The organism is Mycobacterium sp., from assembly GCF_004298145.1.
In the GTDB taxonomy this organism is placed as follows: Bacteria; Actinomycetota; Actinomycetes; order Mycobacteriales; family Mycobacteriaceae; genus Mycobacterium.
The window spans coordinates 1-56,096 of sequence record NZ_SCRH01000011.1; the positions used below are offsets into that span (position 1 = coordinate 1).

The 56,096-nt window shown below is 67.0% G+C and carries 54 protein-coding genes and 1 pseudogene (1 of these 55 running past the window's edge); 28 read left to right on the forward strand and 27 right to left on the reverse strand.

From position 1 onward, the window contains the following. The coding region (locus EPN51_RS03500; protein WP_293037675.1) for an FAD-dependent oxidoreductase at positions 1-156 on the reverse strand (156 nt) is incomplete at its 3' end. A gap of 304 nt (positions 157-460) precedes the next feature. On the opposite strand from EPN51_RS03500, the gene EPN51_RS03505 reads away from it, so the two are divergent. Both EPN51_RS03505 and EPN51_RS03510 read left to right on the forward strand, forming a co-directional pair. Continuing rightward, entirely contained in the window at positions 461-2,128 is a 1,668-nt protein-coding gene (locus EPN51_RS03505) for a nitrite/sulfite reductase (protein WP_293037198.1), read from the forward strand. Continuing rightward, the gene (locus EPN51_RS03510; RefSeq protein ID WP_293037202.1) at positions 2,125-2,841 is read left to right on the forward strand and encodes a sirohydrochlorin chelatase; all 717 of its coding nucleotides are present in this window, start codon (positions 2,125-2,127) and stop codon (positions 2,839-2,841) included. Before EPN51_RS03505 ends, EPN51_RS03510 begins: the two co-directional genes overlap by 4 nt. Here EPN51_RS03510 and EPN51_RS03515 read toward each other — a convergent pair whose 3' ends face one another. Continuing rightward, positions 2,842-3,789, reverse strand: coding sequence for a LysR family transcriptional regulator (locus EPN51_RS03515; protein WP_293037205.1), 948 nt, complete (start codon positions 3,787-3,789; stop codon positions 2,842-2,844). It abuts the gene before it with no gap. Between the two features lie 223 nt (positions 3,790-4,012). Here EPN51_RS03515 and fdxA point away from each other — a divergent pair, with 223 nt between their 5' ends. Both fdxA and EPN51_RS03525 read left to right on the forward strand, forming a co-directional pair. Then, entirely contained in the window at positions 4,013-4,339 is a 327-nt protein-coding gene (fdxA, locus tag EPN51_RS03520) for a ferredoxin (RefSeq protein WP_293037208.1), read from the forward strand. A gap of 117 nt (positions 4,340-4,456) precedes the next feature. Beyond that, on the forward strand, positions 4,457-5,731 hold the full coding sequence (locus EPN51_RS03525; protein ID WP_293037210.1) for an alpha/beta hydrolase: 1,275 nt from the start codon (positions 4,457-4,459) through the stop codon (positions 5,729-5,731). Between the two features lie 19 nt (positions 5,732-5,750). On the opposite strand, the gene EPN51_RS03530 is transcribed toward EPN51_RS03525, so the two are convergent. Further along, positions 5,751-6,185: a protease inhibitor I42 family protein gene (locus EPN51_RS03530; RefSeq protein WP_293037212.1), complete on the reverse strand. Its 435-nt coding sequence runs from the start codon at positions 6,183-6,185 to the stop codon at positions 5,751-5,753. Positions 6,186-6,291: 106 nt separating this feature from the next. Here EPN51_RS03530 and EPN51_RS03535 point away from each other — a divergent pair, with 106 nt between their 5' ends. Beyond that, complete coding sequence (locus tag EPN51_RS03535; protein ID WP_293037214.1) at positions 6,292-7,893, forward strand: Na+/H+ antiporter; 1,602 nt, start codon at positions 6,292-6,294, stop codon at positions 7,891-7,893. Positions 7,894-8,040: 147 nt separating this feature from the next. Further along, on the forward strand, positions 8,041-9,234 hold the full coding sequence (locus EPN51_RS03540; RefSeq protein ID WP_293037217.1) for a glycosyltransferase: 1,194 nt from the start codon (positions 8,041-8,043) through the stop codon (positions 9,232-9,234). Here the strand turns inward: EPN51_RS03540 and EPN51_RS03545 are convergent. Together EPN51_RS03545 and EPN51_RS03550 are read right to left on the reverse strand one after the other, a co-directional pair. Then, positions 9,161-9,829: a TetR/AcrR family transcriptional regulator gene (locus tag EPN51_RS03545; protein ID WP_293037220.1), complete on the reverse strand. Its 669-nt coding sequence runs from the start codon at positions 9,827-9,829 to the stop codon at positions 9,161-9,163. The genes EPN51_RS03540 and EPN51_RS03545 overlap by 74 nt on opposite strands. Before the next feature lie 46 nt (positions 9,830-9,875). Further along, positions 9,876-10,868, reverse strand: a complete 993-nt coding sequence (locus tag EPN51_RS03550) for a hypothetical protein (RefSeq protein WP_293037223.1) — start codon at positions 10,866-10,868, stop codon at positions 9,876-9,878. A 296-nt stretch (positions 10,869-11,164) separates the two neighbouring features. Between EPN51_RS03550 and EPN51_RS03555 the strand changes: the two genes are divergently transcribed. Further along, a complete protein-coding gene (locus EPN51_RS03555; protein WP_293037225.1) occupies positions 11,165-12,019 on the forward strand; it encodes a sulfurtransferase in 855 nt (284 codons plus the stop codon). Between the two features lie 77 nt (positions 12,020-12,096). Here the strand turns inward: EPN51_RS03555 and EPN51_RS03560 are convergent, their stop codons facing one another. Both EPN51_RS03560 and EPN51_RS03565 read right to left on the reverse strand, forming a co-directional pair. Beyond that, complete coding sequence (locus EPN51_RS03560; RefSeq protein ID WP_293037228.1) at positions 12,097-13,353, reverse strand: cytochrome P450; 1,257 nt, start codon at positions 13,351-13,353, stop codon at positions 12,097-12,099. Then, the gene (locus tag EPN51_RS03565) at positions 13,350-13,922 is read right to left on the reverse strand and encodes a TetR/AcrR family transcriptional regulator C-terminal domain-containing protein (RefSeq protein WP_293037231.1); all 573 of its coding nucleotides are present in this window, start codon (positions 13,920-13,922) and stop codon (positions 13,350-13,352) included. Before EPN51_RS03565 ends, EPN51_RS03560 begins: the two co-directional genes overlap by 4 nt. 99 nt (positions 13,923-14,021) lie before the next feature. Here EPN51_RS03565 and EPN51_RS03570 point away from each other — a divergent pair, with 99 nt between their 5' ends. The 3 genes from EPN51_RS03570 to EPN51_RS03580 are packed head-to-tail and all read left to right on the forward strand — an operon-like array spanning position 14,022 to position 16,407. Continuing rightward, positions 14,022-14,804: an SDR family oxidoreductase gene (locus EPN51_RS03570; RefSeq protein WP_293037234.1), complete on the forward strand. Its 783-nt coding sequence runs from the start codon at positions 14,022-14,024 to the stop codon at positions 14,802-14,804. Continuing rightward, on the forward strand, positions 14,801-15,679 hold the full coding sequence (locus EPN51_RS03575) for an LLM class F420-dependent oxidoreductase (protein WP_293037237.1): 879 nt from the start codon (positions 14,801-14,803) through the stop codon (positions 15,677-15,679). Before EPN51_RS03570 ends, EPN51_RS03575 begins: the two co-directional genes overlap by 4 nt. After that, positions 15,679-16,407 carry a hypothetical protein gene (locus tag EPN51_RS03580; RefSeq protein ID WP_293037240.1) on the forward strand — a complete coding sequence of 243 codons (729 nt, stop codon included), beginning with the start codon at positions 15,679-15,681 and terminating at the stop codon, positions 16,405-16,407. The genes EPN51_RS03575 and EPN51_RS03580 overlap by 1 nt, the downstream gene beginning before the upstream one ends. A gap of 165 nt (positions 16,408-16,572) precedes the next feature. Here the strand turns inward: EPN51_RS03580 and arsB are convergent, their stop codons facing one another. Both arsB and EPN51_RS03590 read right to left on the reverse strand, forming a co-directional pair. Continuing rightward, the gene (gene arsB / locus EPN51_RS03585) at positions 16,573-18,072 is read right to left on the reverse strand and encodes an ACR3 family arsenite efflux transporter (protein WP_293037243.1); all 1,500 of its coding nucleotides are present in this window, start codon (positions 18,070-18,072) and stop codon (positions 16,573-16,575) included. Next, on the reverse strand, positions 18,069-18,428 hold the full coding sequence (locus tag EPN51_RS03590; protein WP_293037246.1) for a metalloregulator ArsR/SmtB family transcription factor: 360 nt from the start codon (positions 18,426-18,428) through the stop codon (positions 18,069-18,071). Before EPN51_RS03590 ends, arsB begins: the two co-directional genes overlap by 4 nt. A gap of 73 nt (positions 18,429-18,501) precedes the next feature. Here EPN51_RS03590 and EPN51_RS03595 point away from each other — a divergent pair, with 73 nt between their 5' ends. Together EPN51_RS03595 and EPN51_RS03600 are read left to right on the forward strand one after the other, a co-directional pair. After that, on the forward strand, positions 18,502-19,014 hold the full coding sequence (locus tag EPN51_RS03595) for a lipoprotein LpqH (protein WP_293037249.1): 513 nt from the start codon (positions 18,502-18,504) through the stop codon (positions 19,012-19,014). Between the two features lie 44 nt (positions 19,015-19,058). Beyond that, a complete protein-coding gene (locus tag EPN51_RS03600) occupies positions 19,059-20,048 on the forward strand; it encodes an alpha/beta fold hydrolase (protein ID WP_293037252.1) in 990 nt (329 codons plus the stop codon). Between the two features lie 94 nt (positions 20,049-20,142). Here EPN51_RS03600 and EPN51_RS03605 read toward each other — a convergent pair whose 3' ends face one another. Together EPN51_RS03605 and EPN51_RS03610 are read right to left on the reverse strand one after the other, a co-directional pair. Continuing rightward, entirely contained in the window at positions 20,143-21,348 is a 1,206-nt protein-coding gene (locus EPN51_RS03605) for a cytochrome P450 (RefSeq protein ID WP_293037255.1), read from the reverse strand. A 36-nt stretch (positions 21,349-21,384) separates the two neighbouring features. After that, positions 21,385-22,047, reverse strand: coding sequence for a TetR/AcrR family transcriptional regulator (locus EPN51_RS03610; protein WP_293037258.1), 663 nt, complete (start codon positions 22,045-22,047; stop codon positions 21,385-21,387). 195 nt (positions 22,048-22,242) lie between these two features. Between EPN51_RS03610 and EPN51_RS03615 the strand changes: the two genes are divergently transcribed. Continuing rightward, complete coding sequence (locus EPN51_RS03615) at positions 22,243-23,028, forward strand: spirocyclase AveC family protein (protein ID WP_293037261.1); 786 nt, start codon at positions 22,243-22,245, stop codon at positions 23,026-23,028. A gap of 94 nt (positions 23,029-23,122) precedes the next feature. On the opposite strand, the gene EPN51_RS03620 is transcribed toward EPN51_RS03615, so the two are convergent. From EPN51_RS03620 to EPN51_RS03630, 3 genes are read right to left on the reverse strand one after another with little or no spacing between them, the layout of a single operon-like run. Then, positions 23,123-24,097 (reverse strand): LLM class flavin-dependent oxidoreductase, encoded by a 975-nt coding sequence (locus EPN51_RS03620; protein ID WP_293037264.1) that lies wholly within the window; start codon positions 24,095-24,097, stop codon positions 23,123-23,125. Positions 24,098-24,142: 45 nt separating this feature from the next. Beyond that, positions 24,143-25,222 carry a dihydrodipicolinate reductase gene (locus tag EPN51_RS03625; RefSeq protein ID WP_293037267.1) on the reverse strand — a complete coding sequence of 360 codons (1,080 nt, stop codon included), beginning with the start codon at positions 25,220-25,222 and terminating at the stop codon, positions 24,143-24,145. An 11-nt stretch (positions 25,223-25,233) separates the two neighbouring features. Next, on the reverse strand, positions 25,234-26,211 hold the full coding sequence (locus EPN51_RS03630) for an LLM class flavin-dependent oxidoreductase (protein ID WP_293037678.1): 978 nt from the start codon (positions 26,209-26,211) through the stop codon (positions 25,234-25,236). A gap of 265 nt (positions 26,212-26,476) precedes the next feature. Between EPN51_RS03630 and EPN51_RS03635 the strand changes: the two genes are divergently transcribed. After that, entirely contained in the window at positions 26,477-27,571 is a 1,095-nt protein-coding gene (locus EPN51_RS03635; RefSeq protein ID WP_293037269.1) for a dihydrodipicolinate reductase, read from the forward strand. Between the two features lie 9 nt (positions 27,572-27,580). Further along, positions 27,581-28,786, forward strand: coding sequence for a MalY/PatB family protein (locus tag EPN51_RS03640; RefSeq protein WP_293037272.1), 1,206 nt, complete (start codon positions 27,581-27,583; stop codon positions 28,784-28,786). 19 nt (positions 28,787-28,805) lie between these two features. On the opposite strand, the gene EPN51_RS03645 is transcribed toward EPN51_RS03640, so the two are convergent. After that, the gene (locus EPN51_RS03645) at positions 28,806-29,534 is read right to left on the reverse strand and encodes a DUF2652 domain-containing protein (RefSeq protein WP_293037275.1); all 729 of its coding nucleotides are present in this window, start codon (positions 29,532-29,534) and stop codon (positions 28,806-28,808) included. A gap of 112 nt (positions 29,535-29,646) precedes the next feature. Here EPN51_RS03645 and EPN51_RS03650 point away from each other — a divergent pair, with 112 nt between their 5' ends. After that, positions 29,647-30,552 carry a haloalkane dehalogenase gene (locus EPN51_RS03650; protein WP_293037278.1) on the forward strand — a complete coding sequence of 302 codons (906 nt, stop codon included), beginning with the start codon at positions 29,647-29,649 and terminating at the stop codon, positions 30,550-30,552. 131 nt (positions 30,553-30,683) lie between these two features. After that, on the forward strand, positions 30,684-31,331 hold the full coding sequence (locus EPN51_RS03655; RefSeq protein WP_293037281.1) for a TetR/AcrR family transcriptional regulator: 648 nt from the start codon (positions 30,684-30,686) through the stop codon (positions 31,329-31,331). Between the two features lie 216 nt (positions 31,332-31,547). Here the strand turns inward: EPN51_RS03655 and EPN51_RS03660 are convergent, their stop codons facing one another. Further along, entirely contained in the window at positions 31,548-32,276 is a 729-nt protein-coding gene (locus EPN51_RS03660; RefSeq protein ID WP_293037284.1) for a 3'(2'),5'-bisphosphate nucleotidase CysQ, read from the reverse strand. 179 nt (positions 32,277-32,455) lie between these two features. Here EPN51_RS03660 and EPN51_RS03665 point away from each other — a divergent pair, with 179 nt between their 5' ends. Beyond that, a complete protein-coding gene (locus EPN51_RS03665) occupies positions 32,456-33,010 on the forward strand; it encodes a hypothetical protein (RefSeq protein ID WP_293037680.1) in 555 nt (184 codons plus the stop codon). Between the two features lie 41 nt (positions 33,011-33,051). Here EPN51_RS03665 and EPN51_RS03670 read toward each other — a convergent pair whose 3' ends face one another. Beyond that, positions 33,052-34,227 carry a thiolase family protein gene (locus EPN51_RS03670; protein ID WP_293037287.1) on the reverse strand — a complete coding sequence of 392 codons (1,176 nt, stop codon included), beginning with the start codon at positions 34,225-34,227 and terminating at the stop codon, positions 33,052-33,054. A gap of 160 nt (positions 34,228-34,387) precedes the next feature. On the opposite strand from EPN51_RS03670, the gene EPN51_RS03675 reads away from it, so the two are divergent. Continuing rightward, on the forward strand, positions 34,388-35,518 hold the full coding sequence (locus EPN51_RS03675) for an NDMA-dependent alcohol dehydrogenase (RefSeq protein ID WP_293037290.1): 1,131 nt from the start codon (positions 34,388-34,390) through the stop codon (positions 35,516-35,518). A gap of 96 nt (positions 35,519-35,614) precedes the next feature. Beyond that, the gene (locus tag EPN51_RS03680; RefSeq protein ID WP_293037293.1) at positions 35,615-36,007 is read left to right on the forward strand and encodes a hypothetical protein; all 393 of its coding nucleotides are present in this window, start codon (positions 35,615-35,617) and stop codon (positions 36,005-36,007) included. A 100-nt stretch (positions 36,008-36,107) separates the two neighbouring features. On the opposite strand, the pseudogene EPN51_RS03685 reads toward EPN51_RS03680, so the two are convergent. Next, positions 36,108-36,224, reverse strand: a pseudogene (locus EPN51_RS03685) (VOC family protein); the annotation flags it as partial. Between the two features lie 96 nt (positions 36,225-36,320). On the opposite strand from EPN51_RS03685, the gene EPN51_RS03690 reads away from it, so the two are divergent. The 3 genes from EPN51_RS03690 (at position 36,321) to EPN51_RS03700 (ending at position 40,304) form a co-directional block, all read left to right on the forward strand. Further along, a complete protein-coding gene (locus tag EPN51_RS03690; protein ID WP_293037299.1) occupies positions 36,321-37,070 on the forward strand; it encodes a sensor domain-containing protein in 750 nt (249 codons plus the stop codon). A 214-nt stretch (positions 37,071-37,284) separates the two neighbouring features. Continuing rightward, positions 37,285-38,622, forward strand: a complete 1,338-nt coding sequence (locus tag EPN51_RS03695) for a CBS domain-containing protein (protein WP_293037302.1) — start codon at positions 37,285-37,287, stop codon at positions 38,620-38,622. A 32-nt stretch (positions 38,623-38,654) separates the two neighbouring features. Then, positions 38,655-40,304 (forward strand): Nramp family divalent metal transporter, encoded by a 1,650-nt coding sequence (locus EPN51_RS03700; protein ID WP_293037683.1) that lies wholly within the window; start codon positions 38,655-38,657, stop codon positions 40,302-40,304. On the opposite strand, the gene EPN51_RS03705 is transcribed toward EPN51_RS03700, so the two are convergent. Further along, a complete protein-coding gene (locus tag EPN51_RS03705; RefSeq protein WP_293037305.1) occupies positions 40,294-41,316 on the reverse strand; it encodes a TIGR03617 family F420-dependent LLM class oxidoreductase in 1,023 nt (340 codons plus the stop codon). The genes EPN51_RS03700 and EPN51_RS03705 overlap by 11 nt on opposite strands. A 273-nt stretch (positions 41,317-41,589) precedes the next feature. On the opposite strand from EPN51_RS03705, the gene EPN51_RS03710 reads away from it, so the two are divergent. Further along, a complete protein-coding gene (locus EPN51_RS03710; RefSeq protein ID WP_293037308.1) occupies positions 41,590-41,997 on the forward strand; it encodes a hypothetical protein in 408 nt (135 codons plus the stop codon). Between the two features lie 12 nt (positions 41,998-42,009). Here the strand turns inward: EPN51_RS03710 and EPN51_RS03715 are convergent, their stop codons facing one another. Together EPN51_RS03715 and htpG are read right to left on the reverse strand one after the other, a co-directional pair. Next, positions 42,010-42,225 carry a hypothetical protein gene (locus EPN51_RS03715; RefSeq protein ID WP_293037310.1) on the reverse strand — a complete coding sequence of 72 codons (216 nt, stop codon included), beginning with the start codon at positions 42,223-42,225 and terminating at the stop codon, positions 42,010-42,012. A 69-nt stretch (positions 42,226-42,294) separates the two neighbouring features. After that, positions 42,295-44,241 carry a molecular chaperone HtpG gene (htpG, locus tag EPN51_RS03720; RefSeq protein WP_293037312.1) on the reverse strand — a complete coding sequence of 649 codons (1,947 nt, stop codon included), beginning with the start codon at positions 44,239-44,241 and terminating at the stop codon, positions 42,295-42,297. A 103-nt stretch (positions 44,242-44,344) separates the two neighbouring features. Here htpG and EPN51_RS03725 point away from each other — a divergent pair, with 103 nt between their 5' ends. Next, a complete protein-coding gene (locus EPN51_RS03725; RefSeq protein ID WP_293037315.1) occupies positions 44,345-44,965 on the forward strand; it encodes a TIGR03085 family metal-binding protein in 621 nt (206 codons plus the stop codon). A 136-nt stretch (positions 44,966-45,101) separates the two neighbouring features. On the opposite strand, the gene EPN51_RS03730 is transcribed toward EPN51_RS03725, so the two are convergent. The 3 genes from EPN51_RS03730 to EPN51_RS03740 all read right to left on the reverse strand — a co-directional run bounded on the left by EPN51_RS03730 (position 45,102) and on the right by EPN51_RS03740 (position 48,308). Further along, entirely contained in the window at positions 45,102-46,646 is a 1,545-nt protein-coding gene (locus tag EPN51_RS03730; protein WP_293037687.1) for an AMP-binding protein, read from the reverse strand. A 5-nt stretch (positions 46,647-46,651) separates the two neighbouring features. After that, positions 46,652-47,494 (reverse strand): thioesterase family protein, encoded by an 843-nt coding sequence (locus EPN51_RS03735; RefSeq protein WP_293037317.1) that lies wholly within the window; start codon positions 47,492-47,494, stop codon positions 46,652-46,654. Positions 47,495-47,594: 100 nt separating this feature from the next. Continuing rightward, a complete protein-coding gene (locus tag EPN51_RS03740) occupies positions 47,595-48,308 on the reverse strand; it encodes a VIT family protein (RefSeq protein WP_293037319.1) in 714 nt (237 codons plus the stop codon). A gap of 248 nt (positions 48,309-48,556) precedes the next feature. On the opposite strand from EPN51_RS03740, the gene EPN51_RS03745 reads away from it, so the two are divergent. Beyond that, the gene (locus EPN51_RS03745) at positions 48,557-48,904 is read left to right on the forward strand and encodes a hypothetical protein (protein ID WP_293037322.1); all 348 of its coding nucleotides are present in this window, start codon (positions 48,557-48,559) and stop codon (positions 48,902-48,904) included. Positions 48,905-48,906: 2 nt separating this feature from the next. Here EPN51_RS03745 and EPN51_RS03750 read toward each other — a convergent pair whose 3' ends face one another. The 3 genes from EPN51_RS03750 to EPN51_RS03760 all read right to left on the reverse strand — a co-directional run bounded on the left by EPN51_RS03750 (position 48,907) and on the right by EPN51_RS03760 (position 53,719). Then, positions 48,907-49,542: a class I SAM-dependent methyltransferase gene (locus EPN51_RS03750; RefSeq protein ID WP_293037324.1), complete on the reverse strand. Its 636-nt coding sequence runs from the start codon at positions 49,540-49,542 to the stop codon at positions 48,907-48,909. Next, positions 49,539-50,471 (reverse strand): class I SAM-dependent methyltransferase, encoded by a 933-nt coding sequence (locus EPN51_RS03755; protein WP_293037327.1) that lies wholly within the window; start codon positions 50,469-50,471, stop codon positions 49,539-49,541. Before EPN51_RS03755 ends, EPN51_RS03750 begins: the two co-directional genes overlap by 4 nt. Before the next feature lie 677 nt (positions 50,472-51,148). Continuing rightward, positions 51,149-53,719 (reverse strand): SpoIIE family protein phosphatase, encoded by a 2,571-nt coding sequence (locus EPN51_RS03760; RefSeq protein WP_293037329.1) that lies wholly within the window; start codon positions 53,717-53,719, stop codon positions 51,149-51,151. Between the two features lie 133 nt (positions 53,720-53,852). Here EPN51_RS03760 and EPN51_RS03765 point away from each other — a divergent pair, with 133 nt between their 5' ends. Both EPN51_RS03765 and EPN51_RS03770 read left to right on the forward strand, forming a co-directional pair. After that, positions 53,853-54,578, forward strand: a complete 726-nt coding sequence (locus tag EPN51_RS03765; protein WP_293037331.1) for a Type 1 glutamine amidotransferase-like domain-containing protein — start codon at positions 53,853-53,855, stop codon at positions 54,576-54,578. 52 nt (positions 54,579-54,630) lie between these two features. Then, a protein-coding gene (locus EPN51_RS03770; protein WP_293037334.1) for a bifunctional aminoglycoside phosphotransferase/ATP-binding protein crosses the window boundary here: on the forward strand, positions 54,631-56,096 show its 5' portion. 136 nt of this gene lie beyond the right edge of the window; only the first 1,466 of its 1,602 coding nucleotides appear in the window; its start codon is at positions 54,631-54,633; the stop codon falls past the right edge of the window.

Here is a 56,096-nt window from a genome sequence, read left to right on the forward strand (position 1 = left end):
ATTCTCCACCTCCGTCGTGGTCATCAACGCCCCACCAAACGAAGTCCCCTCAAACACCACCGGCGCCAACTGCGCCCGCGCCGCATACAACGCCGCGGTATACCCCGCAGGACCCGAACCGATAACGATCACGTCGTGGACGTCGGTGGAAGTCATAATCGGCCACACTACTGCGAATCCGAAAAGTGCCGCCCCCAATTCCACTGGCCGGCAAGGCGAAAACGTGAAGCAACGCACACAACAATCGGTTGTGCCCTCACAACATCTGACCTCTACTGACGCCGCGGTAAGTGGTGCACCATGGAAATCGCAACCCGTGGATCCAACGACGGATGTACGGGCGCCCACAAACCCAACATCATCGCGATGCCGCAGCCCGACAATCCAGCCCTGTGGCCGCACCGGCCGATCTGCCGACCGTCCGTACCACCGCGAACTGTTCGCGAAGGAGATACACCACATGACCACCGCACGTCCCGTCAAGACCCGCAATGAGGGTCAGTGGGCGCTGGGAGATCGCGAACCCCTGAACGACACCGAAAAGATCAAGAACGACGATGGGCCGCTGAACGTGCGCGACCGCATCATCAACGTCTACGCCAAACAGGGTTTCGACAGCATCGACAAGTCCGATCTGCGCGGCCGGTTCCGCTGGATGGGCCTGTACACCCAACGCGAGCAGGGCTACGACGGCAGCTGGACCGGCGACGAGAACACCGACAAAATCGAAGCCAAGTACTTCATGATGCGCGTGCGCTCCGACGGCAAGGCGATGACCGCGCACACGATGCGCACGCTGGGCCGGATTTCGACCGAATTCGCCCGCGACACCGCCGACATCAGCGACCGGGAAAACCTGCAATTGCACTGGGTCCGGATCGAGGACGTCCCCGAGATCTGGCGGCGCCTCGATTCCGTCGGGCTGCAGACCACCGAGGCGTGCGGCGACTGCCCGCGCGGTATCCACCGTTCGCCACTGGCCGGCGACTCGCTCGACGAGGTGCTCGACCCGTCGTCCGCGGTCGACGAGATCGTGCGCCGCTCACTGAACAACCCTGAATACGCGAACCTGCCGCGCAAGTACAAGACCGCGGTCTCCGGTCTGCAGGACGTCTCCCACGAGACGCACGACATCGCGTTCGTCGGCGTCCACCACCCCGAGCACGGGCCCGGCCTGGATCTGTGGGTGGGCGGCGGCCTGTCGACCAACCCGATGCTGGCCCAGCGGCTCGGCGTGTGGGTTCCGCTGGGTGAGGTGCCCGACGTCTGGGAGGCCGTCACCCAGCTGTTCCGCGACTACGGCTACCGGCGGCTGCGCGCCAAGGCGCGGCTGAAGTTCCTGGTCAAGGACTGGGGCGTGGAAAAGTTCCGTGAAGTTCTCGAAACCGAGTACCTCAACCGCCGGCTGATCGACGGCCCGGCTCCCACGCCGGCCAAGCACACCATCGACCACGTTGGCGTGCAGCGAATCAAGAACGGCCTCAACGCTATTGGCGTCGCGCCGATCGCCGGCCGCGTGTCGGGCAGCACCCTGTCTGCCGTGGCAGACCTGATGGAAAAGGCCGGCTCCGACCGGGCGCGGTGGACCCCGTTCCAAAAGCTGGTCATCCTCGACGTGGCCGACGACAAGGTCGACGAGCTGGTCGCCGGCCTGGACGCGCTGGGCCTGCCGTCGCGGCCGTCGTCGTGGCGCAAGAACACCATGGCGTGCACCGGAATTGAGTACTGCAAGCTGTCGTTCGCCGAAACCCGGGTTCGCACCCAGACTTTGGTGCCCGAGCTGGAGCAGCGCCTGGCCGACGTCGACTCCCTGCTGGACGCGCCGATCAGTGTGCATCTCAACGGATGCCCGAACTCGTGCGCCCGAATCCAGGTCGCCGACATCGGTTTCAAGGGCCAGTGGATCGACGACGGCAACGGCAATTCGGTCGAGGGTTTCCAGGTCCACCTGGGCGGCGGCCTGGGAGAGCAGAGTGGCTTCGGCCGAAAACTGCGCCAGCACAAGGTCACCAGCGCCGAACTCGGCGACTACATCGAGCGGGTGACGCGCCAATACCTCAAGGGGCGTCAGGACGGTGAGACGTTCGCGTCCTGGGCGCTGCGCGCCGACGAGGAAGACTTGCGGTGAGCACCCTGGTCCTCACCGCGCATGGCAGCCGCGATCCACGCTCGGGCGCCAACGCCGAAGCCGTGGCCGACCGTGTGAGGCGGATGCGGCCCGGCCTCGACGTGCGGCTGGCGTTCCTGGAGCTCAACGCCCCGAACTTCGTCGACGTGCTGTCGGGCCTGCCGGACGCCCGCCGCGCGGTGGTCGCCCCGTTGCTGCTGGCCAGCGCGTATCACGCGCGCCTCGACATCCCCGAACAGATCGCACGGGCCGGGGCCCGCGGCATCCACCAAGCCGACGTGCTCGGGGAAGACGGCCGGCTCGTCTCCGTCCTGCGCGAGCGTCTCGCCGACGTCGGGGTGTCCCCGCTCGACGGCGATCTCGGGGTGATCGTGGTCGCGATCGGTTCGTCGAACCTCGCCGCCAATGCGCGCACCGCGAAGGTGGCGACCAGGCTGGCCGCAGACACCCAATGGGCCGGCACCACAACGGCGTTCGCCACCAGGCCCGAGGCGTCGGTGGCCCGGGCCGCCGACCAGTTGCGTCGCCGCGGCGCACGACGCCTGGTGATCGCGCCGTGGTTCTTGGCGCCGGGATTCATCACCGACGGCGTGTCAACCTTCGCCCGGGACAACGGTATTCGGATGGCCGAACCACTCGGGGCGCACCGGCTGGTGGCCGAGACGGTGCTCGACCGTTACGACGCGGCCGCCGCCGCCGACGCCGCGGCCTGACTACTTCGATGCCGTCGCGCGGCTGATGATGTGACTCAACAGGTCGCGGATCGCTCCGGCCGGCGGCGTGCGGCCGCCGACCCAGATGGCCCGAAACTTGCGCCGCAGGTCCAATTTGGGGACGTTGGCCGCGTGCAACCGCCCGACCGCCAGGTCGTCGGCCACCGCCAGCCGGCTCATGGCCGCCGGCCCCGCGCCAGCGAGGACGGCGGCGCGCATCGCCGCCGCGGACGTCAATTCCAGCACGGGCGCGGCTTGTTGCATGTCCTCCCCGAGTACCTTGCGCAGGGCCGCCGCCAGCGAATCGCGGATGCCGGAGTGCAGTTCGCGAGCGACCAGGGGTGTCTGCGCGAGTTCGCGCGCGGTCACGACCCGCGAGCGTCGAGCCCACTTATGATCCGGCGGGACGACGATCACCAACTCGTCCTCCCCCACCACGCAGGTTCCCAAACCCTTTGGCGTGCCAGGGTTTTCGACGAACCCGAGATCGGCGGTGCCGTCGCGGACCGACGCGATGGCGTGGTCGCTGTTGGTGGCGGTCAACATCACCTGCGGCGCGGTGTCGCCGCGCCGCGCGGCGTCGGCCTGCAGGGAAAGCAGCCAGTGTGGCATCAGCTGTTCGGAGATCGTCTGACTGGCCGACACCCTGATGCGTTCGCGACCTTCTTTGCGCAGCGAGCCCAGACCGGCGTCGACCTCGTTGGCGACGTCGAGCAGGCGGGTCGCCCAGTCCGCGACGATCAGGCCCGCGGGTGTCAGTTGGGAGCCGCGCGTTGTCCGGACGGCCAGGGTGACGCCGATCTGGGCCTCCATGGTGGCCAGGCGTCGGGATATCGCCTGCTGGGTGAGCCCGAGCTCGCGCGCGGCGCGACCGAGGCTGCCCGTCTCGGCGATCGCCAAAAACGCCTCGAACGAGGCGAGTTCGGGCAGCCGAGGGCTGAGTGGCATGGTCGACAGCTCACAATCAAATCGTGTGACACAACTATAGCTTGTGACACCACAACGCCAAACCTCTACTCACGCCCGGCCCGGACCGCAAGTATTGGCAATATTGCCGCCCGAAAGGGCCGGTGAGCCGCGTGAAGGCGCCCGCGCTAAATTAGCCAGCCTGACCGAGTTGCTGCGTCCCGCAGCCGGCCGACCCCGCTAGCCAGATGGAAGGACAACGTTCGTGGCCTACGTGATCGCCGAACCCTGCGTCGACGTCAAAGACAAGGCATGCATCGAGGAATGCCCCGTCGACTGCATCTACGAGGGCGCCCGGATGCTCTACATCCATCCCGACGAATGCGTTGACTGCGGCGCCTGCGAGCCGGTGTGCCCGGTCGAGTCCATCTACTACGAAGACGACCTGCCCGCCGAGCTCAGCGGATACGTGCAGATCAACGCCGACTTCTTCACCGAGCTCGGCTCACCCGGCGGGGCGGCGAAGGTGGGGCTGACCGAAAACGACCCCGCCGCGGTAAAGAACCTGGCGCGCAAGGCAGAGGCGTCGTAGCCGCCCGCTAGATCCCATCCGGAGAGGCCGAACGTGTCGCTGAGTCGCCGTCTCGGATCCGCCAGCGCGGGCGCTGGCGGATCCGAGAGTCACCCACACGTTTCGTAAGGTGAGGCAATGCGGACAGCTCGAATCATCCACCTCACCCGGCAAATAGGGTCGCTGGCGGTCACCGCGGTGACCGCGGCGTCCACACTCAACGCCTACCGGCCCCTGGCGCGCGGCGGCTACCCGTCGCTGTACTCGTGGATGTTCGGGCTGGTCGTCACCGAGTTGCCGCTGCAGACGATGGTCAGCCAACTCGGGGGGCTGGCCCTGACGGCACGTCGCCTGACCCGGCCGGTGCGCATCACGGCGTGGCTGGTGGCCGGCCTCTCGGCGCTGGGGCTGTTGAACCTGAGCCGCGCGGGCCATCGCGCGAACGTGCCCCTGACCGAGGCGCTGGACAGCGGACTGGGAGCCGATCGGCTCACCGAGTCGGGAAACCTGTGGCGCCGGCCGACCGGCGGCGGCACCGCCAAGACTCCGGGACTGCTAAGGATGCTGCGGATCTACCGCGACTACGCCCACGACTCCAACGTCAGCTACGGCGAATTCGGCGGCGCCAACCGCCTCGACATCTGGCGGCGCCCCGATCTCGATCCCGCCGGCAACGCGCCGGTGCTGTTCCAGATCCCCGGCGGCGCCTGGACGACGGGAAACAAACGCGGACAAGCGCATCCGCTGATGAGCCACCTCGCCGAGCTCGGCTGGATCTGTGTGGCGATCAACTACCGGCACAGCCCGCGCAACACCTGGCCCGACCACATCGTCGACGTCAAGCGCGCCCTCGCCTGGGTCAAACAGCACATCGCCGAGTACGGCGGCGACCCCGGCTTCATCGCCATCACCGGCGGTTCGGCCGGCGGCCACCTCTCGTCGCTGGCCGCGCTCACGCCCAACGACCCGCAATTCCAGCCGGGATTCGAAGACGTCGACACCCGCGTGCAGGCGGCCGTGCCGTTCTACGGCATCTACGACTTCGCCCGATTCGACAAGACGCTGCATCCGATGATGCCGGGGTTGCTGATCAAGTCGATCATCAAACAACGGCCCTCGACTCACCTGCAGACCTTCCAAACCGCGTCACCCGTCAACCACATCCACCCCGACGCTCCCCCGTTCTTCGTCCTGCACGGACGCAACGACTCACTGGCCTACGTCGAACAGGCGCGCACGTTCGTCGAAAAGCTGCGGCAAGTCAGCACGCAACCGGTGGTCTACGCCGAATTGCCGTTCACCCAACACGCTTTCGACATCTTCGGCTCGGCCCGCGCGGCGCATGCCGCGGTGGCCGTCGAGCAATTCCTGGCCGAAGTCTACGCGCGGCAACGCCAGGTCGCCGTGGCGTAACCGCAACCGCCGCAAGGACTTATCGCACGACCACGTTGAGGGTGTAGGTGCATGCCGGTTTGGCGTTCTTCTCCACGAAGCTGGCGTACGAGGTGCCGATGGTGGTGACCCCCGGTCTCAATGCCGCGAACGTCCACATCTCGGTGCCCGGTGCCCCCAACGCGTCGGAGCTCGGCGAGACGAACTCGTGACTGAGCTGCTTGATGACCGCCGAATCACCGATCGTGGTGTCGGGCGCCCACCGGTAGGGAGTGGTGTAGTTCGAACCCAACTCCACGACCAAGGTGTTGCCGACGGCCAGGGTGGTGCTCTGGGTGATCTCGCTCTGCGTCAGCACATCCTTCATGGGTACCCGGAGACTCTTGGTCGACGGCGGATTCCTGGACGCGAAGTGACAGCCCACCACCAGCGACAACACGAGCACGGCGACTGGTGCCAGCAGCCTGACCTTCACCAGATCCCCCTTCAATTCCGCTCCGGAGCCTAATAGGTCTGATCCAGACCGAAGATAGCGACGACTGCGGGCGGCCGCCGACCATGTCATCCGGCAGGATGGGCTGGTGTTTGGCCTCGAACTGATCGTCGCCCTGGTGTCCACCGTCATCGTGGGGACAGTCATCGGCCGGCGCTATCGCGTGGGTCCCCCGGTGCTGCTCATCCTGATGGGCGTGCTGCTGGGGCTGATCCCGCATTTCGGTCATGTGCGGGTCAACGGCGAGATCGTCCTGCTGCTGTTTCTTCCCGCGATCCTGTACTGGGAGGGCCTGAACACCAGCTTCCGCGAGATCCGGGCCAACGCGCGCATCATCGTGTTTCTCAGCATCGCCCTGGTCATCGCCACCGCGGTCGCGGTGTCGTGGACCGCCCGGGCGCTGGGCATGAACCCCCACGCGGCGGGCGTCCTGGGTGCGGTGCTGTCGCCGACCGACGCGGCCGCGGTGGCCGGGCTCGCGAAGAAGTTGCCGCGCCGGTCGCTGACCGTGCTGAAGGCCGAGAGTCTCATCAACGACGGCACCGCCCTGGTCCTGTTCGCCGTCAGCGTCCACGTCGCGGTCGGTGGGGCCGCGATCAGCCCACCCGAGGTGACGGCCCGGTTCGTCGGCTCCTACCTCGGCGGGATTGCCGCCGGGTTGCTGGTCGGCGGCGCGGTGACGCTGCTGCGCAAGCGAATCGACGCGCCCCAAGAGGAAGGAGCGTTGAGCCTGGTGACGCCGTTCGCGGCGTTCCTGCTCGCGCAATCGATGCACTGCAGCGGGGTGGTCGCGGTGATGGTGTCGGCCCTGGTGCTGGCCTACGCCGGTCCCGTGGTGATCCGGGCCCGCTCCCGTCTGCAGGCCTATGCCTTCTGGGACACCGCGACATTCCTGCTCAACGGCTCGCTGTGGGTGTTCGTCGGTGTCCAGATCCCGGGTGCGCTGCGGGGCATCGCGGGCGTCGGCGGCGGAATCCGCCACGCCCTGTTCGTCGCGCTGGTGATCACCGGGGTGGTGATCGTGTCGCGCATCTTCTGGGGAGAAATCACCACGCTGCTGATCCGCCTCATCGACCGCCGACAGGTGCAGCGCGAACGCCGGGTCAACTGGCGCCAGCGCTTCGTCACCGTCTGGGCGGGATTCCGTGGGGCCGTATCGCTTGCCGCGGCGGTGGCCGTCCCGATGACGACGCTCAGCGGCGCGCCTTTCCCGGACCGCAGCCTGCTGATCTTCATCGTGACCGTCGTCATCCTGGTGACCGTCCTGGTCCAGGGCAGCACGCTGCCCGCCGTCGTTCGCTGGGCGCACATGCCCGAAGACGCCGCCCACGCCGAGGAACTGCAGCTGGCCCGCACCCGGGCTGTTCGAGCCTCTCTCGCCGCCCTGCCGACGGTCGCCGACGAGGTCGGCATCAGCGACGACCTGCGCCGGCGGCTGCAAAAGGAATTCGACGAAACGGCCGCGCTGGTCCTGGCGACCGAGGACGGTTCGGCGGACAGCCGCGTGGTCAAAAGCCGGGAGAAGGTCCGGCAAGTGCGTCTGGGTGTGCTCGAGTACAAGCGCCGGGAGATCACCGCTTTGCGCAATCAGAACCTGATCGACGACATCGTGTTGCGCGAGCTGCAGAACGAGATGGATCTCGAGGAAGTGCAACTCCTCGCCGCCGCGGCCGACGACGAAGACGAATGAGGGTCCGTCGGTGGCCGGCCGTACCGTCGGCCCCGATCGGGGCACCGGCGAACGGGTAGCGCCGCCCGCGAGGGAATTCACAGACTGTTCAGGCAGGCGTCGGTCCAGCATTGATGCGTGCACATGCACACCGCGTGTCCTCGCGTTATGCGCGTGGTACAGGTCGCCAATTTCTACGGCCCCCGCTCCGGCGGCCTTCGCACCGCGATCGACCGGTTGGGCGCCGAATACTGCGCCAGCGGGCACGAGGTCTTCTTGATCGTCCCCGGACAGCACGCCGAGCGCGCTCAGCTGTACACCGGCGTGACACGAATCACCTTGCCCGCCAGGCTGATTCCCTTCACCGGTGGCTACCGCGCCGTGATGCCGGGATCCGTCAAGGCCCTCCTGGCAGCGTTGCGGCCCGACGCGCTGGAGGTGTCCGACCGGCTCACGCTGCGCTCACTGGGCCGGTGGGGCCGCGACCACGGTGCCACCACGCTGATGATCTCCCACGAACGCTTGGACCGCCTTGTGGGCCAAGTGCTTCCGCGCCGGGCCGCGCAGAAGTTCGCCGACGTGGCCAACGCACGCACCGCCGCGAACTACGACACCGTGGTGTGCACCACCGGTTTCGCGCGCGAGGAATTCGACCGGATCGGCGCGGACAACACCGTCACGGTCCCGCTGGGCGTGGATCTGCAGACGTTCCATCCGCGCCGCCACTCGCATCTGGTGCGTCAGCGCTGGGCCGCGCCGACACAGATGCTGCTGGTTCACTGCGGTCGGCTGTCGGTGGAAAAGCGTGTCGACCGCAGCATCGACGCGCTCGGGGCGTTATGCCATTCCGGTGTCGACGCGCGGCTCGTGGTCGTGGGCGAGGGCCCGTTGCGGGCCCGGCTGCAGCGACAGGCCGCGCGGCTACCCATCGACTTCACCGGCTTCATCTCCGACCGCGACACCGTGGCGCATCTGCTGGCCTCGGCGGACGTGACGCTGGCCCCGGGGCCACATGAGACGTTCGGGCTAGCCGCGCTGGAGTCGCTGGCGTGCGGGACACCGGCCGTGGTGTCGCGCACGTCGGCGCTGACCGAGATCATCACCCAGGACTGCGGCGTGTCGGCCGATAACGACCCGGCCGCCATCGCGAATGCGGTCAACACCATCGTCAGCCGTCCCGAGCGGCAACGCCGCGTCTCCGCGCGGCGCCGCGCCGAGGACTTCACCTGGCACCGGGCCGCGACCGGCATGCTGGCGTCGATGGGGGCGCCGGCGCGCGACGCCGCCCTTACGTACGCTTCGGGCGAGGAGTTCGCCTTCTCTCCGGTCGACGCAGTCCTTCGTAGAGGGTGCGCCAGATAATGTCGGTCAACGCCGCAAGGTCGGCCACCGCCTCCTCGGCGCTGCTTCCGCCAAGCGAGTAGTGGAGGGCGCGCTCGTTCATGAGGTTCAGCCAGCGTGCTGTCCGCTCGGGGTCGAGGCCCGCGGCAACCGTGCCCCGGCTTTGTCCGTCGCGGATGTGTTGCGCGAGTGAGCTGGTCGCGTCTTCGATCAACCGGTGGTAGGGCTCGCGGACGCGCGGGTCGGAGATTGAGCCCTCCACGACCGTCTTGAGCATCGCGTAGTGCTGCCGAAACGCTTCGATCGCCGGTCTGAGCGCTTCTCGCAGATCGGCTTTGTCGCCCTCCTCGGGCATTTTCCACCACGCGATCCCGGCAGTCTTGATTTCTTCGACGAGGACCTCGGCCATTGCGGCGAGCAGGTCTCCCTTGTCGTCGTAGAACGCGTAGAACGCCGAACGAGAGATGCCTGCTGCGTCGATGAGTTTTGCGACGCTCACGTCCGAGTACGCGTGACCGTCCTTGATCATCCGCTCGATGACGCCCACGAAGTGCTGGCTGAGAATCTGACGGCGCATCTCGCGGGGTAACCGCAAGGGACTGGATTCGGCGGCCATCATGTGGTTCCCTCACGTGCGAAATTCAAGCGACTGGGACTCGCAGTCAGTTCTGGCCAGGCGCGGTGAATCGACTGGGCCGCAACGCCTTTTCAAACCAGCCCGCTGTCCTCTCGCCGCTCCACGTCACCAGAGCGGGACGCTCCACGCAGTGCATGAGATCGCCGTCGCTGCGCGTACCAGCCGACATGCCGACCGGCTGGTGCATGGTCCACGTCATGCGGTGGTCCGAAACGACTTCGAATTGCTCGACGCCGAGTTCGGTCGTGATCGTTCCGAAAAAACTCGCCGGCGCGCCGGCGCGGTCGTGCATCGGTGGAACGTCGACGTGGGACGCGTTGTGCAATGTCGCCCCGTCCCACACAAAGCCAACGGTCAGCGGCGCACTCTCAAACTGCCAGACCTTCAGCGCAAGCAACGCTCGCCCGCTCGGAAACACAGCCGAGCACCAGGTGTCGCCGATCATGCCGCTGTAGTCGCGCGGCCCGTAGGAGTGATCCCGAAAACCGAAAGAGTCGATGGGGACCGTGCCCGCCGTTGTCACCACTTCGCCACGGGTACGGCAGCCTTGTTCGAGGTGCGCGCTCGCCCAGACCTGACCGGTCAGCTCGCCGTGGAGGCTCCACGTGGGATGGACGCCCGAGAACTGGACGTCGACGGTGAGACGCTCGACCTCTCCGTCGGCAAGGCTCTGGCGGCTGAGCGCCTCGGCTGTGGAGCGCAGTGCCATGCCGTCGAAACGCAATCGCCAGGTCTCGTTGGGTTCGACGCACTCGAATGACAGCGGGCCGCTCGAAGCGCTCTGCCGGGCCGGCGACGGGCCGAAGCTCCGGCTGACAAGCAGCTCGTCGCCCTGCAGGTAGACGGCGATGATGGACTCCCAGATGTGGGGTGAGCCGGGAATGCGGCTCCAGTGCGCCCACACCGAGATCCCTGCTGTGGGATCGTATGTCTGGGCGACGAGGTTCTCGCTCCAGCCGGGCATGTCCGGCGGATTCTGGATGCGGTCGAGGTCGGCCGCGACGGTGACGTGGGACATCGGGCTGCGCTCACTGTTCTCAAAGGGTCTGGCCGGAATGGTGTTCGCGCGGAGCAGCTCTGAAGCCTTCAGACGACGACAACCGGGCCTGAGACCGGCACGGTCTTCCTCATGTGAATCTCATTGACATAAGTTCATATCAGACATTATGTTCGTGGTCAAGAACACATTGTCTTTCAATAAGACACGTTGTTTGCACGGTGATCGTCGGCAACGTGCCGCGATAGACACGCACGCATCACGGGTCTCGGGAACCGACGGGTGATGGCTAGGCTGCTCCACAAAGGAGGCATCCTGTGCAAGCACGCGAACAGGTACTGATCACGGCTATCGAGCTGGCTTCCCTTATCCAATCCGGTAATCCGGTCAGCATCCTGGACGTGCGCTGGCGCATCGATGAGCCCGACGGGTGCGCGGCCTTCCTGGAGGGACACATCCCGGGCGCGGTGTACGTCTCACTCGAGGACGAACTCAGCGACCACACGATTTCCGGCCGGGGCCGTCACCCCCTACCGTCGGGACGCGACGTGCAGGCCGCCGCGCGTCGCTGGGGGGTCCGGCAGGACGCGCTCGTGGTGGCCTATGACGACTGGAACCGGGCCGGTTCCGCGCGCGCCTGGTGGGTGCTGACCGCGGCCGGGGTATCGAACGTCCGCATTCTCGACGGCGGCATGGCCGCGTGGCGATCGGCCGGCTACGGCCTGGAGACCGGCCCGGTGCGACCCATGCCCGGGAATGTGACTGTGCCGCGGGATGATCTGTATGCCGGAAGCCGTCCGACGTTGACGGCCGAGCGGGTCGCCGAGGGCACCGTGATGCTGCTCGACGCGCGTGCGCCGGAGCGCTACCGCGGCGATGTGGAACCCCTCGATCCCGTCGCCGGCCACATCCCCGGCGCCACGAACCTTCCCAGCGTCGCCGTGTTGGCGGCCGACGGCACCTTCCTCGGTGACGACTCGGTCGCTCAACTGTTGTCCGACCGCGCGATTGAGCGTCACGACGCGGTGGCCGCCTACTGCGGCTCGGGAATCACCGCCACGGTCACGATCGCGGCGCTCGTCGCGATGGGCCGGGAGGCGGCGTTGTATCCCGGGTCATGGTCCGAGTGGAGTTCGGATCCGTCCCATCCGGTGGGACGCGGCGACCGCTAGTCCACTTTCGCCAAACACCTTATGGTCGGAGCCCGGTACACGAGGCGAGCCGGCACCGGCGGCGAGGACTCACCGAATCACGTTGTGCAGGGCAGCCTTTTGATGCCGTGGAAGAACGACGAGCGCAGCCGGTCGGGCGGTCCCGTGACGGCCAGGCCGGGCACGCTCGGGTAGAGCTCCTCGAGCATGACGCGCAGCTCCAGGCGGGCGAGTTGGGCGCCGAGGCAGAAGTGCACTCCCCCGCCGCCGAAGGCGGCGTGACCGGCGTCGGGGCGGGTGACGTCGAACCGGTGCGCGTCGTCGAAGACGTCCTCGTCGCGGTTGGCGGACAGGTAGTGCATCAGCACCCAATCGCCGGACGGGATTCGTTGCCCGCGGATTTCGACGTCATGGGTCACGGTGCGCCGGAAGTGCATCACCGGGGTCGCCCAGCGCAACAGCTCTTCCACCGCGGGCCTGATCGCGGCGGGGTCACGGGCGAGCAGCGCCTGTTGCCCGGGGTGTTCGGAGAGCGCCAAGATGCCGTGGCTCAGCGTGTTACGGGTCGTTTCGTTGCCGGCGATCGCCAGCAGCAGGAAGAACTCGTTGAGCTGGTCCCGGTTGAGTTTTTCGCCGTCGACCTCGGCGGCGAGCAGCGCCGACAAGATGTCGTCGGTGAGCCCGTGTTTGCGCCGGTGCTCCACCAATTCCCCGCAGTAGGAGAACATTTCGGCCGCGGCTTGGCCCAGCGCCGCGGGAGTGGGCGCGTAGTCGGGATCTTCGATGCCCAGGCTTCCGATGGCGTTACTCCAGCGGAACACGTCCATCCGGTCCTCGGCGGGAACCCCGAGCACGTCGGCGATCACCTGCAGTGACATCTCGGCGGAAATGTCTGTCACCGCGTCGAATTCGCCCTTGTCGGTGATGTTGGCGACGATGTCGCGCGCCACCTCCCGCATCCGCGGTTCCAGCCGCTGGACGTTGCGGACGGTGAAGCCCTGGCTGATCAGCTTGCGGAAGTGAACGTGACGCGGCGGGTCGATGCCGGGCAGCATCGCCGAGTTCGGCCCGGCCTCGGCCTCCACCAGCGTGTTGCCCTTGCTGCTGGCAAAGATGTCGGTGTCGCGGCTGACCAGTCGCACGTCGGCGTGTTTGGTCAACAGCCACGCCCTGGGCAGCCCGGGCAGCTGCACCGGGTGCACCGGTGAGCCGGCCCGCAGTCTCGCCATCGCGCCGAACGGGGCGCCGGCGACGAACGTGTCGGGATCCAGCACGGCCGCCGCGTCGCGGTCGGCCGCGGTGTCCAGGTTCTCCGGAACCAGGGATTTCACCAACGTGGGCTTGGCGACGCTCATCGGTCCACCGTTCCTTCCTGTAGCGAAGCCCTGATCCCGGCGATGATCACCTCGAGGCCCGCGCGAAAATGGTTGGCGGCCTGCCGCTTGCCCCGCCCCGCGGGCCGCGCCTCCTGCAGGCTCACCGAGCCCAACAGGTAGGTGTACAACACCGAGTGGGCCGGCGCGGCAACCGCTTTGGTGAGGCCGGCCTCGGCGAGCAGCGCGCGGCTGAGCTTGTCGAGTCGACGGGCCGATTCGCCGCCGCCACTGGATTGCAGGACGCCCGCGACCCCCGGCACCGACAGGATGACTTCGCGGGCGGCGCAATAGAGTTCGGCCAGTCGGGTGTCCCACGGCCCCGTCTCGACGACCGGGATGTCGGCCAGCACCGATTCGGCGAGCAGATCCAGCGCGGCCCGCTTGCCCGGCACGTGGTAATACACCGAGGGCACCGCGGCGCCGAGTTCGGCCGCCAGTTCGCGCATCGTCACACCCTGCACGCCGACGCGGCGGGCCAGCTCACGCAGGGCAGCCACCACGCGAGCGCGGTCGAGTTCGCCATAGGGTCGCCGCACCGCGGCCGTCATCGCGACACCCCCTTACTCGCAGCGGCCGATCGGCTGCGGACTAGATTCGAGCACTGTTAGAATCTACCCCGGCATGAATCATTCTGGGAAGACCACGTCATGACCGGCCGGCTCGACGGCAAGGTCGCGATCATCACCGGGGCCAGCACCGGCCTGGGGCCCGTACTGGCTGCACTGTTCGTGCGTGAAGGCGCCAAGGTGCTGCTCGCCGCGCGGCGCGAAGAACTGGTCCGCGCCGCCGCCGACGCGGCCGGCCCGGGCGCCGTCGCCCTGCGCGCCGACGTGACCGACGAGAACGACGTCGCGGCCATGGTGGCGCGAGCGGTCGACGAGTTCGGCCAGGTCGACATCCTGTGCAACAACGCCGCCGCACCCGGCCAGGACCGCTGGATCTGGGAGCAGACCCTGGACAACTGGAACGCCACCATCGCCATCGACGTCACCGCCGCGATGCTGTGCACCCGCGAGGTGCTCAACCGGTCGATGTTGCAGCGCCGCCGCGGCGTCATCCTGAACTTCTCCTCCACGGTCAGTTACTCCGGCATGGTTCGCAAAACGCACTACGTCACCGCCAAGGCGTCGCTGCGGGCGTTCACCAAGGCCGTCGCCCTCGAGGTCGGCCCGCACGGCATCCGGTGCAACTGCATCGTGCCCGGGGCCATCGACACCGACCTGTGGCGCAAGTGGGTGCAACGCACCGCCGACGAGCAGGGCGTCGACGTCGAAGCCCTGCGCGCGAAGCAGCTCAAAGGTGTCGCGCTGCAAGACATTTCCTCACCCGAGGACGTCGCGAACCTGGCGTTGTTCTTGGCCGGCGACGAAAGTCGCACCATCACCGGCCAATCGATTCCCGTCGACGCCGGAGGATACATGCAGGGATGAGCGGTCACGCCAAACTGTCGGTCGCCACCCCGGTGGTGACGATGTTCCCCCGGAGCAGCGGCGAGTGGGAGAAGCACGCCACCATCGAGGACCTGGCGCAGATCGCCGAGGCCGCCGATCGGCTCGGCTATCACCACCTGACCTGCAGCGAGCACATTGCGCTGCCCGCGGCCGAGCGGGGCCGCCGCGGCACCCGCTATTGGGATCCGCTGGCGACCTTCGGCTACCTGGCCGCCCGCACCCAACGAATTCGGTTGGCCACCAACGTGCTGGTGCTCGGCTATCACCATCCGCTCGAGATCGCCAAACGCTACGGCACCCTGGACCAGATCAGCGGCGGCAGGCTGATCCTGGGGGTCGGCGTCGGCAGCCTCAAAGAAGAGTTCGATCTGCTCGGCGCGCCCTTCGACGACCGCGGCCGGCGCGCAGACGACGCGCTGCGGGCGCTGCGCGCCTCGCTGTCAGTGCCCGAGCCCGCCTACCAGGGCGAGTTCTATTCGTTCGGCGGCATGGTCGTCGACCCGTGCACGGTCCAAGACCACGTCCCCATTTGGGTCGGCGGGCAGACGCTGCGATCGCTGCGCCGTGCCGCCACGCTGGCCGAAGGCTGGGCACCCTTCAACGTGAGGCTGCACCAGGTGCGCGACTGGCTGGGCCGCTTCGAGTTTGGCCCCGGCTTCGACGTCGTCCTGCCGTCTCCCGCGCTGCTGGACCCGATCGGCGAGCCGGAACGGACCCGCGACCTTCTGGGCGAGACCGCCGCGCACGGCGCGACCATCGTCAGCGCCTGGTTCCGCCACACCTCGCTGTCGCATTACCTGGAGAGCCTGCAGGCCCTCGCCGAGCTTCATCCCCCCGCCGGCGGCGCCGTGTAATGCGGGTCAAGGCAGGCATATTCAGCCTCACCGCCGCGACGCCGCCCGGCACCGACGACGGTTATCTGCGCTGGCACCTGTTGGATCACATGCCCGAGCAATACCAGCTGCCGGGCATCGTGCACGGGTTGCGCTGGATCGCTGACGGCGACTACCCCCGCCACCGCCTCGCGGCCGACGGACCCCTGGGCGAAATCGGCAACGCGGTGCACTATTTGGTCAGCGACCCGGTCGAAGAAAACTTCGACGACTTTGTCACCCTCGGGCGCGCGCTGCGCGACAACGGCCGCTTTCCCGTCGTGAGGCCGTCGCTGCAAGTGGCCGGCCTACGCCTCCTGCAGTGGCGGTCGGCACCGCACGCACTGATCTCGCCCGAGGTGGTGCCGTTTCGGCCGCACCGCGGCATCGTGCTGATCGTCGAGGAGCCCACCGAGGGCCGCCCGGACGAATGGCTGCGATGGCTGCACGCGCAGCACTATCCGGCGCTGCTCGCGACGCCGGGCGCGGCCGGTGCGTGGACATTCGGGTCCAGCGCCGGATGGAGCCACCTGCCGCGGGGATGGCGAACCGACCACCAGTACATCAGCGTCATCTACCTCGACGGCGATCCGCTGATCACCATCGACGCCATGGCACCCCTCATCGAAGAGCGTTGGCGTTCAACGGCCGTGCGGCCCGTGTTCGCGGGGCCGCTGCGCAGCATGATCGGCTGGGAAGCCTGGCCGTAGACCCGTCTAGCAGGCGCAGCAGGTGCCCTCCGGTGCGTCGGCGGGCCGAGCGTCTCGGAAACGGCTTTGACCGTGTGGCCGGTTCGACGCCAAAAGGTCTGGTGCAGAACGTGATTGCCTCGTCGAGATCGTCGACGTTGCGGGCCGGTCGAATGCGGGACCGGGCTACCGTCCTTTCGCAGTGGGTATCTGGATCGCCATCGGGGACCCGAGCAGCTCCGCTATGAGGGCGCGAACATGCTCGGCGATGTCCTCGCGGATGGCCCGCACCGTCTCGACAGGCTGGCCGGCGGGGTCGCGCAGGCGCCAATCGCGATACGACACTCCCGGGAAGACCGGGCAGGTATCACCGCAGCCCATGGTGATCACCACATCACTCGCCTGCACGGCGTCGGCGGTGAGAACCCTCGGGGCGTCGGTGATGTCGATACCCCACTCGGCCATCACCGCTACCGCCGCGGGATTGATCCGATCGGCGGGCTCCGTTCCGGCGGAGCGGACGTCGATTCGGTCGCCCGCCAGGTGGCGCAGCAGCGCGGCGGCCATTTGGGAACGGCCGGCGTTGTGCACGCAGACGAACAGGACGCTGGGCTTCTGGGCGCTCGACGAGGAACTCGCAGCCTCACCGAACAGCCGGGGTCGCAAAGCCAGCGAAACGTAAACCAATGCGACCAGGATCGGAACCTCGATCAGCGGTCCGACCACACCGGCCAGCGCCTGACCCGAGGTGGCGCCGTAGGTGGCGATCGCCACCGCGATCGCGAGCTCAAAGTTGTTGCCGGCGGCGGTGAACGCCAGCGTCGTGGTGCGCGCATATCCGAGCCGCAGCAGCACGCCCAGTGCATATCCTCCCGCCCACATGATCGCGAAATACGCCAGCAGCGGTAACGCGATTCGGGCGACGTCCCAGGGCCGGGACGTGATCTGGTGGCCTTGCAGCGCGAAGAGAATGACGATGGTAAACAGCAACCCATACAACGCCCACGGCCCGATGCGGGGCAGGAAACGACTCTCATACCAACCGCGGCCCTTGGCGCGTTCGCCCAGCCGGCGCGACAGATATCCTGCCAGCAGCGGGAGACCCAGGAAGATGAACACGGATTTTGCGATCTGCCAAGCGGATACGTCGATTCCGGTCGTGCTCAGACCCAGCCACCCCGGCAGCACGGACAGATAGAACCAGCCCAGGGCGGCGAACATGACGACCTGGAAGATCGAATTCAGGGCGACCAGGACCGCGGCGGCTTCGCGGTCCCCGCAGGCAAGGTCGTTCCAGATGATGACCATGGCGATGCAGCGCGCCAGCCCCACGATGATCAGCCCGGTGCGGTATTCGGGTAGGTCCGGCAGCAGGAGCCAGGCCAGCGCGAACATGACGGCGGGCCCGATCAGCCAGTTCAGCGCCAGCGACGTCACCATCAATTTGCGGTCCGCGGTCACGGTATCGAGCTGGTCGTAACGGACTTTCGCCAGGACGGGATACATCATCACCAGCAGCCCGATCGCGATGGGCAAGGATATCCCGTCGACCGCAACGGCGCTCACCGCCCGTCCCAGGCCCGGGACAAACCGGCCCAGCAGCAGCCCCGCGACCATCGCCATCGCGATCCATCCCGGCAGGAACCGATCCAACGTCGAAAGCCGGGCGCTTACCGTCTGGCTCATGACCCGCATTCCGCGGCAGACAGTGTGTCGACATGCAGCACCGACGAAAGTTGTTGCAACGCCGCGGGAACCACCCAGTAGTACACCCACGTGCCGCGCCGTTCGCAGTCCAGCAGCCCAGCCGATCGCAGCGTCTTCAGGTGATGGGAGATCGTCGGCTGCGACACGTCGAACGTCGGGGAGATCTCACACACGCAGGCCTGACCGCCGGGATGGCTGGCGACCAGACTCAACAGTCGCAGCCGCACCGGATCGCTGAGCGCCTTGAACATCGCGGCCAGTTCGGCGGCTCGCGGCTCGGCCAGGGCGGCCGCTCCCAATCCCGGGCAACACTCCGTGATCGATTGATTCGACATCCATCTATATCAACACATATCGAATCAATAAGCCAGGTTCTATAGTCCTCATGACGTCTAGCAGAGGACCCATATGACAAACCTTCAGCGGTGCATCGTTCGCGCGGCCGCCGCGCTCGGCGTACTGGCGTTGGGGACGAGTCTGCCGGCCTGTTCCAGCAAGGGAAATCACCCGGCCGCTCCCACGAGTTCGACTCCGGCCCTGACGAGCACGACCGTGATGATCGATGGGAACAAGCACACGCTGATCGCCGCGGTCGACTGCACGAACTCGGCGGCCCAGCCGAACGCGTCGCCGCCGGAATCGGGAGACCTGACCACCCGCATCAGCGTGCGCGACGATTCGGCGTCGGTGTCCCTGGCCGTCTCGGACGAACGGCCGCCCACCGTCGACGGCTTCGCGATTTCGCTCAAGCTCGGCAACGGCCGGTATCAGCTGCCCTATCAGGGAACCAATTCGCCGACTCAGGTCCAGGCGACCAAGGACGGTAAGGGCTACACGATCACCGGGACGGGCCAAGCGACCACACCGGGTCAAAGCGGAGTGCGCGAGGTGAGATTCGGGATCCATGTGACATGCCCATAGACGCCGTGGTTGTCCACCGCGACCGCCTCTGAGATGCTGACGGCTTGGACATCTTCGCGCAGTGGCAACAGGGCGGCACCGAACTTCGTTGGCGCTCGACCACCGCGGCCAACGATGCCAGAGAACTCGCGGTGTTCAGCCGCCGTTGCGGCACCCCCGGTGCGCCCCCGCTGGTGCTGGTGCACGGCTTTCCGACGTCGAGCATCGACTATTTCGCCCTGGCGGGTGAGCTGAGCGCCGAGTTCGACATCTACCTGCTCGACTTCCCGGGCTACGGACTCTCCGACAAACCCCCCGCGCCGTACGTGTACTCGCTCTACGACGACGCGCGTCTGCTGGTCCATGCCATCACCGAGGTGTGGCGGCTCACCGACTACCGCATGCTCACCCATGACCGCGGCAGCAGCGTCGGCATGATCGCGCTGGGCATGCTGGCGGCCCTCGATCCGCCGGTGCTGCCCGCCGACCTGGTCGTGACGAATGCCAATATCTACCTTCCACTTTCGAATATCACCGCGTTTCAGACCGCGCTGCTCGACCCGGGGACAGCGCGCGCCACGGCACAGGCGACGACGCCGGAGATGCTGGCGGCCGGGATGGGTGCCAGCACCTTCATCCCGCGGCGAACCTTGGACGATCCGGAGATCGCCGCGTTGGCCAAATGCTTCGCCCACAACGACGGAATCCGGGTATTGCCCGACACCATTCAGTATCTGCACGAGCGCGCCGCCGACGAAACCAGTTGGCTGGAGGCGCTTTCCAAGAGTCACGTCAACACGACGGTGGTGTGGGGCCTGCACGACAACGTGGCACCCTTACGGGTTCCCAACCACGTCTGGCATACGTATCTGAAGAGCAAACCGGGCCGTAACCGCTACTGGGTGGTGCCGGGCGCCGACCACTATCTGCAGTGCGACGCCCCGGCGCAGCTGGCGCAGATCGTGCGCCTCACCGCCGGGGGCGACGACATTGGGTTGCAGACGTTGGGAAACCAGCCCGACGGCGCGGTGTTGGTGGACGAAAGCGCACCCTAGCTTGCCCGGCGGCTCGAATGTGCGGCTGGCCGCACACTCGCTGCCGAAAGCGGGCGCGCGAAAAGCCGGCGTGCGAAAAGCGCGCGCGCCGAAATCACCGAACGGAGACCGGCAGGCGAGCCCATCCGCGCACGCTTGCGGTGTGCGCCCGCTCGGCGTCGGCGTAGTCGACTTCCCAGTCCGGCCAGCGCTTGAGGACCTCTTCGAAGGCCACCCGCGCTTCCATCCGGGCCAGCGCGGAGCCCAGGCAGAAGTGCAGGCCCTGCCCGAAGCTGAGGTGGCCTCCCGCTTGCCGGTGGATGTCGTAGCGATCCGGATCGGCAAAGCGCCGGGGGTCCCGGTTCGCGGAACCGTTGAGCAACAACATGAATGACCCCTCGGGGACGACGCGGCCATAGTGTTCGGCATCCTGCGCCACATAACGTGCCTGAACCGGCGACGGGGGTTCGAAGCGCAGCGTCTCCTCGACCGCGTTCGGGATCAGGGACGGGTCGGCGACGAGTTCGCGGCGTGCTCCGGGGTGGTCCGACAGCAGCTGGCCCATGAAACCGATGAGCCGTGCGGTCGTCTCGTTCCCGGCGCCGGCGATCATGGCGGTGTAGGCCAGCACCTCGGTGCGCGACAGCGGGCGCCGGGTCCCGTCGGGCTCGTCGATCTCGGCCCGCAGCAACTCGGTCATCAGGTCGTCCGCCGGGTGATTGGCCCGCCATTCGATGTATTCGGCGAACATGACGATGGATTCCTCGAACACTTTCTGGGTGACCTCGCCCGGGTTGCTCCCCTTGGCCGTCTCGATGAAGGTTGCGTTGCGGTCCCGGATGGCCTCTTGGTCCGCTTCGGGGATGCCCAACAGATAGCCGATGGTCCGCATCGGCATCATCGCCCCGAGATGGGCGATGAAGTCGAAGCCGTCGGCGCCGACGAGCGGATCCAGTTCTCGGACACAGAATCCGCGCACCAAATCCTCCACGGACAACATGCGCCGGGGGGTGAAAACACGCGATAGCAGCCGGCGGTGCAGATCATGCAGGGGCGGGTCTTCGAACAGCAGAATACCCGGCGGCACTTCGATATTGGCGAATAGGATGTCGGCGGTGGTCCCCCGGCCGGATCGGTAGGTCTGCCAGTTCGGCAACTCGCGCGCCACGTCCTCGTAGCGGCTCAGCGCGTAGAAGTTGTACTTCTCGTTGTGGTACAGCGGCGCTTCTTCGCGCATGCGCTTCCACACCGGGTAGGGGTTGTCGTCGATGACGGAGTCGAAGGGGTCGTAGTACAACTCGATCGCGCTGGTGCCTGTCATAACCAATTCCTCTGGTGAAGTGACGGATTGAACGGCTCAGCCGTTCCTGTGCAGGAAGCCGTGCAGGATGGCCTGGATGAGTTCGTCGACAATGGTCTCCCGTGACGGCGGCTTGGTACCGAAGTAGGTCGAACGCAGGGCCGCCATGCCGGCGATCATCGCCACCGTCGAGTGGGCGGGCAGGTCGGGATGGTCCGAGCGCAGCCCGCGCAGGTGCATGCCCTCGGCGCTGATCTGACCCAGCGCCGTGATCGCCTGCCTGATCTCGGCGATGCCGGCGTCGGCCTTCTCCTCCTCGCTGAGCGCGTCGGATGCCATCAGCGTCAATAGCAGACCCTGATGTTCGACGAACACGTCGTAGAGCTGTCCGACGAAGCGGCGCGCCAGCTCCTCCTCGTCGGTCTCCTCGGGGACGACCGACTGCCACGTCCGGCGGAATTCCTCGACGAAATCGGTGAAGGGCAGCACGAGCGCCTCGCGAAACAACGCCGCCTTGGAGCCGAAGTGGCGAAACAACAGGTGCTCGGTAACGCCTGCGGCCTGGGCGATTTCGCGCGTCGTCGTGCTCCGGTAGTCCTGCCGGGCGAAGCGGGCCCGGGCGGTGTCGAGCAGCAGCTTGCGCGGGGCGCCGCGGGGCCGGCGGACGGAGGCCGGTGCCTCCGGCGCGCCGCGCTTCGTGCTGGACGGCCGCTGGGCCACGTCGTTGCCTCCTCATGCGATGGTTGACTGCCTTTAGGATAGTGTGCACTATCTAATGAGTCGAGGGCGAATCGGAAGGGGTCCGACCGTGGGCGCTGTCATCATGCTGGGCACGCTGTTCGGGTTGATCGTGCTGATCTTCGGGCTGGTGCTGCGCTTCGACCCGCAGGCACGCAAGAGTCAAGGGGGCGACCAATGAGCTCCCAGATGACGCCGGTGATGCAGGCGGCCAGTGACTTCGCGCTCGTCGGGGGCATCGGGTTCACCGTCCTGGGCATCTACCTGAGTGTCCGCCGGCGCCGCGTGCACCCACTCCTGCTGCTATGCATCTCGGCGATGTCGTTCTCGTGGATCGAGGCGCCCTACGACTGGGCGATGTACGCGCAGTTCCCGCCGGCCATCCCCCGCATGCCGTCGTGGTGGCCGCTGAACATGACGTGGGGCGGGTTGCCCCTGTTCGTCCCGGTCGGCTACATCTCCTATTTCGTGCTGCCCGCAGTGACGGGCGCGGCGCTGGGCCGCTGGGTGGCAGCCAAGTTCAAGTGGCGCAGGCCCCAAACGCTGTTGGTGGTCGGTCTTATCGTCGGCTTCTGCTGGGCGCTGTTCTTCAACGGATTCCTGGGCGCCAAGCTCGGCGTGTTCTATTACGGCCGCGTGATTCCCGGACTGGCGATCCGCGAGGGAACCGTGCACCAGTACCCGCTCTACGACTCGCTGGCGATGGGCATCCAGATGATGCTCTTCACCTACCTGCTGGGCCGGACCGACGCGCAGGGACGCAACGTCATCGAGATGTGGGCGGAGAAGCGGGCGAAGGGCCGCGTCGGGTCGTCCATCCTGTCCGTCATCGCCGTGATCGTCATCGGAAATGTCCTCTACAGCGCCGTTTTCGCGCCCCACCTGGTGACGAAGCTGGGCGGCTGGGTGACCGTCGAGGCGCCGGGCGAGCTGTTCCCGGGTGTGCCGAACCAACCGCGCTAGCCGTACCCGGTACGGCTAGCCGCCCAACGTCGAGTTGTTGCGCGAAAATGCGCCAATTTCGCGCAGCGACTCGCCGCTCGGCGACCGATTGACCTCAGCCGAGCGCCTCCGGCAGTACGACCTCGCCGACGCGCCTGAGATAGGGCCACGCGATGTCCGGTGGCAGCCCGCCGCACAGCGGTGACAGGTTGAGCACCTGTCCTGCTTTCACCCGCGAGATCGCCTCGGGGACAGAGATAATCACGTGCGATGTCCCCGTCTCACGCAGCTCGTCTACGGTGTTGACGTGGCTGAAGCCGGCCGTCGTCTCGTCCCCGGGATTCCACGCGGCGTAGGTTCGCACGTCGTGCAGCAGGTGGTCACCGATCTCCTTCCACGCCTGATCCAGGTCGTCGGCGACGAACACGACCGAGGGGGTGTTGCGGTCGGGGAACATGGTCGGGCCCGGCGTGTGGCCGTGCTCGCGGCATGCCTCTTCATAGGCCTCCTGCATGCCCGGTGCGTTGGCGTTGCCCAGCATGCCCAGGCCGTATCCGCCGGCACGGCGGGCCGCCGCGACCGTTCCGCCGCCCCACATCATCCCGGGCCCGCCGGCGGTCAGCGGGCGGGGTGTCACCGTGATCTGACGACCGTCTTCGACGACGGTTTCACCGGCGAGCAGTCGCCGTAACAGCGCGAGTTTCTCGTCGCAGACGCGGCCGCGGGTCTTGATGGGCACGCCGAAGTGCTCGAACTCCTCGGGCCGGTAGCCCAGCGCCAGGATGTACGACGCCCGCCCGTTGCTGAGGATGTCGAGGACCGCCATGTCCTCGGCAAGACGCACGGTTTCGTAGAACGGAAGGATCAGAATCAGGCTCAGCGCGAGACGCTGCGTTCGCGCGGCCACCGCCGAGGCCAGCAAAAACGGTGACGGCAGGTAGCCGTCTTCGGACCCGTGATGCTCACACAGCACAGCCGCGAGGCCAGCGTGTTCCTCGGCCCACGCGCACATTTCGGGTGCCGCGGCGTACAGATCGGTTGGGGGCGAGGCCCATTCAGGGTCGCGCATATCGAAGCGCAGCGTGTACACGGCAAACTCCTAGATAGCCTAATCGTTGTGACGTACGTTACACGTTCAGCCGAAGGCGTAAAGCGGGAGAGTCGTGGGGATGTCCAGCGAACTCAGCAAGCCCGGGGGCGCGTCCACGACATAGGGGATCGCGTTGACGACGCGCATCGCCGTCGACGCCATGGCGGCGTGCCCCGCGCCGTGACCCTCGGCCTCCCCCAGCGTCATCACGCAGTGGACGTCGGGATCGCCATCGATGTCGACCCGATACGTCGCGTCGAACTCCGATGTCGGCCAATCGGGCGCGACGTCGCGGGCCATCCGGATGATGTGTTCGATCACGATGGCCTCGCGCCCGTTCACCACGCCCGCCGCCCGGGTCCGCACGGCGCCGCAGGTGCCCGCCTTGATGGTGCCGAATGCCACCTCGATGTCGCGGTCGGTCAACTCGCGGTCGAGGGAGCCGCGCACCTCTTCCACCTCGACCCCGAGGCCGCCGGCGATCAGGTATATCGGTGCTTTCCAAGCCATTTCGATGAAGCCGGGCGTGGAGAGCATCGGTTGGAAATCCAGCGGATGGCCGAATCCCATCCCGTTCATCATCACGTCTGCCACCGGGTAGTGGTCGTTGAGCGCGACCTCGCTGGCCGTGATGGTCCGGATGTGCTTTGACTGCGTCGTCATCAGCAGCGCGAGCTGATCGGAGGCGAACCCGGGAAAGATGCCCGACACGTAGAACGAGGCACCGCCGGCCTGGGCCGCCGCCTCGAGCTGATCGCGCCAATCCGGAGCGAAATACGACGGCGGGTGCACCAGGCTGGTCGACGACGTCGACACGACGTTGATGCCGGCCGTCAGCAGCCGCACATAATCGGGCACCGCCGCGCCGTCACGTTCGGGACCGCTGGCCGCATAGACCACGCAGTCCGGCGCCAGGGCGATCAGCGCGTCGGCGTCGCCGGTGGCGGCCACGCCCAGCGGTGCGCCGCCGGCCAACTCGCCGGCGTCTCGGCCGACCTTGTCCGGCGAATGTACCCATACCCCAACGAGTTCCAGATCCGGCCGGCGGGCGATGGCGTCGATCGCAACCTTGCCGACTCCGCCGGTGGACCACACGACGGTACGCAGGGGCTTGTCGATCGACACCGGCGCTCTCCTTACTGGGCGGCAACCCGCGCGGCGGCCGCCGCGGCGCGTTCGAGATAGGGCCAGGCAACATCGGGGGCGATGCCGCCGCAGAGCGGATGCAGTGGCAGCGGCCGGCCGCCGCGGACGTACTCGGTGGCCTCGCCGGAGGTGAAAATGCGGTAGGGGCCGCCCTCTTCGCGCAGTGCGTCCACGCTGTCGGCCCGGGTGATGCTGGCCACCGAGTTGTCCTGCGGGCGGTAGGACGCGGCCATCACCGCGTCGTGCAGCAGGTGCGGGCCCAAGACGTCCCAGGCCTGGTCCACGTCGTCGGCCACGAAAACCGCTGTGGGAAGGCCCGGGACGGGGAACTGGACGATCCCGGGGTGATGCCCATGGGCCCGGCACCGCTCTTCGTAGAACTCCTTCAGGCCGGGTGAATCGGTCTGGGAGACGAAGCCCAGGCCGAACCTGCCGGCGCGTCGCGCGGCGGCCTTGCTGCCCCCGGCGATGAGCACCATCGGTCCGCCGGGCGAACCGCACGGCGGGGTGACCCGCACCGTGCGGCCCCGATATTCGACGGGTTCGCCGCGCACCAGTGGGCCGAGCACGGCGAGGATTTCGTCCGCCCTGCGGCCGCGGGTGGCCATGTCGGCGCCGAAGTGGTCGTACTCCTGGCTGCGGTGCCCGACGCCGAACACATAGGACACCCGCCCCTTGCTGATCAGGTCCAGCACGGCCATCTCTTCGGCAAGCCGCACGGGGTCCCACAACGGAAGGGGCACGGCGGCCAGCAGGATTGCCAACGTGCGTGTCCGGGCCGCTATCGCCGACGCCAGCAGCGACGGCGTCGGCAGATGGCCGTCGTCGGCGCCGTGATGCTCGGAGAGCACCGCCAAGGCCGCGCCGCGCGTCTCCGCCCACGCGCACATGTCGACGGCCGCGGCGTACAGATCGGTGGCTGGCGCGCCCCAGCCCGGGGCGCGCATGTCGAATCTCAGCGTGAACATCAGCGCCCGGCCGCGGGCTTCTGGGGATTGGGTGAAGTGCCCGCCGCTGAGCGACAACGCGGTCCCGGATTGTCGACCGGAGACGGGAAAAACGCCGATTCGGCCCTCACAGTTGCAGACTAACCTAATATTTGTTCGTTAAGATAGTGTGTGCTTTCTTAACCGTGACGGCGCGGACCGGCCGCGCGCGTCGCGAACACGATGAAAGCCGCGGTGGCCGTTGCCCTTACGCCGCCGTCGACGTGCCTACCTGAGGAGGAACAAGATGACGGCTCATCGCGTGGTGGTGTGGGCGACGGGCGGTATCGGCTCGATCGCCATCCGCGCCATCTCACGACGCCCCAATCTGGAGTTGGCCGGCGTCTGGGTGCACTCGGACGACAAGGTCGGCAAGGACGCGGGCGAACTGGCCGGCGGCGAGCCGATCGGGGTCGCCGCCACGAACGACGCGGACGCGCTGATCGCCCTCGAGCCCGACTGCGTCATCTACGCGGCCAGCGGTCCGGAACGCGACGCGCTGGCCATCCCGGACTACGTCCGCCTGCTCGAAGCCGGGATCAACGTCGTGACGACCAGTACCACGCGCCTGGTCAACCCGCACGCCTACGAACCCGCCGAGTGGCGCGACCAATTGGTCGCCGCGGCCAAGCGGGGCCAGGTTTCGCTGTACGCGTCGGGAATCGAGCCGGGCTTCGCCGCCGACTACCTGCCGCTGGTGCTGTCCACCCAGTCATCGTTCATCGAAAAGATCCACTCGTTCGAGATCGGCCTCTACGACGACTACGGTGTTCCCGACATCATGAGTGACGCGCTGGGTTTCGGCCGTCCGCTCGACTACCAACCGTGGATCAGCTATCCCGGTGCGATCGCCGGCGAATGGCAGGGGCAGATCCGGCTGATCGCCGACGCGCTGGGGGCCGAAGTCCAGGAAGTCCGCGAGAGTTTCGACCGCGCCGTCACCAACCGGACGCTCGAGGTCGCGATGGGCACCGTCGAGGCCGGAACCTGCGGTGCGCTGCGGATGCAGGCGATCGGGGTGGTCGGCGGTCGTGAGGCCATCGTCATCGAGCACGTCACCCGGCTCGCCCATGACGTCGCGCCCGACTGGCCGACCGGGATCGGCGATCTGTCCTATCGCGTCATGATCACCGGCGACCCCGACATCGACTGCACCCTGGCGGCGACGCTGAAGGATCCCCGCAGGGCCGGAATCGCAGGCATGACGTCGGGTGCGGGCGCCATGGTCGCCACCGCGATGCGCGTCGTCAACGCCGTGCCGTATGTCGTTGCCGCGCAGCCGGGCCTGCTGAGCTCGGTGGACCTGCCGTTGACGATTCCGAAGCACGCGTTCGCCACATAGTCTGCCCGAGTGACGTTTAATCCCTTCGAGGAGCTCACGCTCGAGCAACTGCGGCTTCGCACCAGCATGAAATGGCGTGCGCATCCCGCCGATGTCCTACCGCTGTGGGTCGCCGAGATGGACGTCAACCTGGCGCCGACGGTGGTCGAGGCGCTGCGCAGCGCCATCGACAACGGCGACACCGGATACCCCTGCGGCACGGCGCTGGCGGAGGCGGTCGGCGAATTCGCGGCGCGGCACTGGCAGTGGCATGACCTGGAGGTGGGCCGCACCGCGCTCGTTCCCGACGTCATGCTCGGCATCGTCGAGGTGTTACGTCTGGTCACCGATCGCGGTGACGCCGTCATCGTCAATCCGCCTGTCTACGCGCCGTTTTACGCGTTCGTGGCGCACGACGGCCGCCGGGTGATCGAAGCACCCCTTGCCGATGGACGAATCGATCTGAACGCCTTGGAGGAGACCTTTTCCCGGGCCCGCGCGGGGGCCGGGAAGGACGCGAAAGTGGCCTATCTGTTGTGCAATCCGCACAACCCGACGGGCTCGGTGCACACCGCCGAGGAGCTGCGCGGGGTGGCCGAGCTCGCCCGCCGATTCGGTATCCGGGTGGTGTCCGACGAGATTCACGCGCCCGTCATTCTGCCGGGTTCGCGATTCACCCCCTTCCTGACCGTCCCGGGAGCGGAGAACGCCGTCGCCCTGACGTCCGCGTCGAAAGCCTGGAATCTCTCCGGCCTGAAGGCGGCGGTGGCCATCGCCGGGCCGGAGGCGGCCGCCGACCTGAGCCGGATGCCGGAGGAGGTCAGTCATGGGGCCAGCCACCTCGGCGTCATCGCGCACGCCGAGGCGTTTCGCAGCGCCGGCGACTGGCTCGACACGACGCTGCGGGGCCTGGACGAGAATCGAACGCTGCTGAGCGAGTTGGTCGCCGAGCACCTTCCGGGAGTGAAATATCAATGGCCGCAAGGTACTTACCTGGCGTGGCTGGACTGCCGGGAACTCGGCTTCTCCGAACAAGTCACCGATCGCCTCGCGGTGGTTGCCGACCTGTCCGGGCCCGCCCGCTGGTTCCTCGATCACGCCCGGGTGGCGCTCAGCTCCGGCCACGTGTTCGGCACCGGCGGAGCAGGGCACGTGAGATTGAACTTCGCCAGCTCGCGAGCAATTCTCACCGAGGCCCTGTCGCGAATGGGTCGGGCTCTCGCCGACGCTCGATAACGCCGCACGGGCCGTTGCGCTACGCGGAAATCTCCTCGCCGCCACGGCCCAAATTGCGGAACCCTTCGGCGGGCTCCTTCATGCCCAGCGAGAACGGCAGCGTGTTGAACTCGAATTTCATCGTCGCGCCGAGCCGCCGGAAGAAGCTGCGTTCCGGCGCCGCGACGGGAACCTGCAACGCCGCGAGGTCGATGTAATGCGTCGACGTTTCGCCGATGCCGTCAAACACGTGGATCAGCGGCGTGCACAGCTCGCGCATCGGCTCGTCGAGGCATTCCGCGACGGGATCGGTCATCAGTACGTATTCGGCAACCGGCACCAGGTTTTTCAGCATTCGATGCACCACGATGACATCGAAGCCGGCCAGTTCGACGTGGCGTTTCACCCTCTGATCCGCCACCTCGCCCACGTGCACGACGAACTTGAGCGACAGCTGCTCCAGCTGTTCGCAACTCGCACACTGGCAGGCGATGTCGTTTTTCATCCGCTCGCGCCGCTCCAGGAACGACGTGCGCATCCGTGACAGCCGCTCGCACACCACCACTTTCGCGTTGGTGTCCGGGGCCCAGAAGAAGGCGGCGTCACCTTCGAGCTTGGCCAGCTTCAAACCCTTGCCGGCGTTGATGACCGACTCCAACAGGCCCGCGACCGTCAGCTGGGCATGGGCAAGGTGCGTCCGGTTCCACTGCATGTAATGCGTGTAACCGCCGATGTCGGCTATGAGCAGAACCGCGCGCCGAATTGCCATGAACAAGCCAGTTTAGTGGCCCCGGAGGCCTAGCTCAATGAATCTGCTACTAGACGTATGCCCGCCGGCGAGAGAGGCTAGCAGAGGTGCCGGTTCACCGGAGGAGCTGAATATGCATGTGCTGCGAACCCCGGACTCCCGATTCGAAAACCTGGAGGGCTACCCGTTCGTAGCGCACTACCTTGACGTCAGGGCGAGCGACACGCGGCCGCTGCGCATGCACTACCTCGACGAGGGTGCGATCGAAGGGCCGCCGATCGTTCTGCTGCACGGCGAACCCACCTGGAGCTATCTCTACCGCACGATGATCCCGGCCCTGACCGACGCCGGAAATCGCGTGCTCGCGCCCGACCTGATCGGTTTCGGCCGTTCGGACAAGCCCAGCCGGATCGAGGATTACACCTACCAGCGGCACGTGGAATGGGTGATCTCGTGGTTCGAACACCTCAACCTCACCGATGTCACGCTGTTCGTACAGGACTGGGGATCGTTGATCGGGCTGCGCATCGCCGCCGAACACGCTGACCGCGTCGGGCGGCTGGTGGTGGCCAACGGTTTCCTGCCCACCGCGCAACGGCGCACCCCGCCCGCCTTCCACGCCTGGCGCGCCTTCGCGCGCTACTCCCCCGTGCTGCCCGCGGGCCGCATCGTCGGCGCCGGGACGGTGCGGCGGGTGTCGTCGAAGGTGCGGGCCGGATACGACGCACCATTCCCCGACAAGACGTATCAAGCCGGGGCCCGAGCGTTCCCTCAGTTGGTCCCCACCTCGCCCACCGATCCGGCGGTTCCGGCCAACAGGAGGGCGTGGGAGGCCCTTGGCCGCTGGGATAAGCCGTTCCTCGCCATCTTCGGTGCCCGCGATCCCATCCTCGGGCAGGCGGACACTCCGCTGATCAAGCACATCCCCGGTGCCGCGGGCCAACCGCACGCCCGCATCAATGCCAGCCACTTCATTCAAGAGGACCGCGGACCCGAACTGGCCCAACGCGTCCTGTCGTGGCAGCAGGCCTTGCTCTGAGACCGTCAAACCTCGCTTCTCGCAAGATGTCTCGATAGAATACTTCGATTGCCCCCGATGGGATTTGACAACTCTTTATCCGTTGCATGATTGGGTGGCCGAGTTTTTGAACGGGGTGAGGTTTTCACATCATGGGCAGGAAAGGGTGGGGCGGCGCGCCTCCGGCCGATGATGACGAGGCGCGCAAGCGCATCGTGGACGCGGCCATCCACAGCATGGAGCGCAGGGGGCCGCGGGGCACCAGCCTGTCCGTCATCGCCGGCGACCTCGGCGTCACCCGTCCCACCGTCTATCGCTACTTCGCGACCATCGACGAGCTCGTGACCGCGGCCAGCGACGTCGCCCTGGGCGGGTGGACGGCCCGGATCGCCGACCTCATGTCGGGCATCAAAGACCCGGTGGATCTGCTTGTCGAGGCGGTGGCCTATCTCGTCGAGCGGCTGCCCCAGGAACCGCTGTTGATGACGCTGCTGGAAACCGACCGGACGCGTTTCATGAGCCAGCAGATGGTGATGGGCGAATCGATCTTGCGATCGCGAACGTTGTTGGAGCACACCGGTATCGACTGGACCGAGTTGGGTTATCGCGGCAAGCACTTCGACGATCTGGTCGAGTATCTGCTCCGCCTCGTTCAGTCCATGGTTCTGGTTCCGTCGCGGCCGCCACGCAGCGCGGGCGAGCTGCGGGCCATACTCAGGCATTGGATCGGGCCCGTGGTGATGACGCCGCCCGGCTCCCGGGCGAGCAGACGCAGAATCGCGCGAACTCGCCGAACTTAGTGCGATTCTGCTGGGGCTCCTGCGGGACCAGCGGCACGATGGCGAACACGTTTTGGCCGTAGCGCAGCGAATGGGCCACGGCCTCTTCGGATTTCACCGGAGCCGTCAGCTGGCCGCCGTGGTCGATGACCTCGATCGCCCAGTCCAGCCGTCGGCTGCGCCCGGGATCCTCATGGTCGATTGGACGCCCGTTTGGCGCCAAGAGACCTCGCTGAGTCAGCGCGTAACCGCGAGGACGGCTTCCGCCAGTTCGGGACGGCACACCACGACGTCCGGCAACTTCGGGTCCGGCCGGTTGTAGGCCAGGGCGGACCCGTCGATGCGGGAGGTGTGCAGCCCGGCGGCGCGTGCCACCGCCACCGGGGCCGCCGAGTCCCATTCGAACTGCCCGCCGGCGTGCACGTACACATCGGACAACCCCTGGATGATCGACGCCACCTTGGCGCCGGCCGAACCCATTTCCACCAGGACGCCGTCCAAGGCGTCCCGGACGTTCAACGCGATGGCGGGCGGACGGGTGCGCGATACCACGATGCGCGGCTTGCCCGGCGCCGCCGGAGGCGAGGCGACGTCGGGGGTGGCGAACGTGATTCCCTGCGCCGGCAACGCCACGGCTCCGGCAACCAGCTCGCCGGCCTCCCACAGTGCGACGTGCACCGCCCAGTCGTCGCGCCCCGGCTCGGAGAATTCCCGCGTCCCGTCCAGCGGATCGACGATCCAGACCCGCTCCGAGTGCAATCGCACCGGGTTGTCGGCGCCCTCCTCGGACAGCACCGCGTCGCCGGGGCGCTCGGCGGTGAGCGCCGCCATCAAAAAGTCGTGGGATCGCTTGTCCCCCGCCGCTTTCCGTTCGCTTGCTTCCGCATCGGCGAACTCTTCCCGGACCCCGAGCAACAGCTGGCCAGCCTCGGTGGCCAACCGGGCGGCCAGATCATGGTCATTCATCGGCGTCTCCACGGAATCCTCAATAAGTTGGCAGTGATGACCAACTTTACCCCGCGAAGACACCGCGGGCGGGTACCACCCCCGACGACGAATTCGTCCGTAATCTGGTGGGTGTGAGCGGCAACGCCAACATCTCTTTATCGAGGCGGTTGCTGCACACCTCGCGGGGGCGCTTGATCGTGATCGGCATCGTGGTGGTCGTGCTGGTCGGTGTATTGGCCTTCGTGGGGGTGCGGCTGAACCGGGGCGATCAGAACGCGACGGGGCCCACCACCCCACCGCCGCCGGCGTCGGCGAGCTTTGCCATCCCGGGCTGCTACAACCCGTCCGTCCCGCCGGTCGCGCGTCCCAACAAACTCAACGTGCTGGGATGCGCCAGTGTGGCCGTTGCGCTGCAGGACATGGCGTGGAACTCCTGGGGACCGCAGGGCGCCGACGGGACCGGCACGGCCGTGTTCAAGCTCTGCGACCCGAATTGCGCAGCCGGATCTCAGCTGACCGAGCCGGTGGTGGTGCACGCGTGGAATCCGCAGCCGCCGCGGCGCGAGGCCATCTGCAGTGCCGGCCTGGAGATCTTCGCCGACATGATCCTGGCCTTCCCCAAAGACGTCCCACCGCCGACCGTGCAGAAGATGAACACCCAGTACAACGGGGAGCCGGCGGTGCATTACGCCAACTACTCCAGCGGCGACACGCGCGGCACCCAATTCATCGGCTACACGTTCTGTAACTGACGCTCACGCCTCGACGGCGACAGCGCCGCGACTGGCCGCCGCTAGACCTCGATGACGACGGCGCCGCCCTGGCCGCCGCCGGCGCACATCGCCGCCACACCGATACCGCCGCCGCGCCGGGCCAGCTCGTAGGCCAGCGTGGTCACCATGCGCGCGCCGGAGGCCGCGATGGGGTGACCGAGGCTGCAGCCGCTGCCGGAGAAGTTCACCTTCTCCTCGTCGAGGCCGTATTCCCGGCAGGCGGCGATCGGCACCGAGGCGAACGCCTCGTTGATCTCCCACAGCGCGACGTCGCTGGGCGACAAACCCGCGCGCTGCAGCACCTTTCCGATGACCTTGACCGCACCCAGGCCGCAGTCCCGGGGCGGGACGCCCGCGGCGGCCCACGCCCTGACCGTGCCCATCACGTTGAGCTTTTCGGCCTCGGCGTAGTCGCGGTCGACCAACGCGACCGCGGCGGCGGCGTCGTTGGTGCCGCTGCTGTTGCCCGCCGTGATCGAGAAGCCCTCGATCTCGGGGTGCAACACCTTGAGGCCGGCGAGTTTCTCGACGGTGGTGTCGCGGCGTGGGTGCTCGTCGACGGCGAACTCGGTGACCGAACCGTCCACCTGGGAGATCTTCAGCGGCAGGATCTCGTCGACGAACTTGCCCGCATCCTGAGCCGCGACGGCGCGCTGATGCGACCGGGCCGCCCAGGCGTCCATCTCCTCGCGCGTGATGCCGACCGTCTGGGCGGTGTTCCAGCCGACCGTGATCGACATGTCCTTGGCGGGCGCGTCGGGCGTCTCGACGTGCGTCGGCGGCATCCACCGCTCCTCGAATTTCAGCTCGGGCCCGGGGATCCGCCAGTTGGTCAGCGGCGTCATCGACAGCGACTGCACACCGCCGGCGATCAGCACCCGTTCCATGCCGGAGCCGATCTGCGCCGCGGCGTTGCCGATCGCGGTGAGGCTGCCCGCGCAGTGCCGGTTGACCGACTGGCCGGGGACGTGCTCGAGGCCCGTCGCGGTGGCCGCGTACCGTGCGAGATCGCCACCACCGTAATGGGATTCGGCGAAGATGATGTCGTCGATAACGGCCGGGTCGACGCCGGACCTGCGCACCACCTCGGGAAGCACCGCGGTGATCAGCGTCTCGGGTGGCGTGTTGACAAGCGTTCCCTTGAAGGAACGGCCGATCGCCGTCCGGACGGCTCCGACGATTACGGGTGTACCCATGTTTTCAACCTCGAACGGTTTGGCGGCGCTGCGCCGCGGCGAATCGTATCAAATACTGTATAGACAATAGTATTGGTCTACGTTCGTCAGGGGCCGGTCTGTGACCGCGCTAACAATTAAGCGGTTGGTACACGCGGTCCGCGACAGGAGGCCTCCCCCGTTGAAAACCAAAGGCGCCCTGGTCTGGGACCTCAACGAACCGTGGGTGATCGACGAGATCGAGATCGGCGATCCCCGCCGCGGCGAGGTGACGGTTCAGTTGGAGACGGCCGGTCTGTGCCACTCCGACCATCACTTGCTGACCGGCGACTTCCCCATCCCGAGCTTCCCGGTGCTCGGCGGCCACGAGGGCGCCGGCGTCATCACCGAGGTCGGTGACGGCATCGAGCACCTGGTCGTCGGCGATCACGTGGTCATGTCGTTCATCCCGTCCTGCGGCAAGTGCACGCCGTGCCAGGTCGGGTTGCGCAATCTCTGCGACCTGGGCATGGGGTTGCTGTCGGGCGCTTCGGTCTGCGACGGGTCCTTCCGGGTGACGGCCAAGGGGCGCGACGTCGTGCCGATGTCGCTGCTGGGGACGTTCGCGCCCTACGTGGTCGTGCATCACACGTCGGTGGTCAAGGTCGACCCCGCGATCCCCTTCGACGTCGCCTGCCTGGTGGGCTGCGGGGTCACCACCGGCTACGGCTCGGCGGTGCGCAGCGCGGCGGTCGGGCCCGGCGAAGACGTCGCGGTCGTCGGCGCCGGCGGCGTCGGTGTCGCCGCGATACAGGGCGCCCGCATTGCCGGGGCCCGCCGCATCTTCGCGGTCGATCCGTTCGAATGGAAACGCCAGCAGGCGTTGAAGTTCGGTGCGACCGAAGCTTTCGCGGACATCGCCACCGCCGCCGCCGCCATCGCCGAAACGACGTGGGGAGCAATGTGCCCCAAAGTGATTGTCACCGTGGGTCATTGCGACGGCCGCGACGTCGAGGCGTGGATGGGCCTGACGGCCAAGGGAGGCACCTGCGTGCTGACGGCCATGGGCAACGTGATGGCCACCGACACCACCCTCAACCTGGCGGGCCTGACGCTGCTGCAGAAGAGCCTGCAGGGCAGCCTGTTCGGTGGCGGCAACCCGCAGCACGACATTCCGGCGATTCTCGAGCTGTACAAGTTGGGGCAGCTCAATCTCGACGACATGGTCACGCGGGAATACAGCCTCGAGCAGATCAACGACGGCTACCGCGACATGCTCGAGGGACGCAACGTCCGCGGCATCATCCGCTTCACCGACGCCGACCGCGCCTAACCCCCTCCCTTTCCCCGCGAGCGTCGAGTTGTTGGGCGAACGTCGCCATTTCCACCCGACAACTCGACGTTGGCCGGACGTGACCACAATGGGTCTATGACAACCAGGCCGACCGCCGCCCGTGATGCCACCCAGAGCACCGCGTATCGCGTGGCGGCGATGCTGATGGGCATAGGCACCTTGCACTTTGTGGCCCCCAAACCGTTCGACTCCATCATCCCCGTCGAACTGCCCGGGAGCCCGCGGCTCTACACCTACGGATCGGGAGCGGCCGAGCTGGCGATCGGCGCGTTGCTGGTGCCGCGACGCACCCGGCGATCCGCCGCGCTGGCCGCCGCTGTCCTGTTCGTCGGGGTCTTTCCGGGCAACGTCAACATGGTCCGGTTGTGGTGGAACAAGCCCTGGGCGATGCGGATCGTCGCCCTGGCCCGGCTGCCGCTGCAGATTCCGATGGTCACCACCGCGCTCAAGATCCGTCGCGGCAGCTGACGCGACGGATCCGGCGCGGCGCCGCCTGCCGCGATGGACCCGGCTGTCACGTCGGGCGGACGCGGACGAAAAGCCCTGTCTCCCAACGGATACAGCCCGATCAGATCTGGTGCGCACCGCCCCGGTGCACGGTGCCGTCGGGGTCGACATACGCGAATTCGCACACACCGTAGGGAGTGTCCCGCGGCGCGATCGACCCGCCCAGCGAAGATATCGCTTCCCTCCGAACGGGCTCGCGACGGTCGGGTGCTGTCGTATGCTCCATCCGCAAACGACCTCTGCGGAATCGGTTCAAGGAGGAAGGGCACCCACCATGCGCCAGCTAACTGCCGCGGTCGCCATCGTCGCGGCCGGAATACTCGTCGCCGGTTGCGGTGACAGCAGCGGGGATGACACCGCGGCGTCGTCGAGCACAACCACCACGGCGTCGCCGAAGACTCCCCTTGCGAAGGCCGCGCTGGCCGATCTCATGTTGTCGCCGGATGAGATCGACAGCACGCTGGGTGTCAAGGGAACGGCGAGCGATCCGCCGTTCACCGCGCTGATGGAAGAGCAGGTTCGCCGCACGGACTACACCCTTCCCGCCGAGTGCAAATACGCCATCCACACCGCCTCAGTACCCCAATATGCCGCCAGCGGGAGCACCGCGGTTTATGGCTACCACGACCTGGCGCCCGCTCCTGCGGGCGCAGATCGAATCCAAAGCCCTGGGGTAGACCAATTCGTCGTGCTGTTTCCGACTCCCGACGAGGCGAGCGCCTTTTTCACCGCGTCGTCGCAGCGCTGGCCCGCCTGCGCGAACCGCCAGGACACCGTGCCCGCCAACGAAACCGATCCGGAAATGCAATGGAAGGTGGGCCCGATCTCCAACGCCGACGGGGTGTTGAGCGCTCCGGTGACCCTGTCAGTCAACCGAAATGGCACGAACGCGTCCACGTCCTGTCAGCGGGCACTGACCGTCCGTCGAAATGTCGTCATCGATGTCGACGTGTGCCGCAAGGATGTCGGGGACCTGGGCGTCAACATCGCCAACCAGATCGCCGGGAAGGTCGACAAGCAGTAGCCGGCGCCGACGCTGGGCGACCCAACAGCCTTCTGCCGTTTACCCATTACCGGTAGCCGCACCCGCATCGGGAAACGTAGGCTCTGGCCGCCGAGACGGGAGACGACGATACATGCCACCCCTGGATCCGGTTTGTAGCCGTACGCAGCACCGTGACATCGATTTCGGGGTAATTTGTCCGCGGGTTCGGTCGTACCGCCTTGAGGAGGAATACGTGGGCACATCGGAAAAGGCGTCCAAGTCGCGCACCAGGCAGCCAATCATCCACCTCTCGCAACTGCTGCGCGCGCCCGTGCTGGCGCGCTCCGGCGAAACGGTGGGCCGGGTCGAAGATGTGATCGTGCGGCTGCGCGGAGCCGAGGAGTACCCGCTGGTGGCGGGGATCGTGGCCGGGGTCGGCGGGCGTCGGGTCTTCATCGGCGACAAATCCATTTTCCAATACTCCGCGGACCGAGTTCTGTTGGCCAAGAACAAGATCGACCTTCGCAGCTTCGGACGCCGCGAGGGTGAGGTGCTATTGCGCACCGATGTGTTGGGCCATCGGTTGATCGACGTGGCAACCGTCGAGCTGGTGCGCGCCTATGACGTCGAACTGGAACAGACCGGCGAAGGCTGGACGGTTACCCGCCTGGACACCCGCCGTCCACCACGATTGTTCGGGTTGATCAAGCATTCGGGGGGACATGCATCTCGCGATTGGAAGGCGTTCGAGCCGCTGATCGGCCACGCCCGTTCCGATGCGGTGCGGCGCCTGTCGGATCGGTTCGGCGAACTCAAGGCCGCGGAGATCGCCGATCTTCTCGAAGAGGCGGACAAAGCCGAGGGCGGCGAGATCCTCGACAGGGTGCACAGCGACCCGGAACTGGAAGCCGACGTCTTCGAAGAACTGGACCCGGAAAAGGCCAGCCGGCTGCTCGACGACAAGCCGGACGACGAGGTCGCCGCGCTGTTGGGCCGGATGCGCGCCGACGACGCCGCCGATGCGATCGCCGACCTGCGCCAGTCACGGCGCCGCCGCGTGCTCGACCTGATGCCCGCCCCACAGCGCACCAAAGTCATCACCTTGATGGGTTTCAACCCAGAAAGCGCCGGCGGGCTGATGAACGTCGACTCTGTCACGTGTTCGGCCACCGCCACGGCGGGCGAAGCGTTGGCGCTGATCGCCGCGTCGCGCGGCATCCAGCCCGAAGCGCTCATCAAAGTACACGTGCTCGATGCGGACAAACGGCTTGACGGCGTGGTCTCCGTGATCACCCTCCTGCAGGTTGATGCCGCTGAAACCCTTGGGGCACTGATGGATTCCGACCCGGTGCGGGTCAACGCCGATGCGGACCTGACCGACATAGCGCTGCTGATGGCCGATTTCAATCTCTACTCCATCCCCGTCGTCGACGAGCAGGACCGCCTGCTCGGAGTGGTGACCGTCGATGACGTGCTCGAGGCGACCATCCCCGAGGACTGGCGCCGCCGAGAGCCCGCCCCACGCCCGATCCGCGAGATCACCGCTTCCGACGATCGCGACACACCGTTGACGGGAGGTAACGCGCAGTGAGCTCAGGCGGCGAGAACACCACCGAGGCCGAAGTGCCGGCGGTCGACGTTCACCGCTCCGAGCGGACGGAGCCGCCGCGCACCGCGGTGCTCGACAGCGCTCACGTGGGCGACATCGAGGGTGCGTTCGGGCGCATCAGCGTCGGCGAAACCGAGCACGCCCGCACTTGGCGGACGCGGCTGCTGACCCTGCTCGCGATCGTCGGACCCGGAATCATCGTGATGGTCGGTGACAACGATGCGGGCGGGGTGGCCACCTATGCCCAGGCCGGGCAGAATTACGGCTACTCCCTGCTGTGGGTGTTGCTGCTGCTGGTGCCCGTGCTCATCGTCAACCAAGAGATGGTGGTGCGACTCGGTGCGGTCACCGGGGTGGGACACGCCCGGCTGATCAACGAACGCTTCGGCCGCGGCTGGGGCTGGTTTTCCGTCGGCGACCTGTTCTTGCTCAACTTCTTGACGATCGTCACCGAGTTCATCGGCATCAGCCTGGCCGCGGAGTACATGGGCGTCTCCAAATACGTTGTGGTACCGATCTCGGCGGTGGCGTTGGTGGCGATCATGGCCAGCGGCAGCTTCCGACGATGGGAACGCGCCATGTTCGTTTTCATCGCCGTCACACTCCTGCAGATCCCGATGCTGCTGATGTCACACCCGCAGTGGGGCCATGCCGTGAAGTCCCTTGTGGTGCCCAGTATTTCGGGTGGGATCAGCTCGGATGCGGTGCTGTTGATCATCGCCATTGTCGGCACCACCGTGGCACCATGGCAGCTGTTTTTCCAGCAGTCCAACGTCGTCGACAAGCGCATCACGCCTCGGTTCATGGGCTACGAACGCGTGGACACGGTGCTGGGGGCGTTTGTCGTGGTGATCGGGGCCGCGGCGCTGGTGATGACCGGCGACTGGGCCGCGCGGTCCGCCGGCACCGTGGGTGGCTTCACCGACGCCGGCGCCACCGCCCATCTGCTCGGCCAACACCGCGAGACGCTTGGCTGGATCTTCGCGATCGTGCTGATGGACGCCTCGATCATCGGCGCCGCCGCGGTGACCCTGGCCACCAGTTACGCCTTTGGTGACGTGTTCGGATTGAAGCATTCGCTGCACCGCGGCTTCGGCGACGCCAAACAGTTCTACCTGTCCTACACGGCAATGGTGGTGGTGGCCGCGGCTATCGTGCTGATTCCCGGCGCCCCCCTCGGGTTGATCACCACCGCCGTGCAAGCCCTTGCCGGTCTACTGTTGCCCAGCGCCAGCGTCTTCCTGCTGCTGCTATGCAATGATCGAGAAGTATTGGGCCCCTGGGTGAATCGCCCCTGGCTCAACTGGGTCGCCGGGCTGATCGTGGGTACGCTACTGCTGCTGTCAGGCATCTTGATGGCCACCACGTTGTTTCCCAAAATCGATGTCGTGGCGGTTGCCGGCTATCTGGTTTTGGCCATGGTCGTATTCGGCGTCGCGGCTGTGCCCGCGCTGCGCTGGGCGGCCCGCCGCCAGCCCGCGCGACCCGCCGTGCGGCTTCCGGCCCGCGGCGTCGACCGCAGGGCCTGGCGGATGCCGCCGTTGACACTGCTCGAGCCGGTGGTCTGGTCATCCGGAACCCGACTCGCGATGATCGCGCTGCGCGCCTATTTGGTTGTCGGGGCGTTACTCCTGGTGGTCAAGGCGATCCAGCTCAGCCGCTGACCGCTTGGATCGCGCGGGCCACGTCGCCGTATCGCTCGAAGCGATCCTGATCGGCCACGGAGTTGTACATCACCAAACGCGTTGCCGTGCCGGAGTATTTGTCGATCAACGCGTCGGCCAACCCGTCCCAGCTCGACTCGGTGGCGAAGACGGCGATGTGCTCGTCGCTGACCTGGGCCGCCATCTCGGCGAAGTCACCGGCCTTCTGCTTCTCCCGAATCCGGGCCGTCGTGCCCTCGAAACCGGCCTCGTCCCAAATGAACGCGTAGTTGGGCGTGCTTCCGTAGAAGGCCATGCTGGCGCGCACGATTTCGCGCTGCTTGTCGCGTTCCTCGTCGCTGTCGCCGACGATCGTCATGACGGGCACGATGATCGCGATGTCCGACGGCGAACGACCGGCCTTCGCCGCCCCTTCGGCGACCGTCGGCAGGACGTGACGGGCCAGGTAGCCCGGTTCGCCGATCGGATGGACGTGCACCCCGTCGGCCACCTCGCCCGCCATCCGCAACATCCACGGATTCACCGCCGCGATATCGACTTTCGGGTCGGGAGCGTCGATGGGCCCCGGGCTCCACTGCGGGGTGATGAAGTCGAGATCGTAGAAATCACCGTGGTGGTCGAGCGTCCCGGAGCGGAACGCCGTAAAACATGCCTTCACGGCGAGCAAGTAGTCGCGCAGCCGGGGACCCGGCCGTTCGAAGGCCGTGCCGTAGCGCCGCACGACGTGGGTGCGCACCTGGGTTCCCAAACCCAGGCGGAACTTTCCCTTGGTTGCCTCCTGCAGTTCCCATGCCGCAGCGGCGGTGACGAAGGGACTGCGCGGGAAGGCCACCGCGACGCCCGTGGACAGCTCGAGCTCGGGGGCCGCCTGCGACGCGACGGCGGCGTTCAGGTAGGCGGTGCGGCCCGTCTCGGTGAACAACAGACCGGAGAACCCGGCGGATTGGGTTCGTCGGGCGAGTTCGCCGATTTGGCCGAGCGGCTGGGGGGTCGTCATCGCGTCGACATGCATGGTGGGAGCCTACGTCGCGGATAAGGGCGAACGATCCGCGGCGCGTCAGCCTCTTGCCGGACGACCGGCCCACGGTGTTAGCTCTGTAGTCATCAGCAACCATCGGTATTTCTCTAAACGAGAGGTTCACGAACATGCTTCGTGGATTATTCATTGCCGGAGCAACCGCAGTGAGGATTGCCGGGAACGACGGCATCGCTTGCACAGTGTGGCACTGAAATGAGGTGGCACATAACGTGTTTCGATGCCGGACGGGGTTCCCGGTGGTGCGCCGTGGTCGCATTCGGGTGTGCGGGGCTGATAACTTGCGGGTCGCAGCACGCCGCCGCGACCACCGCGCCGGCCGCACCAGCGTGCGTCGGGCTGTCGATATGCCCGCCACCGCCACCGGATGCCGAGGGCAATCCGGGGTGTTACTACTCGGACGGCTGGCGCGCCGACGCCTCAGGGGCGGGGATCGAAGTGTGGTACTTCCAAGACCCGCAAAGCCCGTCGAAACCGGACAAGGTCACGACGGTGGTTCGCAAGAAAGATGGCACCACCGAATCGCAGGACGCCCACATCGAGGCCGGCCAACAAGTGCATCGCTTCGAATTTCCGGCCACACCACCATCCGCGGTTGACGAAGTCCTGTTCGTCAGCGGCACGGTCCGTTGCTTCGTGATCGGGCCGGCGGGCTGACGCCCGGGCGCTTCAGCGCTTCGTCGGCCGGTGGCTCACGGGGGCGGTGAATCCTTCGGTGTCATCGAAGGAGGCCCACTGCCCGTCGTCGTTGACCTCCATGCGCCAACCCAGCTCGGTATTGCCGCCGACCGAGTGGACGAACCAGGTGTGTGCGGCCTCCGCGTTGGCGAAATTCTTCGTCGCGACCACCCGCCCATGTGGGTCGATGACGCGAAACTCAACCATGGAAGCTAAGTATCCCTGCCAGCGACTTTTCAATCCCAAAAAATCGCCGATTCGCCGGTAAAAACCGGTCTACACCGTGCGGGCCAGCCGGTCGGCCAGCAGCCCGGCAAAACGTGCCGGATCATCGAGTGCGCCGCCTTCGGCGAGAAGTGCTGTGCCGTAGAGCAATTCCGCGGTCTCGGCGATTGACGGGTCGTCACTGCGGTCCTGGTGTGCCTGGCGCAAACCGGTGACGAGCGGGTGGTTCGGATTTAGTTCGAGGATCCGCTTCCCCACCGGAATCTCCTGCCCCGAGGCGCGGTAGAGGCGCGCGAGCGCGGGCGTGATCCCGAAGGCGTCGGTGATCAGGCAGGCGGGCGAGTCGGTCAGTCGGGTGGAGAGGCGGACTTCCTTGACGTGGTCGGCCAGGGTGTCCTTCATCCAGGTGAGCAGGTCGGCGAATTCCTTCTGCTGTTCTTCGCGCTCGGCCTCGCTCTCGGCACCCTCGGAGCTGAGGTCCACCTCGCCCTTGGCGATCGACTGCAGCGGCTTGCCGTCGAATTCGGTCACCGTTCCCACCCAGACCTCGTCGACCGGGTCGGTGAGCAGAAGCACCTCGTAGCCCTTGGCCTTGAACGCCTCGAGGTGCGGCGACTTCAGGATCTGCTGACGCGTGTCCCCCGTGGCGTAGAAGATCTGCGTCTGCCCCTCCTTCATGCGCTCCACATACTGGGCGAGCGTGGTGGGTTCCTCCTCGCTGTGCGTCGAGGCGAACGAAGAGATCTGCAGCAGGGTGTCCTGGTTGTCGAAGTCCGACAGCAGGCCCTCCTTGACGACCCTGCCGAACTGGGTCCAGAAGGTCCGATAGTCGTCGGGGCGCTCGGACTGCAGGTCCTTGATGGTGGAGAGGACCTTCTTGGTCAACCGGCGCCGGATGGCGTTGATCTGCCGATCCTGTTGCAGGATCTCGCGCGAGACGTTGAGCGACATGTCCTGCGCGTCCACCACCCCCTTGACGAAGCGCAGGTACTCGGGCATGAGCTGGTCGCAGTCACCCATGATGAACACGCGCTTGACGTAGAGCTGGATGCCGGTCTGGGCATCGCGGTTGAACAGGTCGAACGGCGCGTGGGACGGAATGAACAGCAGCGCCTGATACTCGAAGGTGCCCTCGGCCTTCATCGCGATGACCTCGAGCGGGTCGTCCCAGGCGTGCGCGATGTGCTTGTAGAACTCCTTGTACTCCTCCTCGGAGACCTCGTCTTTGGGCCTGGCCCACAGCGCCTTCATCGAGTTGAGGGTCTCGGTCTCGATGACGACGGTCTCCTCGCCGCCCGCCCCTTCTTCGTCCGAGGCGGCCGGCTCCCGCCGCTCGACCTCCATCCGGATGGGCCAAGCGATGAAGTCGGAGTACTTCTTGACCAGGCCCCGGAGCTTGAACTCCGAGGTGTAGTCGTGCAGCTCGTCCTCGACGTCCTCGGGCTTGAGGTGCAGGATGACCGACGTTCCCTGCGGCGCGCCGTCGACCGATTCGATGGTGTAGGTGCCCTCGCCGCTGGACTCCCATTTGGTGGCGTCGCTCTCACCGGCCTTGCGGGTCAGCAGTTCGACCTTGTCGGCGACCATGAAGCTCGAATAGAAACCGATGCCGAACTGGCCGATGAGTTCCTCGGAGGCGGCTTCGTTCTTGGCGTTCTTGGCCTCGCGCAGTTGCTGGCGCAGCTCGGCCGTCCCCGACTTGGCCAGTGTGCCGATCAGATCGATGACTTCGGCGCGGGTCATCCCGATGCCGTTGTCGCGGACGGTCAGGGTGCGAGCTTGGTGGTCGACGTCGATCTCGATGTGCAGGTCGGAGGTGTCGACATCGAGGTCTTTGTTCCGGAACCCTTCAAGCCGCAGCTTGTCCAGCGCATCGGATGCGTTGGAGATCAGCTCCCGCAGGAACGAGTCCTTGTTGGAGTAGACGGAGTGGACCATCAGATCCAGCAGTTGCCGAGCCTCTGCTTGAAACTCCAACTGCTCGACGCGCGCGTTCATGACATTCCCTTCGACAACATGACGCTCCAAATTTACCGAGCCGCCGGCCACTGGTGTTCGGTGGACCCGTCCTCTTGGGCGCGACCGGCTCTACGCTGAACGCATGTCTGTTGCTCAGCGCGAACGCGCCGCCCTCGTGGAGACCATGCGCGGCGTCGGTCCGGACGCACCCACGCTGTGCGAAGGCTGGACGACACGCGACCTGGCCGCCCACCTGGTGATCCGGGAGTATCGCCCCGATGCGGCCCCGGGCATCCTGATCCCGCTCTTCGCCTCGCATACCGCCAGGGTGCAGAACCAGGTGAGCGAGCGGACCGAGTGGGACGAGCTGGTCGGCAAGGTCGCCGCCGGTCCACCGGTGTACTCGCCGCTCAAGCTGCTCGACCCGGTGGCCAACGTCGCCGAGATGTTCATCCACCACGAGGATGTGCGCCGCGCGCAGCCCGACTGGCAGCCGCGCGCGCTGGAGCCCGCCCTGAGCACGATGCTGCGCCGCACTCTGCCGCTGATGGCCCGGCTCACCCTCGCCAAGGCGCCCGGCCGGGTGGCGTTGCGCACCCCGCAGGGTAAGACGTTGCTCACCGCCGGTCGGGGTCCGGCGGTGACGGTGACCGGATCGCCCGAGGAACTGCTGCTGTTCTCCGTCGGGCGCGCGGCCCAGGTCGAATTCGACGGCGATGCCGCGGCGGTGCAGGCGGTTCGCGATGCGCCCAAGGGGCTCTAGCCCGCTCGTTGTCACGTGGGCCAGCTGGGCGCGGCCGTAACGTGGTCCGCGGCCGTAACGCCACGGCGAAAATTCCACGCGGATCTCGCCGTGGCGTTACGAACGCGGGAGCGAGGGATACCCGGCCGGGCCCGATTCACCCGAAAGCCTTGCGCAGGTCTTTCTTGATCACCTTGCCGAATTGATTACGCGGTAGCGTATCGACGACCACCAGATGCTCGGGGTGCTTGTAACGGCTCAGACCCCGTGATTGGCAGTGTCGCACAAGGGATTCCAGCGATACACCATCGGCCGCTGCGGGCACCACCACGGCACAGACGCGTTCACCGGTGCGCGGGTCGGGGATCCCGATGACGGCGACGTCGGCGACGGCGGGATGGGTGGCGAGCGTATTTTCGATCTCGAGGGCGGAGATGTTCTCCGCGTTGCGGATGATCGCGTCTTTGGTGCGACCCGTGACACGGACATTGCCGTCCGCATCGATCAGGCCGAGATCGCCTGTGCGCAGCCAGCCGTCGCCGTCGAACGCATCGGCGTCAAGGGCCGGATCGGCATAGCCGAGGAAACATTGGCGCCCCTTGAGTCGCAGCTCCCCCTCCTGTCCGGCGGCCAGTTCGACGCCCCGGCCATCGACCACACGGACCTTGACCCCGGGCACCGGCGGGCCGACGGTATGGTCGAGCACCTCCGGTGGTGCGGTCAGTGAAGGCGAGGTCGCGCAGGGAAACTCGGTCATCCCCCACGCGTTGGCGATCCCGGCCACGCCGAAGGTTTCGCGGACGTGACGTCCCAATTCGGCGGTGATGGGTGCGCCTCCAGCCAGACAGCCCCGCACCGATGAGAACAACCGCCGATCACCGTGGGCCCGTTGGGCTTCGAGGAATGCCACGAAGAACGGGGTCGCGGTGCCCAGGAACGTCGGATTGTGGGCGGCGATGGCCAGCGGCGTCGTGACCGGATCGAACGTCTCGAACAGTGCGAGCCGCATGCCGGTCAGCAATGCGGTGGCCAGCATCGCGGCCCCGCCGATGTGAGCGATGGGGAAGGCGACGGGGTCCACGTCGCTGCTCGTGGCCCCCACCATGCCCACCACTCCCGCCGAGCCGGCGATGACCGAGGTGTCCGTATGGCGGATCCCTTTGGGGGCCGCGGTGGTCCCGGAGGAGTAGTACACCCAGCGGGCGTCGTCGGCCGATGTCGGGGGTTCGGGGAGGGGACCGGGGTCGGCGCGGGGCAGCCGCAGCTCACCGGCCGGGGGTGTTGCCAGATCGAGGGTGATGACCTGAAAACCTTTGTCCCGCGCCAGCTCACGAGCCAGCCCGCCGTGATCGAAACCGCGCCAAACCTCCGGCACCACAAAGAATTCGGTGTTCAACTGGCCGGTGATGAAACCAAGCTCGCTTTCCCGAAGCAACGGGATGATCGGATTTTGCACCGCGCCGAGTCGGGCCAGTGCGGCCATCACCACCATGGTTTCCAGCATGGTGGGCAGCTGCCAGGACACCACAGTGCCCGCGCGGACTCCTCGTTCGGCGAGCGCGGCAGCGGTTGCGGACGCGGCATCGTAAAACTGACGTGCGGTCAGGCTGCGACCGTGCTCGTCGGCGAGAAGCGGCCGGGTCGATTCCCGCTGCGCCGCATCGGCAATCAGCGTCCAGAAGGTGACCGCACCGCCCCCCACCGACGTCACCCGGCTGACGGATCAGTGGAGGGTGGACGAAATCCCGAGTGCGCGACGGCGACCGACACGCCGGTGCCGATCGGGCCCTTCTCGTCGACCAGGACCGCCGAGCCGCTGGCCACCCCGTCGTGGCTGTGCTGAGTGAGGGAGGCAAGCCCGATATACGCGCCCTCGGGCAGCCGGGTCAGCGTAAGCGTGTAGTCGACATTGATGAACTCCAGGGAGTTGGTGCCCCAGTTGGCAATCGAGGCCGTGATGTCGCCGGCCATCGCCGCGCGGGTGAAGGCGGTGAGCGGTTGGTCGTCGATCAACGGGCGATTCTCGTGTAACCACGTGTATTTCGGGCCCTCGGTCTGGGGCCAGTCCGGATCGGGGTTCTGCACCTCCGAACCCCAGCCGTAGGTTCGCATGAAAAGCGTCGGGTACGACTGGCCCAGCGGTAGCGGCGGCATCTGCACCGGTGGCGACCAGATTTGTCCGTCGGGCTGCGGGCCGCGCCGCAAGAACAGTGCGCTGGCCTGTGCCACGGGGGCGCCCTCCTGGGTGATGACGGCCTCGACCAGCCGTAATCGCCGACGGTCCTGGCGCACCTCGGTGTGCACCTCGAGTGGTTTTAGCGCCGTCGGCCGGGGCAGGTCGACCGTTAACCGCGCCGGTTGCAGGTGCGCGTCTGGAGCGGCCCGCTCGACCGCCCACGCCAGGAGACCGCCGACAACGTGGCCGCTCAGCGAGGGGCCCCACCCGCCGCGCGCGATTTCGGTTGGTACAAAGTACTTTTCGTCGCGCACAAAGTACGGCACCGGTTGCGCCGATTGAGCTTCATCCGGCACGATATTGGGCTCGGCCACTGCATGACCCTTCGCGTGATGGGATTGCGGACCTCTGCCGAGACCCGCAACCGTGAATGTTACAGTTGCGCTTCCAGTCGCTGGATGCGCACCGCGCCGATCAGCCGATTGCCGCGCCCACCAAGTGACCGATCACGTAGGTGACCGTCAACGCGAGGCTGCCCCCAAGGACGTTGCGGAGCACGGCGCGCAGCTTTGGCGCCCCACCCAAACCGGCCGAGACCGCTCCGGTGATCACCAACGCCAGGAGCACCGTCGCCACGGTGACGGGGATTCTCCACGTCGTCGGCGGGGCCAAGATGGCGATCAACGGCAACAGGGCGCCGATCGCAAACGACAGCGCCGACGACGATGCCGCCTGCCACGGACTGGTCAGCTCCTCGGGATTGATGCCGAGTTCGACCTCAGCATGGGCCAGCAACGGATTCTGATCGGTGAGTTCCTCCGCAACGGTGCGCGCGGTGGCCGCCGTCAGGCCTTTCGCTTCGTAGAGGGTGGCGAGCTCGTCCAGTTCGGCGGCCGGATCGTCGCGCAATTCGTGGCGCTCCTGGCGCAGCAGCGCCTTCTCGGTGTCGCGCTGGGTGCTGACGGATACGTATTCGCCCAGCGCCATCGACACCGCGCCGGCGACCAGTCCGGCGCTCCCGGCGGTCAAGATCGGAGCTCGCAGGGTCGTCGCCGCCGCGACTCCCACGACGATGCCCGCGGTGGAGACGATTCCGTCGTTGGCGCCCAGCACACCCGCACGCAGCCAGTTCAACTTCGACGACACCGACCCGACATGCGGTTCGGCCGGATGTGACCTGCTCGACACGGCGGCAACGATATAGAGGAAAGCCCCGCCCGACCAGCCAACCTAGCCTTGCCAAACCCGCGCGGGCACCCCCGTGTGCCTGCTGGGGCCATTGTGGCTGGTAGGACTTTTGACCCCTGTGCGGTGGGCCTTTACGCCATGCCACAGGTGTCGCACGGCCCTCGCTTGAAGAGTCTCGATCAGGAAACATCGAGGTCACGGTTCGGTTGTTCCGACCGCCCACCGCTTGTGACCGAAGAGGAGACACGATGCCCACGCCCGGTATGGCGCCCCACCAGCGGGCCGCACGCGTGACCCCCCTCTACGCCGCAGCGCTGATCGTTACCGCCGTATCCGGACTCTGCGCACTCTTCGCGCTGGCCGCCGGCTCGCCGCTGCAATTCGGTGTCGCCCTGGCGATGCTCGGCGGAGGCTGGATCGCCGCCGACTTTCTCGACCGAACTGTTGAGCGCACGCATGAGCGGGCCGCCCCCCACACCGGGGTCAAGGCTCCCCCGCCGCTTGCCGGCTCTTGCCCCTGCCGCGTCGTGTATGTCGGTCGCCGCGAACAGGTTTCGCTAGCCCCGCCACGCGCCACGACCCGCGTGGCCGCCTGAACTCAGCCTTTGGTGCCGACGGTTAACAGGTCGGACACGAGGCGCGTCCAGACCGGCCGCGGGATCCGGTGCTGATCGCTGATCACGAACCCGGCGTTTTCGAAAAGTGCCCGCATCTCGGGCGCCGACGCGTTGTGTTGCGGCTTCCACCGACTCTGCGCAGACGACTGCAGCAGCGGTTGCCGCGTGCTCAAGGCCGAGACGGCGACCAGCCCGCCGGGCGCCAGTACCCGATGGAATTCGCGCAACGCCGCCGGCTGGTCGAAGAAGTGAAACGCCGAGGTCGTCACGACGGCATCGAGCGCGCCGTCGTCGAAGGGAAGCTGTTCGGCCGGGGCGCGCAACCACTGCACCCGATCCGATCTGGCCCGGGCCTGGTTGAGCATGCCGTCGGACATGTCGACACCGTAGATCTCGTCGGGATTCAGTTCGCGCTGGATCCGGTCACTGAGAATCCCTGTGCCGCAGGCGATATCGACGACCTTTCGCGCCCCATGGTTGCGCAGCTGGGCGATCACCTCGTTGTGCGGAGGTCGGTACACCCACTGCTGCAGGAACGGCAGATCGTAAGCGGGCGCCAAAAAGCTCCACACCCGCGTGACGGCTTCGTTGAGCCCCCGGCGCTGCGGTGCGGTCACTTGGCCAGCACCGAGCTGTAGTAGATGGTGTCGGCCACCGACACGGAGTCGTTGGTCTGCGGAATCGAATCAAGGCCGGCGTCGGCCAGCAGCTGACTCATCTGGATGCCGACCGAATGCCAGCCCAGGTCGTCCAGGTATACGGCGACATCGTTGCGCGCGCCCTGGTAGCCGAGATCGCCGAATTCCAGGTCCAAGCCATGCTCACGCCATTTCGCGGTGGCCCTGCGCATCATCTCCTGCGCTTTCTCGGTGTCTACCTCTGACATATCCGGAATAGCTTCGCACGCCAGTCGGCTGCCGTCAGGGCTGAGCGCGGTGATGTTGTCCAACAGGCGGTCCTGCGCGTCCGGCGGCAGATAACCGAAGAGTCCCTCCGCGATCCATGCCGTGGGCCGGCTCTTGTCGAAGCCCCCGTCCACCAAGGCTTTTGGCCAGTCGTCACGCAGATCGACGGCGACCGTGCGCAGCTCGGCCTGTGGGGTAGCGCCCAGGGCGGCCAGCGCGGTGGCCTTGAATTCGATCACCTGCGGCTGGTCGATCTCGAACACCCTCATATCGGCGGGCCAGGCCAACCGGTAGGCGCGCGCATCGAGCCCAGAGGCCAAAATCACGGCCTGCCGGATCCCTGCCTGCGTCGCGGCGTGGAAGAAGGAGTCGAAGAAGCGGGTCCGGGCGGCCATCGCCGCGGGCATGTGTTCGAGTTTCCAGCCGGATTCGTGGTCGTCGACATCGGCGGCGACCACGTCGCCGGTGACCCAGCGCGTGAAAAAGTCCACGCCCACGGCACGAACCAGCGGCTCGGCGAAGCGGTCCTCAATCAGCGGGTTGTCGGCGTTGGTTGCGATCGCCCGCGCGGCTGCGACCATCGTGGCGGTCGCGCCCACACTGGTCGCCAGATCCCAGGTGTCGTTGTCTGTGCGTGGCATGCGGCTGTTGTCCCCCTCGGAATCACCGGTTACTTAGCCGGTATAACGACTGGCGCGCGGGTGGAGTTCCCACGCGCCCACCGTCCGGCGTTTCGCCGCCCCGAGGGTTGCGTTGCCGCAGCCAGACGATGTCTTAATGCGGTCCGGGGTGACCGGGCGCGCCCGGTCCGCCAGGTCCACCGGGGCCGCCAGGTCCACCCGGCCCGCCAGGTCCACCCGGTCCATTTGCGGCCGGGAGCAAGAACACGCATTCATTCAGATCGACGCTCCATCCCCAGCCCGGGGCGCAGTCACCGTCGGCGCGGCCGATCGCCGGCGTTTCGAGCACCGTCACCGGTAAGCCGGCCAACACGAGGGCGAACACGCCGACCATGTAGCGCCGCAGAGAATGTCTCATCGCCGACCTCACTTTGTCTTCGGGCAGGGCGGGCGGTGATGGCTCGTCACGTCCGGCCAAACCCGCGCACATCATTGTGCGGCAATCGACGCGTTGGCGTGCCGAATTGGCGGGCTTGAATGTTGTTGACAGCTGGCGTCTTCAGTCGGTCATCAATTCGAAGACGAGATGAGCCGATCGGCCAGCGAGAACAGATATCATGTTTCGTCGCAAGGAGATTCGACACCGATCAGGTGCGTCACCGTTCGGCCCGCGGTGGCGAGCGTGAGTGGGTTGGTCATCAGGTGATCCTCGCGGATAGGTGAACCGTGGTTCCGTCGGGGGCGGGCCGGATGTCGACATCGTGCATGAGGCTCCGCATGAGCGGGATGCCCCGGCCGCGACGAAGATGGGACGACGGCTGCGGAGCCTTCCACGAGCCGGTGTCCGTGATCGTCAACTGCACCTCGTCGCCCACCGCGATCGCATCCAGGCGAATCAGGCCCTCCGGCCTGTGGCGGTGGCCGTGCTCGATGGCGTTGGCGACGGCTTCCCCGGCGGCGACCAGCACGTTCAGGGCCTGGTCGGGGGCCATCCGGACGCGGGTCAACCAATTACGCAAGGCGTTGCGGATAGGTGCGAGCTGGCTGACGTCGGCGGGAAAGCTCAGCTCCAACGGGGCCGGATGGCGGTAGAGCAGGAGAACGACGTCGTCCTGGTATCCACCGCGCGGCGCGACACGGGACATGACCTGGTTCGCCAAATCGCCCAGTCCCAACGCTCGGCCATCCCGTGCGACGCCGGCGACGCGGGAGATACCCCGATCCAGCGGGCTGCCGCGACGCTCGATCAGACCGTCGGTGTAGAGCAGCAAGGTCGCGCGCGCCGGTATGGTCACCCGGGCTTCCGGACGCGCCCAGTCGCCCCGTATCCCCAGGGCGATGGCGTGACCGTCGTCGAGTATCTGGATGGTGCCGTCGCCGTGCACCAGAAGGGGTGGCGGGTGCCCCGCACTGGAGTAGACCAGTTCCCCGGTGTCGGGGGTGAGCACCGCGCAGACGGCGGTGGTGCATTGCGCGCCGGGCAGCCGTGCGGCGAAGCGATCCATCCCCGCGAGAGCTGCAGCGGGGCTTGGATTTTCGAACAACAGCGCACGACAAGCGCTGCGCACCTGACCCATCACGGCGGCGGCAGCGAGGCCATGGCCGACACAGTCGCCGACGACCAACGCGATGCGTCCGTCCTCGAGATCGACGATGTCGTACCAGTCACCGCCCACCTGCAGCGGCCGGGTGGCGGCCTGATAGCGCACCGCGAACCCGTTGGGCAGATCAGCCGGGCCGAGGATCGCGTGCTGCAGGGCCAGGGCGGTTTCGCGCTGCTGGTCGACTTGGTGCACCCGCTGCAGACCCTGACCGAGGCGCCCAGCCAGCACGGTGAGCAAGGTCTGGTCCTCCAGGGTGAACGGGCGTCGCTCGGTCAGGTCGATCCAGACGACGAGCACGCCCTCGGGGTGCTGCAGCGCGATGCCCGCCGTCCCCGGCTGCGGCGTGGTGGGTGTGAGGAAGTCGCCGTCGCGCAATGAGCCGAGCGCCCGTTGGGTAGAAGGCGGCAGGTCGGCCCACTCCGTGGGTTCGCCGACCGATACCACCTGTGGCGCGCCGAAGGCCGTCGCCGTCGGCGAGCTGCAGGTCGGGAAGGTGACGGCCAGAACACGGCGCGCCCGCCATCGCCTGCGCAATTCTTCCGCGGCGGCGTGTACCGCGTCATCGACAGTGTCGGCTTGGGCCAGTTCCTGGTTGAGCGCGTGCTCGCGGCCCGCCGCCAGCGCCAAAGCGATAGCGGCGTGCCGGGCGAAGTCACTGACGAGGTCGAGATAGTCGCTGCCGAAAGCGGGCCGGTGCGGGTCGCGTGCGACGGCGATGACACCCAGCACCACACCGTCGGCAATCAGCGGGATGACGATCGCCGGGCGTTCACCGACATCGGTGAACCCTTCGATCGGGTATTGGAAGGAATCGGTGATCAGCGGTAGACCACGGCGCGCGACACCGCCCGTGGTCGAGCCGTCCATCGGGACCTGCCGGCCAATCACCTCGGAGGAATACCGGCCCGCCGTCGCGGCGACCACCAGCGTGTCGACGTCGTCGGCGGGCGATTCCGGCTCCCGGGGGACCAGCAAGATCGCCTGCTCGGCGCCGGCCAACTCCAGCGCCCGGTTCACGATGAGCTGCAGTGGCCCCGTCTGCGGGTCGCCGGACAGCAGCGCGGTGGTGATCTCGCGGCTGGCCTTCATCCATTTGGCCGATTCACGCTCCCGCTCGAAGAGTCGCGCGTTGTCGATGGCGGCGGCGGCCGCCGTGGCCATCGCTCGGACGGCGCCCTCCTGCGAGTCGGTGAAGACTCGGCCGGGCCGGTCGTCGGCCAGGTAAAGGTTCCCGAAGTTGGCCGCCCGCACGGTGATCGGTATTCCGAGGAAGGCACGCATCGGCGGGTCGAGTGCGGACAGCCCGGCGGTCTGCGGATGGGCACTGAGATCGTCTACGCGCAGACCATCGCCGACCGCAAGGTCGGCGAGCCGCCGCGCTGTGTCGGCGTCGATTCCCGCATGCACGAAAGAAATCAGGCTGCCGTCGGGTGCACGGATACCCAGAGCGGCGTAGCGAGCGCCGGTCAGTTCCATCGCCGCGTTGAGGACTCGATGCATCGTCACGTCCAGGTCCAGATCGGAGCCGATCTCGGCGATGACCCGCACCAGTTGTTCCATCTGGTCGCGCGCTGCCTCCAACTCATCGAGCTGGTCGTGCATCTGGCTCACCAGTTCGCGCCGGCCCTGCCAGGTGGAGGCGGAGTCACCCCGGTCGCTGTCCATAGGCACCAACGGTAATCCGAGTAGTTGAGCGACCGATGCCGGACTGCATCCGTTTCCTTGGACGGGATTGTCACGTTGCGGGTCAGGTAGCTGGCAGCAGCCACGGTCACCGCTTCGCCGATAGGCTGACACCATGCCGAATGCCGATCGGGAATGGGCCGTGGCACAACAACTTCAACCGTTGTACCTGCTGGCGGACAGCCAGCTGCTGTTTTGGAAGCACCACGGCCGACTGCTTCTCGAGGCGGCCCTCGACGGCTTGGTCCGGGACGCACCGCTGGGCGCGGCCTACATCGGTGCCTCCAACGGGGATCGCCCGGAGTTCTACGAAATCTTCGAGGCCGCCATGGATGCGGTTGGAATCGCCGACCGTCGTATGATCACCTCGTCCTTCGGACCGGCCGACCGAGCGTTTCTGGAGAGCGCCCGGTTCATCGTCCTCGCCGGCGGCGATGTGCGTCTCGGCTGGAACATCTTCGAGAGAACCGGCATGAAGGACGCGATCCTGGGCCGGTACGCCGAAGGGGCTGTCCTCGTGGGTATTTCGGCCGGGGCGGTCCAGCTCGGACGCTGTGGAATCGTCGAGACGCCGGAATCATTCGGGACCGGCGTGTTCGACGTGTTCAATCTCGTCCCCATGGTGATCGACGTGCACGACGAACGAGCCGAGTGGGCGCGGCTGTCGCGGGCGATTCGATTGCTGAGTGGAGAGGCGACCGGGCTCGGCGTCCCTTCTGGCGGCGGAGTCGTCGTGCACGCGGATGGAACCGTCGAGCCCGTGCGCCGTCCCGCGCATACATTCGTCTTCGACGGCACTGTCGTCACGCACGCACTGTTGCCCGCCGACGTGGGCGACTGACCGCATAAACCGCCCGCAACACGGCACGCCAGTAATGTTGGCGGGCGAGACCATGACACACGCCTTCGACCTAACCGGACCCGACGGCCGCCCGCGGATCGTCGCCGATTTGCTGCGGCCCGATGCGTACGACCCGCCGGCCGACGACGTGCGCCTCCACGAAACGCACAGCTCGTGGGTGCTGCTCGCGGGCCCCTATGCCTACAAGCTCAAGAAGCCGGTGAACCTCGGCTTCCTCGACTTCACCAGCATCGAGCGGCGCCGCGCCGACTGTGACGAGGAGCTGCGCCTCAATCGGCGGTTCAGTCCACAGATGTACCTGGGAGTCGTCGAAGTCACCGAACAGGATGGCCACTACCGCATCGGTGGCGAGCCCGGGTCGGGCGAGCCGGCCGTGTGGATGCGGCGCCTGCCGGAGGACGGCATGCTGCCGGCCAAGCTCGCGCGCGGCGACGTCGACATGCATCTGGCGCGACGAATCGGTCGCACCCTGGCCAGGCTGCACGGTAGGGCCGAAACCGGCCCCGACATCGATGCGTACGGCAGCCCGGCGAGTGTGATCGCGAACTGGCGGGAGAACTTCGAGCAGATGGCCCCGTTCGTCGGGCGAACCATCGCGAACGACGTCAACGAGGACATCCGGACCTACGTCGACCGGTTCCTGCGGACACAGGCGCCGTTGCTCGAGCGGCGCGTGGCCCACGGGCACGTGCGGGATGGCCACGGCGACCTCCACGCCGCCAGCATCTGCATCGACGACGGTCAGATTCTGCTGTTCGACAGCTTGCAGTTCGCACCACGCTATCGGTGCGCCGACCTGGCCTCCGAAGTCGCCTTTCTGGCAATGGATTTGGAGTACCACGGCCGCGCAGACCTGGCATGGGGGTTCGTCGACTCCTACGTGCGCGCCAGCGGCGACGACGGGCTGCTTCGCCTGCTCGACTTCTATATCTGCTACCGAGCCTACGTACGCGGCAAGGTCCGCAGCCTGCGCCTGGAGCAGACCGAACAGGGATCCGGTGCTGAAGGGCATGAGCTCATCGCCGAGTCGCGGGCGTACTTCGACCTGGCCTGGGCGCACGCCGGTGGGCTGCCCCGCCCACCGATGGTGATCACCATAGGCCTGCCGGCAAGCGGCAAGACCACGCTGGCGCGCGCGCTCGCCGGCCGGCTCGGGCTGGTGCACCTCTCCTCGGACGTGGCGCGCAAGAGGATGGCGGGCATGGAACCCACCCAGCGCGGCAGCGATGAATTCGGTTCGGGGCTCTACGATCCGGCGATGACGCGGAGCACCTATGCCGCGCTACGCCGCGACGCCGCACGCTGGTTGCGCCGCGGCCGCGGCGTGGTCGTCGACGCGACGTTCAGCAATCCGGGCGAGCGCGCCCACATGCGGCAACTGGCGCACCGGCTTGGGGCCGACCTTCGCGTCGTGCTGTGCGACGCGGACGACGCCACCCTGATCGCGCGGCTCGAGCGGCGCGCCACCGAGAAGGGCATCGTCTCGGATGCGCGGAT

What these genes read in the sequence shown, in the direction of transcription:
- EPN51_RS03650 (WP_293037278.1), top strand. Translation starts at nt 29,647, where the DNA reads ATGCATGTGCTGCGAACCCCGGACTCCCGATTCGAAAACCTGGAGGGC.
- EPN51_RS03525 (WP_293037210.1), top strand. Translation starts at nt 4,457, where the DNA reads ATGCGGACAGCTCGAATCATCCACCTCACCCGGCAAATAGGGTCGCTG.
- EPN51_RS03655 (WP_293037281.1), top strand. Translation starts at nt 30,684, where the DNA reads ATGGGCAGGAAAGGGTGGGGCGGCGCGCCTCCGGCCGATGATGACGAG.
- EPN51_RS03540 (WP_293037217.1), top strand. Translation starts at nt 8,041, where the DNA reads ATGCGCGTGGTACAGGTCGCCAATTTCTACGGCCCCCGCTCCGGCGGC.
- EPN51_RS03590 (WP_293037246.1), bottom strand. Translation starts at nt 18,428, where the DNA reads ATGTCGAATCAATCGATCACGGAGTGTTGCCCGGGATTGGGAGCGGCC.
- EPN51_RS03605 (WP_293037255.1), bottom strand. Translation starts at nt 21,348, where the DNA reads ATGACAGGCACCAGCGCGATCGAGTTGTACTACGACCCCTTCGACTCC.
- EPN51_RS03630 (WP_293037678.1), bottom strand. Translation starts at nt 26,211, where the DNA reads ATGTTCACGCTGAGATTCGACATGCGCGCCCCGGGCTGGGGCGCGCCA.
- EPN51_RS03565 (WP_293037231.1), bottom strand. Translation starts at nt 13,922, where the DNA reads ATGACGGCCGCGGTGCGGCGACCCTATGGCGAACTCGACCGCGCTCGC.
- EPN51_RS03635 (WP_293037269.1), top strand. Translation starts at nt 26,477, where the DNA reads ATGACGGCTCATCGCGTGGTGGTGTGGGCGACGGGCGGTATCGGCTCG.
- EPN51_RS03755 (WP_293037327.1), bottom strand. Translation starts at nt 50,471, where the DNA reads ATGCCACGCACAGACAACGACACCTGGGATCTGGCGACCAGTGTGGGC.
- EPN51_RS03690 (WP_293037299.1), top strand. Translation starts at nt 36,321, where the DNA reads ATGCGCCAGCTAACTGCCGCGGTCGCCATCGTCGCGGCCGGAATACTC.
- EPN51_RS03515 (WP_293037205.1), bottom strand. Translation starts at nt 3,789, where the DNA reads ATGCCACTCAGCCCTCGGCTGCCCGAACTCGCCTCGTTCGAGGCGTTT.
- EPN51_RS03670 (WP_293037287.1), bottom strand. Translation starts at nt 34,227, where the DNA reads ATGGGTACACCCGTAATCGTCGGAGCCGTCCGGACGGCGATCGGCCGT.
- EPN51_RS03715 (WP_293037310.1), bottom strand. Translation starts at nt 42,225, where the DNA reads ATGGTTGAGTTTCGCGTCATCGACCCACATGGGCGGGTGGTCGCGACG.
- EPN51_RS03765 (WP_293037331.1), top strand. Translation starts at nt 53,853, where the DNA reads ATGCCGAATGCCGATCGGGAATGGGCCGTGGCACAACAACTTCAACCG.
- EPN51_RS03660 (WP_293037284.1), bottom strand. Translation starts at nt 32,276, where the DNA reads ATGAATGACCATGATCTGGCCGCCCGGTTGGCCACCGAGGCTGGCCAG.
- EPN51_RS03570 (WP_293037234.1), top strand. Translation starts at nt 14,022, where the DNA reads ATGACCGGCCGGCTCGACGGCAAGGTCGCGATCATCACCGGGGCCAGC.
- arsB (WP_293037243.1), bottom strand. Translation starts at nt 18,072, where the DNA reads ATGAGCCAGACGGTAAGCGCCCGGCTTTCGACGTTGGATCGGTTCCTG.
- EPN51_RS03705 (WP_293037305.1), bottom strand. Translation starts at nt 41,316, where the DNA reads ATGCATGTCGACGCGATGACGACCCCCCAGCCGCTCGGCCAAATCGGC.
- EPN51_RS03745 (WP_293037322.1), top strand. Translation starts at nt 48,557, where the DNA reads ATGCCCACGCCCGGTATGGCGCCCCACCAGCGGGCCGCACGCGTGACC.
- EPN51_RS03545 (WP_293037220.1), bottom strand. Translation starts at nt 9,829, where the DNA reads ATGGCCGCCGAATCCAGTCCCTTGCGGTTACCCCGCGAGATGCGCCGT.
- EPN51_RS03615 (WP_293037261.1), top strand. Translation starts at nt 22,243, where the DNA reads ATGAGCTCCCAGATGACGCCGGTGATGCAGGCGGCCAGTGACTTCGCG.
- EPN51_RS03505 (WP_293037198.1), top strand. Translation starts at nt 461, where the DNA reads ATGACCACCGCACGTCCCGTCAAGACCCGCAATGAGGGTCAGTGGGCG.
- htpG (WP_293037312.1), bottom strand. Translation starts at nt 44,241, where the DNA reads ATGAACGCGCGCGTCGAGCAGTTGGAGTTTCAAGCAGAGGCTCGGCAA.
- EPN51_RS03550 (WP_293037223.1), bottom strand. Translation starts at nt 10,868, where the DNA reads ATGTCCCACGTCACCGTCGCGGCCGACCTCGACCGCATCCAGAATCCG.
- EPN51_RS03580 (WP_293037240.1), top strand. Translation starts at nt 15,679, where the DNA reads ATGCGGGTCAAGGCAGGCATATTCAGCCTCACCGCCGCGACGCCGCCC.
- EPN51_RS03595 (WP_293037249.1), top strand. Translation starts at nt 18,502, where the DNA reads ATGACAAACCTTCAGCGGTGCATCGTTCGCGCGGCCGCCGCGCTCGGC.
- EPN51_RS03760 (WP_293037329.1), bottom strand. Translation starts at nt 53,719, where the DNA reads ATGGACAGCGACCGGGGTGACTCCGCCTCCACCTGGCAGGGCCGGCGC.
- EPN51_RS03680 (WP_293037293.1), top strand. Translation starts at nt 35,615, where the DNA reads ATGACAACCAGGCCGACCGCCGCCCGTGATGCCACCCAGAGCACCGCG.
- EPN51_RS03645 (WP_293037275.1), bottom strand. Translation starts at nt 29,534, where the DNA reads ATGGCAATTCGGCGCGCGGTTCTGCTCATAGCCGACATCGGCGGTTAC.
- EPN51_RS03575 (WP_293037237.1), top strand. Translation starts at nt 14,801, where the DNA reads ATGAGCGGTCACGCCAAACTGTCGGTCGCCACCCCGGTGGTGACGATG.
- EPN51_RS03725 (WP_293037315.1), top strand. Translation starts at nt 44,345, where the DNA reads ATGTCTGTTGCTCAGCGCGAACGCGCCGCCCTCGTGGAGACCATGCGC.
- EPN51_RS03560 (WP_293037228.1), bottom strand. Translation starts at nt 13,353, where the DNA reads ATGAGCGTCGCCAAGCCCACGTTGGTGAAATCCCTGGTTCCGGAGAAC.